The organism is Nonomuraea sp. NPDC054003 (genome assembly GCF_055585125.1).
Map to the genome: position 1 here is coordinate 109340 of NZ_JBVJKR010000013.1, position 52186 is coordinate 161525.

The 52186-nt window shown below is 68.4% G+C and carries 69 protein-coding genes (1 of these 69 only partly in view); 26 read left to right on the top strand and 43 right to left on the bottom strand.

The annotated features are described in order from the left end of the window. Positions 1 to 14 precede the first annotated feature (14 nt). The 12 genes from ACZ6YG_RS31105 to ACZ6YG_RS31160 all read right to left on the bottom strand — a co-directional run bounded on the left by ACZ6YG_RS31105 (position 15) and on the right by ACZ6YG_RS31160 (position 7851). Positions 15 to 1346: a tyrosine-type recombinase/integrase gene (locus ACZ6YG_RS31105; protein ID WP_466019965.1), complete on the bottom strand. Its 1332-nt coding sequence runs from the start codon at positions 1344 to 1346 to the stop codon at positions 15 to 17. Beyond that, positions 1346 to 1552: a helix-turn-helix domain-containing protein gene (locus ACZ6YG_RS31110; RefSeq protein WP_466019966.1), complete on the bottom strand. Its 207-nt coding sequence runs from the start codon at positions 1550 to 1552 to the stop codon at positions 1346 to 1348. Before ACZ6YG_RS31110 ends, ACZ6YG_RS31105 begins: the two co-directional genes overlap by 1 nt. A gap of 13 nt (positions 1553 to 1565) precedes the next feature. After that, on the bottom strand, positions 1566 to 3158 hold the full coding sequence (locus ACZ6YG_RS31115) for a replication initiator (protein ID WP_466019967.1): 1593 nt from the start codon (positions 3156 to 3158) through the stop codon (positions 1566 to 1568). Next, positions 3155 to 3307 (bottom strand): hypothetical protein, encoded by a 153-nt coding sequence (locus ACZ6YG_RS31120; protein WP_466019968.1) that lies wholly within the window; start codon positions 3305 to 3307, stop codon positions 3155 to 3157. Before ACZ6YG_RS31120 ends, ACZ6YG_RS31115 begins: the two co-directional genes overlap by 4 nt. Then, entirely contained in the window at positions 3300 to 3500 is a 201-nt protein-coding gene (locus ACZ6YG_RS31125; protein ID WP_466019969.1) for a hypothetical protein, read from the bottom strand. Before ACZ6YG_RS31125 ends, ACZ6YG_RS31120 begins: the two co-directional genes overlap by 8 nt. After that, the gene (locus ACZ6YG_RS31130) at positions 3497 to 4915 is read right to left on the bottom strand and encodes an FtsK/SpoIIIE domain-containing protein (RefSeq protein ID WP_466019970.1); all 1419 of its coding nucleotides are present in this window, start codon (positions 4913 to 4915) and stop codon (positions 3497 to 3499) included. Before ACZ6YG_RS31130 ends, ACZ6YG_RS31125 begins: the two co-directional genes overlap by 4 nt. 89 nt (positions 4916 to 5004) lie before the next feature. Then, positions 5005 to 5316, bottom strand: coding sequence for a hypothetical protein (locus ACZ6YG_RS31135; RefSeq protein ID WP_466019971.1), 312 nt, complete (start codon positions 5314 to 5316; stop codon positions 5005 to 5007). After that, positions 5313 to 5726 carry a plasmid replication, integration and excision activator gene (locus ACZ6YG_RS31140; RefSeq protein WP_466019972.1) on the bottom strand — a complete coding sequence of 138 codons (414 nt, stop codon included), beginning with the start codon at positions 5724 to 5726 and terminating at the stop codon, positions 5313 to 5315. The genes ACZ6YG_RS31135 and ACZ6YG_RS31140 overlap by 4 nt, the downstream gene beginning before the upstream one ends. 124 nt (positions 5727 to 5850) lie before the next feature. Beyond that, on the bottom strand, positions 5851 to 6567 hold the full coding sequence (locus ACZ6YG_RS31145) for a GntR family transcriptional regulator (RefSeq protein ID WP_466019973.1): 717 nt from the start codon (positions 6565 to 6567) through the stop codon (positions 5851 to 5853). Between the two features lie 104 nt (positions 6568 to 6671). Next, positions 6672 to 7109, bottom strand: a complete 438-nt coding sequence (locus ACZ6YG_RS31150) for a hypothetical protein (protein WP_466019974.1) — start codon at positions 7107 to 7109, stop codon at positions 6672 to 6674. Then, the gene (locus ACZ6YG_RS31155) at positions 7106 to 7441 is read right to left on the bottom strand and encodes a hypothetical protein (protein WP_466019975.1); all 336 of its coding nucleotides are present in this window, start codon (positions 7439 to 7441) and stop codon (positions 7106 to 7108) included. Before ACZ6YG_RS31155 ends, ACZ6YG_RS31150 begins: the two co-directional genes overlap by 4 nt. Beyond that, positions 7438 to 7851, bottom strand: coding sequence for a hypothetical protein (locus ACZ6YG_RS31160; RefSeq protein WP_466019976.1), 414 nt, complete (start codon positions 7849 to 7851; stop codon positions 7438 to 7440). Before ACZ6YG_RS31160 ends, ACZ6YG_RS31155 begins: the two co-directional genes overlap by 4 nt. A gap of 120 nt (positions 7852 to 7971) precedes the next feature. Here ACZ6YG_RS31160 and ACZ6YG_RS31165 point away from each other — a divergent pair, with 120 nt between their 5' ends. Next, the gene (locus ACZ6YG_RS31165) at positions 7972 to 9189 is read left to right on the top strand and encodes an XRE family transcriptional regulator (RefSeq protein ID WP_466019977.1); all 1218 of its coding nucleotides are present in this window, start codon (positions 7972 to 7974) and stop codon (positions 9187 to 9189) included. Here the strand turns inward: ACZ6YG_RS31165 and ACZ6YG_RS31170 are convergent. Next, the gene (locus ACZ6YG_RS31170) at positions 9167 to 9730 is read right to left on the bottom strand and encodes an NUDIX hydrolase (RefSeq protein WP_466019978.1); all 564 of its coding nucleotides are present in this window, start codon (positions 9728 to 9730) and stop codon (positions 9167 to 9169) included. The genes ACZ6YG_RS31165 and ACZ6YG_RS31170 overlap by 23 nt on opposite strands. Positions 9731 to 9906: 176 nt before the next feature. Here ACZ6YG_RS31170 and ACZ6YG_RS31175 point away from each other — a divergent pair, with 176 nt between their 5' ends. Together ACZ6YG_RS31175 and ACZ6YG_RS31180 are read left to right on the top strand one after the other, a co-directional pair. Then, complete coding sequence (locus ACZ6YG_RS31175) at positions 9907 to 10188, top strand: hypothetical protein (protein WP_466019979.1); 282 nt, start codon at positions 9907 to 9909, stop codon at positions 10186 to 10188. 93 nt (positions 10189 to 10281) lie between these two features. Further along, positions 10282 to 11262: a restriction endonuclease gene (locus tag ACZ6YG_RS31180; RefSeq protein WP_466019980.1), complete on the top strand. Its 981-nt coding sequence runs from the start codon at positions 10282 to 10284 to the stop codon at positions 11260 to 11262. A gap of 246 nt (positions 11263 to 11508) precedes the next feature. On the opposite strand, the gene ACZ6YG_RS31185 is transcribed toward ACZ6YG_RS31180, so the two are convergent. The 3 genes from ACZ6YG_RS31185 to ACZ6YG_RS31195 form a co-directional block, all read right to left on the bottom strand. After that, positions 11509 to 11940 carry a hypothetical protein gene (locus tag ACZ6YG_RS31185; RefSeq protein ID WP_466019981.1) on the bottom strand — a complete coding sequence of 144 codons (432 nt, stop codon included), beginning with the start codon at positions 11938 to 11940 and terminating at the stop codon, positions 11509 to 11511. Positions 11941 to 12145: 205 nt separating this feature from the next. Further along, complete coding sequence (locus ACZ6YG_RS31190) at positions 12146 to 12622, bottom strand: hypothetical protein (RefSeq protein WP_466020063.1); 477 nt, start codon at positions 12620 to 12622, stop codon at positions 12146 to 12148. A 496-nt stretch (positions 12623 to 13118) separates the two neighbouring features. After that, positions 13119 to 13532, bottom strand: coding sequence for a GNAT family N-acetyltransferase (locus ACZ6YG_RS31195; RefSeq protein WP_148036595.1), 414 nt, complete (start codon positions 13530 to 13532; stop codon positions 13119 to 13121). 201 nt (positions 13533 to 13733) lie between these two features. Between ACZ6YG_RS31195 and ACZ6YG_RS31200 the strand changes: the two genes are divergently transcribed. After that, entirely contained in the window at positions 13734 to 14129 is a 396-nt protein-coding gene (locus tag ACZ6YG_RS31200; protein ID WP_148036596.1) for an SCO4402 family protein, read from the top strand. A gap of 1180 nt (positions 14130 to 15309) precedes the next feature. Here the strand turns inward: ACZ6YG_RS31200 and ACZ6YG_RS31205 are convergent. Next, positions 15310 to 15810: a hypothetical protein gene (locus ACZ6YG_RS31205; RefSeq protein ID WP_148037270.1), complete on the bottom strand. Its 501-nt coding sequence runs from the start codon at positions 15808 to 15810 to the stop codon at positions 15310 to 15312. A 433-nt stretch (positions 15811 to 16243) separates the two neighbouring features. Between ACZ6YG_RS31205 and ACZ6YG_RS31210 the strand changes: the two genes are divergently transcribed. The 3 genes from ACZ6YG_RS31210 (at position 16244) to ACZ6YG_RS31220 (ending at position 17655) form a co-directional block, all read left to right on the top strand. Next, positions 16244 to 16447, top strand: coding sequence for a hypothetical protein (locus tag ACZ6YG_RS31210; protein ID WP_148036598.1), 204 nt, complete (start codon positions 16244 to 16246; stop codon positions 16445 to 16447). Between the two features lie 196 nt (positions 16448 to 16643). Then, on the top strand, positions 16644 to 16946 hold the full coding sequence (locus tag ACZ6YG_RS31215; RefSeq protein ID WP_148036599.1) for a DUF6980 family protein: 303 nt from the start codon (positions 16644 to 16646) through the stop codon (positions 16944 to 16946). Positions 16947 to 17121: 175 nt separating this feature from the next. Beyond that, positions 17122 to 17655, top strand: a complete 534-nt coding sequence (locus ACZ6YG_RS31220; RefSeq protein WP_466019982.1) for a hypothetical protein — start codon at positions 17122 to 17124, stop codon at positions 17653 to 17655. Here ACZ6YG_RS31220 and ACZ6YG_RS31225 read toward each other — a convergent pair. Beyond that, entirely contained in the window at positions 17636 to 18109 is a 474-nt protein-coding gene (locus tag ACZ6YG_RS31225) for a hypothetical protein (protein ID WP_148036601.1), read from the bottom strand. The two genes, ACZ6YG_RS31220 and ACZ6YG_RS31225, sit on opposite strands and share 20 nt — an antisense overlap. Positions 18110 to 18379: 270 nt before the next feature. Here ACZ6YG_RS31225 and ACZ6YG_RS31230 point away from each other — a divergent pair, with 270 nt between their 5' ends. Then, on the top strand, positions 18380 to 18616 hold the full coding sequence (locus ACZ6YG_RS31230; RefSeq protein WP_148036602.1) for a hypothetical protein: 237 nt from the start codon (positions 18380 to 18382) through the stop codon (positions 18614 to 18616). Further along, positions 18613 to 19005 carry a type II toxin-antitoxin system VapC family toxin gene (locus ACZ6YG_RS31235; protein ID WP_148036603.1) on the top strand — a complete coding sequence of 131 codons (393 nt, stop codon included), beginning with the start codon at positions 18613 to 18615 and terminating at the stop codon, positions 19003 to 19005. The genes ACZ6YG_RS31230 and ACZ6YG_RS31235 overlap by 4 nt, the downstream gene beginning before the upstream one ends. A gap of 194 nt (positions 19006 to 19199) precedes the next feature. On the opposite strand, the gene ACZ6YG_RS31240 is transcribed toward ACZ6YG_RS31235, so the two are convergent. Next, positions 19200 to 19493, bottom strand: a complete 294-nt coding sequence (locus ACZ6YG_RS31240; RefSeq protein WP_187281602.1) for a DUF6204 family protein — start codon at positions 19491 to 19493, stop codon at positions 19200 to 19202. Further along, a complete protein-coding gene (locus ACZ6YG_RS31245) occupies positions 19481 to 19666 on the bottom strand; it encodes a hypothetical protein (RefSeq protein ID WP_466019983.1) in 186 nt (61 codons plus the stop codon). Before ACZ6YG_RS31245 ends, ACZ6YG_RS31240 begins: the two co-directional genes overlap by 13 nt. A 226-nt stretch (positions 19667 to 19892) precedes the next feature. Here ACZ6YG_RS31245 and ACZ6YG_RS31250 point away from each other — a divergent pair, with 226 nt between their 5' ends. Then, a complete protein-coding gene (locus ACZ6YG_RS31250; protein WP_397199647.1) occupies positions 19893 to 20093 on the top strand; it encodes an SHOCT domain-containing protein in 201 nt (66 codons plus the stop codon). Between the two features lie 19 nt (positions 20094 to 20112). Here ACZ6YG_RS31250 and ACZ6YG_RS31255 read toward each other — a convergent pair whose 3' ends face one another. Beyond that, positions 20113 to 20790, bottom strand: a complete 678-nt coding sequence (locus tag ACZ6YG_RS31255) for a winged helix-turn-helix transcriptional regulator (protein WP_148036605.1) — start codon at positions 20788 to 20790, stop codon at positions 20113 to 20115. A 134-nt stretch (positions 20791 to 20924) separates the two neighbouring features. Between ACZ6YG_RS31255 and ACZ6YG_RS31260 the strand changes: the two genes are divergently transcribed. Further along, positions 20925 to 21764: a class I SAM-dependent methyltransferase gene (locus ACZ6YG_RS31260; protein WP_148036606.1), complete on the top strand. Its 840-nt coding sequence runs from the start codon at positions 20925 to 20927 to the stop codon at positions 21762 to 21764. A gap of 7 nt (positions 21765 to 21771) precedes the next feature. Here the strand turns inward: ACZ6YG_RS31260 and ACZ6YG_RS31265 are convergent, their stop codons facing one another. Both ACZ6YG_RS31265 and ACZ6YG_RS31270 read right to left on the bottom strand, forming a co-directional pair. Further along, complete coding sequence (locus ACZ6YG_RS31265; RefSeq protein WP_148036607.1) at positions 21772 to 22437, bottom strand: response regulator; 666 nt, start codon at positions 22435 to 22437, stop codon at positions 21772 to 21774. Further along, positions 22434 to 23615 carry a sensor histidine kinase gene (locus ACZ6YG_RS31270; protein WP_466019984.1) on the bottom strand — a complete coding sequence of 394 codons (1182 nt, stop codon included), beginning with the start codon at positions 23613 to 23615 and terminating at the stop codon, positions 22434 to 22436. Before ACZ6YG_RS31270 ends, ACZ6YG_RS31265 begins: the two co-directional genes overlap by 4 nt. Before the next feature lie 160 nt (positions 23616 to 23775). Here ACZ6YG_RS31270 and ACZ6YG_RS31275 point away from each other — a divergent pair, with 160 nt between their 5' ends. Beyond that, positions 23776 to 24450: a hypothetical protein gene (locus tag ACZ6YG_RS31275; RefSeq protein WP_466019985.1), complete on the top strand. Its 675-nt coding sequence runs from the start codon at positions 23776 to 23778 to the stop codon at positions 24448 to 24450. A gap of 9 nt (positions 24451 to 24459) precedes the next feature. Here the strand turns inward: ACZ6YG_RS31275 and ACZ6YG_RS31280 are convergent, their stop codons facing one another. Together ACZ6YG_RS31280 and ACZ6YG_RS31285 are read right to left on the bottom strand one after the other, a co-directional pair. Continuing rightward, the gene (locus ACZ6YG_RS31280; RefSeq protein ID WP_466019986.1) at positions 24460 to 25161 is read right to left on the bottom strand and encodes a hypothetical protein; all 702 of its coding nucleotides are present in this window, start codon (positions 25159 to 25161) and stop codon (positions 24460 to 24462) included. Positions 25162 to 25262: 101 nt separating this feature from the next. Next, the gene (locus ACZ6YG_RS31285; RefSeq protein ID WP_466019987.1) at positions 25263 to 25547 is read right to left on the bottom strand and encodes a hypothetical protein; all 285 of its coding nucleotides are present in this window, start codon (positions 25545 to 25547) and stop codon (positions 25263 to 25265) included. 232 nt (positions 25548 to 25779) lie between these two features. Between ACZ6YG_RS31285 and ACZ6YG_RS31290 the strand changes: the two genes are divergently transcribed. Next, positions 25780 to 26007: a hypothetical protein gene (locus ACZ6YG_RS31290; protein ID WP_148036611.1), complete on the top strand. Its 228-nt coding sequence runs from the start codon at positions 25780 to 25782 to the stop codon at positions 26005 to 26007. 17 nt (positions 26008 to 26024) lie between these two features. On the opposite strand, the gene ACZ6YG_RS31295 is transcribed toward ACZ6YG_RS31290, so the two are convergent. Genes ACZ6YG_RS31295 through ACZ6YG_RS31305 form a run of 3 tightly spaced genes read right to left on the bottom strand, consistent with a single transcriptional unit; the run spans position 26025 to position 28044 of the window. Next, entirely contained in the window at positions 26025 to 26729 is a 705-nt protein-coding gene (locus ACZ6YG_RS31295) for a class I SAM-dependent methyltransferase (RefSeq protein ID WP_466019988.1), read from the bottom strand. A gap of 27 nt (positions 26730 to 26756) precedes the next feature. Then, positions 26757 to 27194 (bottom strand): VOC family protein, encoded by a 438-nt coding sequence (locus ACZ6YG_RS31300; RefSeq protein WP_466019989.1) that lies wholly within the window; start codon positions 27192 to 27194, stop codon positions 26757 to 26759. Between the two features lie 31 nt (positions 27195 to 27225). Next, positions 27226 to 28044 (bottom strand): inositol monophosphatase family protein, encoded by an 819-nt coding sequence (locus tag ACZ6YG_RS31305; protein ID WP_466019990.1) that lies wholly within the window; start codon positions 28042 to 28044, stop codon positions 27226 to 27228. Between the two features lie 100 nt (positions 28045 to 28144). Between ACZ6YG_RS31305 and ACZ6YG_RS31310 the strand changes: the two genes are divergently transcribed. The 7 genes from ACZ6YG_RS31310 (at position 28145) to ACZ6YG_RS31340 (ending at position 33443) form a co-directional block, all read left to right on the top strand. Next, positions 28145 to 29710, top strand: a complete 1566-nt coding sequence (locus ACZ6YG_RS31310; protein WP_466019991.1) for a BCCT family transporter — start codon at positions 28145 to 28147, stop codon at positions 29708 to 29710. 134 nt (positions 29711 to 29844) lie between these two features. Continuing rightward, positions 29845 to 30543 (top strand): helix-turn-helix domain-containing protein, encoded by a 699-nt coding sequence (locus tag ACZ6YG_RS31315; RefSeq protein WP_148036616.1) that lies wholly within the window; start codon positions 29845 to 29847, stop codon positions 30541 to 30543. A 55-nt stretch (positions 30544 to 30598) separates the two neighbouring features. Further along, positions 30599 to 31144: a dihydrofolate reductase family protein gene (locus tag ACZ6YG_RS31320; protein ID WP_397199645.1), complete on the top strand. Its 546-nt coding sequence runs from the start codon at positions 30599 to 30601 to the stop codon at positions 31142 to 31144. A 79-nt stretch (positions 31145 to 31223) separates the two neighbouring features. Further along, the gene (locus ACZ6YG_RS31325) at positions 31224 to 31826 is read left to right on the top strand and encodes a hypothetical protein (protein ID WP_466019992.1); all 603 of its coding nucleotides are present in this window, start codon (positions 31224 to 31226) and stop codon (positions 31824 to 31826) included. 31 nt (positions 31827 to 31857) lie between these two features. Next, positions 31858 to 32199, top strand: a complete 342-nt coding sequence (locus ACZ6YG_RS31330) for a hypothetical protein (protein WP_466019993.1) — start codon at positions 31858 to 31860, stop codon at positions 32197 to 32199. Next, positions 32192 to 32368: a hypothetical protein gene (locus tag ACZ6YG_RS31335; RefSeq protein WP_187281605.1), complete on the top strand. Its 177-nt coding sequence runs from the start codon at positions 32192 to 32194 to the stop codon at positions 32366 to 32368. The genes ACZ6YG_RS31330 and ACZ6YG_RS31335 overlap by 8 nt, the downstream gene beginning before the upstream one ends. Positions 32369 to 32438: 70 nt before the next feature. Beyond that, positions 32439 to 33443, top strand: a complete 1005-nt coding sequence (locus ACZ6YG_RS31340) for a 1-aminocyclopropane-1-carboxylate deaminase (RefSeq protein ID WP_466019994.1) — start codon at positions 32439 to 32441, stop codon at positions 33441 to 33443. 1 nt (position 33444) lies between these two features. Here the strand turns inward: ACZ6YG_RS31340 and ACZ6YG_RS31345 are convergent, their stop codons facing one another. The 8 genes from ACZ6YG_RS31345 to ACZ6YG_RS31380 form a co-directional block, all read right to left on the bottom strand. After that, positions 33445 to 34272: a phosphotransferase enzyme family protein gene (locus ACZ6YG_RS31345; RefSeq protein ID WP_466019995.1), complete on the bottom strand. Its 828-nt coding sequence runs from the start codon at positions 34270 to 34272 to the stop codon at positions 33445 to 33447. Between the two features lie 108 nt (positions 34273 to 34380). Further along, positions 34381 to 35151, bottom strand: a complete 771-nt coding sequence (locus ACZ6YG_RS31350) for an alpha/beta fold hydrolase (RefSeq protein ID WP_466019996.1) — start codon at positions 35149 to 35151, stop codon at positions 34381 to 34383. Between the two features lie 74 nt (positions 35152 to 35225). Beyond that, positions 35226 to 36194 carry a sigma-70 family RNA polymerase sigma factor gene (locus ACZ6YG_RS31355; protein ID WP_466019997.1) on the bottom strand — a complete coding sequence of 323 codons (969 nt, stop codon included), beginning with the start codon at positions 36192 to 36194 and terminating at the stop codon, positions 35226 to 35228. 51 nt (positions 36195 to 36245) lie between these two features. Continuing rightward, a complete protein-coding gene (locus ACZ6YG_RS31360) occupies positions 36246 to 36506 on the bottom strand; it encodes a hypothetical protein (protein ID WP_466019998.1) in 261 nt (86 codons plus the stop codon). Continuing rightward, positions 36503 to 37930, bottom strand: coding sequence for an aldehyde dehydrogenase (locus ACZ6YG_RS31365; RefSeq protein ID WP_397199640.1), 1428 nt, complete (start codon positions 37928 to 37930; stop codon positions 36503 to 36505). Before ACZ6YG_RS31365 ends, ACZ6YG_RS31360 begins: the two co-directional genes overlap by 4 nt. Further along, positions 37927 to 38124 (bottom strand): 2-hydroxymuconate tautomerase, encoded by a 198-nt coding sequence (locus ACZ6YG_RS31370; RefSeq protein WP_271275197.1) that lies wholly within the window; start codon positions 38122 to 38124, stop codon positions 37927 to 37929. Before ACZ6YG_RS31370 ends, ACZ6YG_RS31365 begins: the two co-directional genes overlap by 4 nt. Next, on the bottom strand, positions 38111 to 39109 hold the full coding sequence (locus ACZ6YG_RS31375; protein ID WP_148036624.1) for an amidohydrolase family protein: 999 nt from the start codon (positions 39107 to 39109) through the stop codon (positions 38111 to 38113). The genes ACZ6YG_RS31370 and ACZ6YG_RS31375 overlap by 14 nt, the downstream gene beginning before the upstream one ends. Next, positions 39106 to 39624: a MarR family winged helix-turn-helix transcriptional regulator gene (locus tag ACZ6YG_RS31380; RefSeq protein WP_219546115.1), complete on the bottom strand. Its 519-nt coding sequence runs from the start codon at positions 39622 to 39624 to the stop codon at positions 39106 to 39108. The genes ACZ6YG_RS31375 and ACZ6YG_RS31380 overlap by 4 nt, the downstream gene beginning before the upstream one ends. A gap of 81 nt (positions 39625 to 39705) precedes the next feature. On the opposite strand from ACZ6YG_RS31380, the gene ACZ6YG_RS31385 reads away from it, so the two are divergent. Next, on the top strand, positions 39706 to 40770 hold the full coding sequence (locus ACZ6YG_RS31385; protein WP_148036625.1) for a class III extradiol ring-cleavage dioxygenase family protein: 1065 nt from the start codon (positions 39706 to 39708) through the stop codon (positions 40768 to 40770). Between the two features lie 188 nt (positions 40771 to 40958). Here the strand turns inward: ACZ6YG_RS31385 and ACZ6YG_RS31390 are convergent, their stop codons facing one another. Then, positions 40959 to 41549: a hypothetical protein gene (locus ACZ6YG_RS31390; RefSeq protein WP_466019999.1), complete on the bottom strand. Its 591-nt coding sequence runs from the start codon at positions 41547 to 41549 to the stop codon at positions 40959 to 40961. 149 nt (positions 41550 to 41698) lie between these two features. Here ACZ6YG_RS31390 and ACZ6YG_RS31395 point away from each other — a divergent pair, with 149 nt between their 5' ends. Together ACZ6YG_RS31395 and ACZ6YG_RS31400 are read left to right on the top strand one after the other, a co-directional pair. Then, entirely contained in the window at positions 41699 to 42523 is an 825-nt protein-coding gene (locus ACZ6YG_RS31395; protein WP_466020000.1) for a hypothetical protein, read from the top strand. A 435-nt stretch (positions 42524 to 42958) separates the two neighbouring features. After that, positions 42959 to 43477 (top strand): P-loop NTPase family protein, encoded by a 519-nt coding sequence (locus ACZ6YG_RS31400; protein ID WP_466020001.1) that lies wholly within the window; start codon positions 42959 to 42961, stop codon positions 43475 to 43477. Here the strand turns inward: ACZ6YG_RS31400 and ACZ6YG_RS31405 are convergent, their stop codons facing one another. Beyond that, positions 43478 to 44425, bottom strand: coding sequence for a DNA polymerase domain-containing protein (locus ACZ6YG_RS31405; RefSeq protein WP_466020002.1), 948 nt, complete (start codon positions 44423 to 44425; stop codon positions 43478 to 43480). Between the two features lie 30 nt (positions 44426 to 44455). Further along, complete coding sequence (gene rplK / locus ACZ6YG_RS31410) at positions 44456 to 44881, bottom strand: 50S ribosomal protein L11 (RefSeq protein WP_219546123.1); 426 nt, start codon at positions 44879 to 44881, stop codon at positions 44456 to 44458. 38 nt (positions 44882 to 44919) lie between these two features. Between rplK and ACZ6YG_RS31415 the strand changes: the two genes are divergently transcribed. Together ACZ6YG_RS31415 and ACZ6YG_RS31420 are read left to right on the top strand one after the other, a co-directional pair. Further along, complete coding sequence (locus ACZ6YG_RS31415; protein ID WP_364232967.1) at positions 44920 to 45834, top strand: helix-turn-helix domain-containing protein; 915 nt, start codon at positions 44920 to 44922, stop codon at positions 45832 to 45834. A gap of 21 nt (positions 45835 to 45855) precedes the next feature. Next, positions 45856 to 46413, top strand: a complete 558-nt coding sequence (locus tag ACZ6YG_RS31420) for a DUF305 domain-containing protein (RefSeq protein ID WP_364232970.1) — start codon at positions 45856 to 45858, stop codon at positions 46411 to 46413. A gap of 56 nt (positions 46414 to 46469) precedes the next feature. Here ACZ6YG_RS31420 and ACZ6YG_RS31425 read toward each other — a convergent pair whose 3' ends face one another. After that, complete coding sequence (locus ACZ6YG_RS31425) at positions 46470 to 48602, bottom strand: carbon starvation CstA family protein (protein WP_148036631.1); 2133 nt, start codon at positions 48600 to 48602, stop codon at positions 46470 to 46472. A gap of 438 nt (positions 48603 to 49040) precedes the next feature. After that, the gene (locus ACZ6YG_RS31430; protein ID WP_466020003.1) at positions 49041 to 49541 is read right to left on the bottom strand and encodes a bactofilin family protein; all 501 of its coding nucleotides are present in this window, start codon (positions 49539 to 49541) and stop codon (positions 49041 to 49043) included. 116 nt (positions 49542 to 49657) lie between these two features. On the opposite strand from ACZ6YG_RS31430, the gene ACZ6YG_RS31435 reads away from it, so the two are divergent. Further along, complete coding sequence (locus ACZ6YG_RS31435) at positions 49658 to 50233, top strand: DinB family protein (RefSeq protein ID WP_222709286.1); 576 nt, start codon at positions 49658 to 49660, stop codon at positions 50231 to 50233. Between the two features lie 333 nt (positions 50234 to 50566). On the opposite strand, the gene ACZ6YG_RS31440 is transcribed toward ACZ6YG_RS31435, so the two are convergent. Both ACZ6YG_RS31440 and ACZ6YG_RS31445 read right to left on the bottom strand, forming a co-directional pair. Further along, entirely contained in the window at positions 50567 to 51430 is an 864-nt protein-coding gene (locus ACZ6YG_RS31440) for a TolB-like translocation protein (RefSeq protein ID WP_466020004.1), read from the bottom strand. Between the two features lie 206 nt (positions 51431 to 51636). Beyond that, positions 51637 to 52186: the 3' portion of a hypothetical protein gene (locus tag ACZ6YG_RS31445; RefSeq protein ID WP_466020005.1), read on the bottom strand. 464 nt of this gene lie beyond the right edge of the window; 550 of the gene's 1014 nt are visible here — the last part of the coding sequence; the start codon falls outside the window, past its right edge — the gene reads right to left on this strand; it ends in the stop codon at positions 51637 to 51639.

Sequence of the window (52186 nt, forward strand, 5' to 3'; positions counted from 1 at the left end):
CCATTAGCTCTTGATCACCCTGCCGGAACCAGCGCGTCCGTCCCGCCCTCGTCGCCGTCTTCGTCGCGGGTGCCGAGTTGCCGGTCGATGGCGTCCGTGATCATTTCGTCGGCTCCTCTGACTGCGTGCTGGTAGATCATGGCCGCTCGGACGTTGTCATGTCCCATACGCGCCATGAGGTCCTTGAGGCCCGCGCCGGACTCGGCGGCCAACATGTTTCCGGTGTGTCGCAGGTCGTGAAAGTGGAGCCCCGGCAAGCCCAGTTCCTTGACCACGTCGACCCAGCGCGTACGGCTGTTGAAGCCGCTCCGGCGAAGCGGCCCGCCCTTGGCTCCCGGGAACATGAGCGCGCCCGGCTCGTCCTGGACGTAGGTGTCCATGTGCTCTTTGAGGATGGGGATGATGCTCCGCGGAATGCCGACTGTCCGCCGGCCTGCCTTGGACTTCGGCGGACCCAGCACCAGCCCGCCCGTTGAGCGCTCGACGAAGGCGACGCGGACGCGGACAGTTCGCCCGGTGAGATCGACATCCATTCGGTGTAGCGCGCTGACTTCACCCCATCGCAGGCTCGCGAACGTGGCCAGGAGCACCATCGCGCGGAACCGCCGATCTTGGGTGGAGTCGGCCTTACCCTCCATGGCCATCTTCCAGAGCGAGCGTTCCGCCTCTGCTCGTGTGATGAAGATCTCCGGATGGGTCCGCATCTCGCCGTGCCGTTGAAAGCGCAGGCGGTACGCCCCGTCTTTGACCTTGCGGACGTTGCCGATCGGTCGCACGCCCACCCGGTCGGCCAACTCGAACACTTGGGAGACGGTCAGTACGGGGCGCTCTTGCGCGTGCTCGTCGCCGGCCCCACGGATCCGGCACGGGTTGTGCGGGATGATGCGGTCGTCTTCGGCGGCGGTCATGAGCACGGCACGCAGCAGGCGGTACGCCTTGGCGGCCATGCTCACTGACACACCGTTACCGAGCAGATCAGCCCGCCACTGCCGAACGGTCGAGGTGCTGATCTTGGCTATCTGGACGTTGCCGAGGTAGGGCGTGATGTGCTTCTTGAGCAGCCAGCGGTAGAGATCGACCGTCCGAGGGCGTAGGCCAGGGCGCTGAGCGATCCAGGTCTCGGCGTAGTCCTTTAGCTTGATCTTGCCGCGTTCGGGATCGGTCCACTCGCCCTTGATGATCTGCGCTTCGATGAGCGACAGCGCCCGTTCCGCGTCGGACTTGCGTTCGTAGGTCTCGGTGCCGGAGCGCATCCGCCCGTCAGGACCCGGATAGCGAATCTGGTACCGCCCGGACTCCCTCTTGCGGATGCTGCCGAACCGGCGGTGGTTGTCCTTGTTTGCCATCAGGCGGCCCTCCCGGTTGCGTCGAAGGTCGTCAGAGGCGCGACGGTGCCCGCCGTGACGAAGGCGATCAGCGCGGACTCGCGGATACGGACGTGCCGCCCGACCTTCACGAACTCGATCCGGCGCTCGGCGATCAGTCGGCGTACGAAGCGAACCGAGGTGTGGAGCAGCTCGGCTGCTTCCGGAACGGTGAACAGTTGGTCCAAGGTCTTCCTCCCTTCAGGCCGCTTCGGGATTTGCCGAAAGGCTCTGTTGTTCGAGTTGGGCCATGTGGGCACGCCATCGTTGGCGTTCGGCCACGCTGCGCAGGAGACGGACGGCCAGCGGGGGCACGTTCGCATCCCCGGCCGGGACGGGCCGCCAGACATAGCGGTGTGGGTCGATCGGTTCGCCGGGCTGGCCGAGGGCTTCCAGGACCCACGTACGGCGGTCCTGCTTGTGCTCGGCGAGGGTCTTGTTGGACCACTTGCGGGAAACCAGGACGCGGCGCCCGGCGTAGCCGAGGTGTTCGGGCTTGTGCGCCTTGCTCCGACAGCGGCCCGGCGTCATACCGGCCTTGGCTCCCTTGGGCTGGATGCCGTAGCGCAGCCAGTTGGCGCAGGTCGGCGAGCAGGGCTCGTAACGCAGGGCATCGACGAACCGGGCGGCGTGCTGCTGCTGGGCCTGGCCGCCGTCGAGGGATTGGCCGAGGCTCTTGGTCAGGTATTTCGACAGGTAGCGGATGCACTGGTCGGCGTCCGGCGTTCCGGCGAGCACACCCTTGACGTCCACCTGGTCGCCGAAGCGGATCACGTGCAGCGGCTCGGCGTGCTCGTCGGCGTCGATCTGGTCGAGTGCTTCATCCCAGGTGGGCAGGACTTCGCCGGTGTCGGGGTCGAGGTAGCCGGCCTCTTGCTCCCAGACCGGCAGGCGCTCACCGTCGAAGACGACCGTGTCGGTCTGTGGCCACCACACCTGGTGATAGGTGGCCGCCGCGATCTGCTTGATCTCCGCACGCGGGAGGGTGCCCCGGATCGCCATGTGCAGGTGCGGAGCCAGTCGCTTCTGAGGCTCCACGGCCGCGAAGTACTGCACGTCATAACCAGCCACTCGGCGAAGGTTCTGCACGAACCGATCGACCAGTTTGGAGAAGTGCAGCGCGTCCCGAGCCGCCCGCGCGTAGTCGTAGGAGTCGGGATCGACCGGGACGCCGTCGCGGACCTTGCCGTAGCTCGGCAGGGTAAGCGTGACGAACAGCGACGGCCGATAGACCTTGCCGTCCGAGCCGGTGAATGTCCGCCCGAGCGTCGTGTTGGCCATCTTCCGCCGGGGCAGGTCCGGCGCGTCCTGTCGCCGCCGAGTGGATCGGGTGCGCTTGGCCGTGGTCCGGCCGAGGACATGGCCACGCATCCCCGCGGTGTTGATCTCGTCATCCAGGCCGGCGAGAACCGCGTCCAGGTCGGTGGTGTCTTCCCCGGACTGCTCGGCGGCGTCCCGACGGGCTTGCATGTCGGCGCGGAACTCGACCAGCCAACGTTGTTCGTCGTTCGGCTCGTCCGGCGTGATGACCGGTTCCTGGTCGAGGTGCCAGCCCTCACGGCATTGAGCCATACGAAGCTGCCGGTTGCGCTTGGCGCACGGCGGGCAGACGGCCTCCAGTGTGGCTCCGCACGGCACGTCAATGATCTCGCTCTGCCCGGTGGTGGTGTCGAGCCGCTTGAGCGCGACCGGGCGGATGCACACGCCGTGCTGCTTGGCGACCTCCAGGGCGACATCACGTGCCCACGGCATCCGCAGCCGCTCAGCGCGGGGGAGGGCACGATCGTAGGTCATGCTTCCTCCCTGGTATCGACGGCGATGAGTGCGCCCTGGCCGCATTCGCGGCATTCGACGGTGCCGGGAACCAGGTCGAGCCAGAGCGTGTTGTCAGCCAGGCAGGACGAGCAGCGCAGCCCTTCCAGCAGGTAGGCCAGGTCACGCATCGCCGCTCACCTCCGTCTCGGTCAGCTCGGCGCACAGCCGGTGCCTACCGTCGTAGGGGTGGGTGAGCATGTGGGCGTGGTGCAGCTCGAAGACCCGCATGCGCGGTAGGTGGCTGGTGGTCAGCAGGACCATCAGCGGGCGGCCCGCCACCAGGTCGAGTTCGTCGGCGGTGCCGTGGAAGCAGACCCTCATGCGGCCCTCCCGAAGGCGTCGGCCATGGCGCGGATGTCGGAGTCGGAGACGTAGGCGGCGCGGACGCGGATCGGCTCAGGCGAGGTTTCCAGCCGGACGTATCCGACTCCCGCCCCCAGCTCCGGGACGGGTGAGATGTGATCGGCCAGCGCGCCCCGGTCCCGTGCGCCGTCCCCGAGGACCATGTCCACCTGCTCGGACTCGTCCAGCCGCAGGGCGATCTTGTCCGGGAACAGGTTGCGGATGTTCATGACCTCCTTGCGCGGGTCCTGGAGCGCGGCCAGGACGCCGACGCCGACCGCGCGCCCTTGGGTGGTGAGCGTCGCGAGGGCGGCGGAGATGCGTTGCCGGAGCTGGCGATCGGTCTGGTACGCGGTCAGGAACGCCACCTCGTCGACGACCACCAGGACGAACGGGTCCTCGACGGTGGGTGTGTGGGAGCGCTGGAGCCCGGCGAACCGCGCGGCCCGCTTCTGCATGACGACGACGACCTCGTCCAGCAGGTCGGCGCACTCTTCCGGCGTAGCGGCGTACCGGGAGCCGAACAGCGCGCGGCCGTAGGACAGCTCCATGAGCTTGGGATCCAGCGCCCACAGCTCCACCAGGCCCTCAGCCGCAGCGGGGAGAAGCCCGCGGATCGCAGACCACAGGATCGAGCCCTTGCCGGCCCCGGTCGCGCCCGCGACCAGGACATGGGTGCCGTGGACCTTGAGCCGCCACGGTTGCCCGTCTTCCTGCTTGCCCACCTCGATCGCATCGACGGTGGCCACGTCAGGCAGCGGGAGCGCAGGCATCGGGACCGCCAGCGGGTCATGACGCGGAAACGTCAGGGTGAGCCGCCCGGCCTTGGACAGCGCGACCCGGCACGAGGTGGCGCCGAAGCCCTGGGCGAGGTGGTCGAGGCGATCGGCCCAGTCCTTGACCGCCTGTCCCTTGAGCATGCGCACGGTGACCAGGTCGGCCCACGGGGTGCAGGTGACCTTGCCGAGGCGGGGCAGATAGTCCCGTCCCCGAAGGTGACGCCCAAGGCCGGAGACGATCATCACCGGTTGCCAGTGCCGCCGGTAGATCCAGACCAGCCGCCACCAAGCTTGCAGCCGACGCCCGACCAGCCGGACGAACGAGCCCCGGTCCGTCAGCGCCCAGGCAGACAGCCCGACCGGGACGGGTGCGGTCAGCAGAAACGCGGTCTGCCAGCCGTACAGGATCGTGAGCACGCCGGGAGCGACCACGGCGAGCATGGCGACGGGATGCCGCCAGGTCATCCGGACCAGCCCGGCCAGGCTGCGTTCGATCAGGATGATCAGCGTGAGGATGGCGGGCGTGGTGACGACGGCCGGGCGGAAGACGACGGCCGTGTCCGGTGTGGTGGTGACGAGGTCGCGTGCCTGGTCACCGGGTAGGCGCTTGAACATAAGCTGGACACCTCCTCATTGATGTGGAAGTCAGGGGAGAAAGATCGGGGGCCGCCGGAAGTTGGCGCTTCTGGCGGCCCCGCCTTGCATCAGCCCGCCGCACTCTCGGCGGGAGCGGCCGACTGCTCGGTGTGCAGGCGCTCGCAGTCAGCCAGGTAGCGAGCGGCAGCAGCGAAGATCTCGCGGGCGGTGGACACATCGGCGTCGGAGACTGACCCGGCTGCGGTGGTGGAGATGTGCACGTTCGCGTCGCGAGAGCAGATCTCCAGGTACGGCCTCACGTTGTTGAACAGCAGCCCGGCGCTGACCCGCAGGCCCGGCGTGTGGAACGCGACGGACAGACGAGGCGCGGAGTCCGGCTGCATCGTCAGCGTGACGTAGGTGTACGGGCCGGAGCTCACGCCGCCGCCTCCTTACCGGCGGGCGCCTGCTGCTTGGGCCGGGCGGGCTTCATCCCGGTGGCCCGGTAGGAGTAGGCCAGCCGCCCGGCCTGGTTGACGTACGGCGTGACGGTCATGCCGGTGAACTCGACCGGAGCGATCGGCAGACCGGCCAGCGAGGGAGGCGGAACGGGTTCGACCTCGGACAGGATCTTGACCGCGATCGTCTTCTGGCCCGCCTTCAGGGTCGGCTCACCGTCCATGACAGGGACCTGCCAGATCGGCTCACCGGTCGTCTTGTCCCGGGCGTAAACGGTCTTGCCGCCGGTCGAGGCTTCGAAGTTCTTGACCTGCTCGACCTGGCCGACGAGGAAGCAGCCGTGCGGGAACGCCTGCTCGAAGCTGATCGGGATGGGGCCTTGGATGGCCATGGGTGGTCCTCCTTTCATCGGGGGACGGCTCTTCGTTCGCTCGTCCACTTGTCCGCATGAGTTGAAGAGTAAGTGATCGCCACTCGTCCGCACAAGTGGACAGGCGGTAAGGGGCGGGTAAGAGTTAGCTCACCTTGAAGACATCTTCGAGTTCGTGCAGGCTCCCGGGCAGGGCCAGGCTGACCGCCATCAGCACGTTGCCGGCCGGATCGTGCACGGTGGCCAGCACGCCGAGGACGGGGTTGGACGACCCCAGCAGCTCGGCTTCCTCCGGGGTTGGCATGCGCGCGCTGACGCGTTCGGTGATGTGGTCGAAGCGCAGGTGCTTGACGGCCTGGAGGTGCTGGCGGACGCCGCGCCGCAAGGGCTCGGGCTTGTCCAGGTCGGTGCCGATCGCGTGTTCCAGTGGCACCCAGATCTGTTCCACGGCTGAAATCACGTCCGCCTGACGCGCTACCCGCTTGCGCGCGATCACCGGAGTCCCTTCGGCGACGCCCAGCAGCCGTGCGACATGACGGGGAGCGGGGACTCGCCCGGCCTCCAGCACGGCATCGGCATTCTCGCCCTGCTCGGCACTGGTCAAGCTCGGGCGTACGCGATCAACCGCGCTCTCGGGACGCCCTTTCACGAACGACCCCCGGCCATGTTCACGCTCAATCCAGCCCTGCATAGCTAGGGTCTGGAGAGCACGCACCACGGTGGTCCGGCCGACGCCGAGTTCGCGCACAAGCTGAGTCTCGGACGGCAGCATGTCACCGGGGGAGTACTCACCCGATTCGATCCGCTCTTGGATCGCCCGCATGACCTGCACATATTTGGGTGGAGCGAAATCCATACCCATCTCAACCGCCCATTCACTCTTCCACTCGTGCGCATAAGCACAGTACCGGCTGAGACAACGGCTGTCAGTGGCCCGCATTCAAAGGCCAGCAGGATGTAACCGGCTCACAGACCGAAGTGTCGCAAGCAGACGGGGCACGCCCTGGACATCTTCGGCGAGAAGGGCACCGACCAACCGCACACCGGCAAAGGTTCGGCCGGCGAGAAGCACACCCCCATCGCCGTCCTCGGTTGCACGGCGTGGAAGACGATCGCCCCGTGGCTCTTTGACCACCCGGTGACGAAGTCCGGGGCACGATCTATCGCGGCCGGTTCTTCCAGGTCGAGGTCATCCCATCGCAGCGGCCAGCACTGCACGCGGCCCGGCAGCTCATCGGGATCGTCGTCCAGCTTGACCAGCGCCGTGGTCCCGTTGCGCAGCACCGCCACCACCACGCCCTCACGGCCGATCAGCGCCGAGGCATGGGCACGAGTGAACGCGTGACTGTGAAAGGTGCTGACGATCGAGGCCCGGTAGCCGATCCGGGAACTCGCCCACCTCACAACGGCTCCGCCGAGGTACCCAGCGGGACAGAGCCGATCGGGGGTTGCTGGGAGCGGAGTTCGGCGTAACGCATCGCGATGCGCCGAGCAGCCCGGAACGGATCAATCACGGGATGCCAGGCGTAGATGACCCGGTGACGTTCGGCATTCCAGCCGGTGCGCCACCAAAAGCGTGCGCCGTCGCACCAGATGACCAGCCCGACCCAGACCGACACCAGCGCGAGCCCGTATCCATCGTGGACATCGGAGTCGATGCCGTTGCTCCGCAGCACCTCCTGGAGCACTTCGGCCGACTCGCACGGATCCATGACGACAATCGCAGGCGAGATCATGCGCTCACCCGCTCAAACCGCACCGAGCCGGCCGGATCCACGTACGCACGGAAGATGTCCCGTTGTGTCCAGGCGTTTTCACCGGCGCCGAAGTCATAGAACTTGTGCCGGATGATGCCGCAAATAGCCGACTCGCGCGGCATGCCACGCATCGCCGTACGCAACTCGTCCATAGCGGTGGCCTGGAATGCATTCCACCCGCTCGGACCAGGAGTTTCCCCGCTGTCGGCCTGAATACGGATTTCCCACTCAAAGCCCTCTCGCGGCATCTCAGCGGGACCGGGGCAGTAAAGGCAGTCCTCTTGAGCGGACGCGGCCAGGCCCAGGTCAGAGGCCGTCACGTGGCCTCGCCGGGTGACGATCTTCCACCCGCGCCCGTCGCACTCGGTACATCTCACTGGCGTTGTCATGCCGGACAGCATGAGGGCCGATACTTTTCAGACCTATCTCACGCTGATATAGCACGAGCGCATATAGGCTCGGCGTTATCGCACGTCATCATCCCGGCATCGCGAGTTCGGAGGTCCGGAATGCAAAATGGCGCGTTTGATCCAATACAGCTACCCGCATCCGTGTGGGATCGAGACGAAACGCGGGAAATCCTCAAGAAACGCGACATCGCGGCACTGTTCGGCATCGCACGCAAGTACGGAGCCAGCCAGGTCCGCATCGGCACCGCCACCGGCCTTGGCCAGCCGCGCGTCAACAAACTCCTCAACGGCGGCAACACGGTCAAGGAACTCGCCGTCATCGAACGCATCGCCGCCGGCCTACGCCTGCCCGACCACGCCCGCATCCTGCTCGGCCTGGCCCCGCTCAACGGAGCATCACCGGCCAACGATCACGACGACGAGCACGAGGAGCAGGCCCGGGAACTGGCCGACCTGTTGGACAGCGCCGCCACCATCGACCCCACCATGGTCATGATCCTGCGCACCGACACCAACAACCTGCGCCTATTGGACCGCCGCCTCGGGGGAGTGGCCATCGCCGACAAGATGCGCGCCCAGATCTCACAGATCCAGCGAGCCCACCGCCACGCCGTACGCCCCGGCATCCGCGCCGAGTTGGCCCACCTGCTCGCCGAGACCGCTTCACTGGCCGGATGGCAGGCCATCAACGCCCTGGCCCTCACCGACGCCTGGCACCACTACGAGCAAGCCAAAGCCGCCGCCCACGAAGCAGACGATCCCGCCATCCTGGCCTACGTCTCCGGCGAACAGGCATACGTCCTCATGGACCTGGGCCGCCCAGCCGAAGCCGCGGAACTCCTCCAGCACATCCACGCCACCCACCGAGACCGCGTCCCCGCCCGTCTTCGCACCTGGCTCGCCTCAGCCGAAGCGGAAGCCGCAGCGATCCTCGGCGACGAGACCGCCTGCCGCCGCGCGCTCGACCAGGCCGCAGCCGTCCTGCCGGAAGGCGACAACGACCCGGAGACGCCTTACCTGTCCATCAACGCCCACCACTTCGCCCGCTGGCGCGGAAGCTGCCTCCTGCGCTTCGGTGACCCTGGCACTGTCGAAGACCTCCGCTCAGCGCTGGCCGGAATGGACGGCACCTACAACCGTGCCGAAGCAGGCGTCCGATGCGACCTCGGACACGCTCTCCTCGCGGCCGACGACCCCGAAGCCGCCCAGCCCCACATTCACCGCGCCCAGCAGTTGGCCGCTATGACCGGTTGCCGACGCCAGCGACGCCGCATCGACGAGCTGGCCAAAGCCGTCAACCGCGCGCTCGGCCGTTGAGCCACACCTGAGCCTGAAGCACCCCGATCAACGTCCCCGACGTCCAGATGTCCCCGCGGGCAATCATGCCGGGGATCTCCGCCATAGGGACCCACTCGATCCGGTCGGCCTCCACCTCACCCTCAGGCTTGCCCACCAGCTCGGCCCCGCGCCCGACGAACAGGATGTGCTCGGAGTCGACCATGCCGGCCATCGGCTGATACGAGACCAGAAGCTCAAGACCCTTCGGCCGATACCCGGTCTCCTCCTCCACTTCCCGTAGAGCGGTCACCCTCGGATCCTCACCAGCCTCGATCAGCCCGCCAGGAAGCTCCCACCCCCACCTATCGAACACGAACCGATGCCGCCACATCAGCAAGACCCTGTCCTGCTCATCCAGCACGATGGCGATCGCAGCCCGGTCCAAATGCACCACGTGATGCTCGAACCGCTCCCCACCCGGGATCTCCACATCGGCCAGCCCCAACCGAATCCACCGGTTGTCATAGACCAGCCGCTCGCCATGAACGACCCAGCGTGTCAGCTCACCATCATCAGCCACACCGCGAAGGTACCGGCCTACATCCGCTACGTACACGACTTCTCGGCGACCTGAGGCGAGGGGCCGGGATCAGCAGGATCGAAGGGCATCGCAGCGGACCGCCGCCAGCGATTCCAAATCGGCCTCAGTCAGAAGACCTTCTACCGTAATTGATCTACGCGTGGTAGATGTCGACAGTGCCGACCCTCGACCGCGATGACCTCCAGGATCTTCTCAAGCGCCTTACCGGCCGTAGCTCCCTGCGCAGTGAAGCAACGATCCAAGCCGACATACGCCAGATCCTTTTCACCGGCGGGTTGAACCTTCCTGACCATGACCTGGATGTCAACCTCGAAGCCCGGGTAGGAAACCATCCCAGGATCGACATCGAGGTCGACTATACGGTTATCGAAGTCAAAAGGAACCCCGTCAGCGAGACCGTTGTGCCTGAGGCTGAGATTCAGCTCGGGATTACGTGACCACGTGGATACGTGAAACCGAACAGCTGGCATCGAGACCTATAGGACCAATTTCATAAAGGCCTGAAAGAGAGGTTGTCAGTGGCGTCAAGCATGAGTTGGTATGAATTCGAAAAGTTGATCAGAGAGATACTTGAAAGGAGCCTCGAAGGCTACATAGTAGAAGCGCCACCGGTCGGCGCAGATGGTGGCACTGACTTCGTTGCAAGACGGGGGAATGAGACTATTCTCTATGAGGTCAAAGCACTCACCCCGCAAACGCGCTCTCGCATCAACGCGGCCGCACAGCAACTGAAGCACCACGAGGAAAGATTTAAGAAGCGATATCCTCTCGCTCGCCCGCCAAAGCTCGTTTTGGTCGTCTCGATAGTTCTAGCTCCGCAACATATAGAGTTCCTGGCTTCACAGAACGTAGAGGTCATTGATGGGGCGGAGGTCGCCCGGCTCGCGGCGCGGCATGGCTTGCAATACGAAGCGGTCAGAGTGCTTGGCAGTCTACCTGCGGACCAGCAGACTCAAAAGGCCGCGAGGAGAGCGGCGAATATACATGTATCCGATAGGCTCGTAAAAGAATTAGGCGAAACACAATGTGGCCACGGCGATTGGGTTAAGTTCCAGAAGCTCTGTAGGGACATTATTGAATTCCTCTTCTGTCCTCCGCTGGAGCAGCCGATCACCGAAAATTTTGCGCAGCTTTCCTCCAATCGGAGGGATATAATTCTGCCCAATTACTGCATGGATGGATTCTTCTCGTATCTGCGAGTTGTCTACCAGGCTCACCTGCTCACCTTCGATGCAAAGAATAGCTGTAAGGGGATCGGCAAGGATGATGTCCTGCAGATGTCTAACTATCTGTCCGATAAGGGGCTAGGACTGTTCGGGGTGCTGATTGGCAGGACTGGGCCGGATGTGTCGGCGGTAAATACTCGCCGCGATCACTGGGCTGGCCAAGGAAAGATGATTATCTTTCTGGAAGATAGTGATCTGCGTCAGATGATACAGGACAAGATCGATGGCAAAGATCCATCTGTGGTCCTCAGGCAGAAAATTGAGGACTTCAGGCTCTCCGTCTAGTTCCCAACTTTCCCCGAGGCTAACACCACAGTGTTAGAACGGAACGCTGCCGAATAGCTCTTGCAGGTATCAAGGCGGCGGCGCGGCGCGCCGCCGCACCTCCGGCCCTCCGCCCGCCCGCCGTCCGGGCGTGCGGCCTGGAGGCCGGTCCCGGACGGCGGCGGGACACCGGGCCGGGCGCCGCACCCCTGCCGCACCGCACGCAACGAACGCGCCGACCGAACGCCGCACCGCCGCATGACCAGGTCAGTCGTCTGCATCGAGCAGCCCGGCTGCCTCCGGGAATGTCTTCAGGAACTCGCGAAACTCGGGCTCAGACTCCGACTCCGCCCTCTCGCGGATCAGCGCGATCAACCTGAATCGATCCTTGGCCGGCAACTGGCTGAACCTGTGGCTCATCCACTCCAACTGCTCCAGGGCGTCATCAGGATCGACAACCGAGTCATCCGCCGATTCCAGGAACCACGCCAGATCCACAACCAGCCCGGCCAGATTTCGGACTAGCGTCTCGTCTCCGTGCATCAGGTGATCATCCCCGAGAACGCGTTGTCGGACAATACGCCTCTGGCGTGGGTGCTCTGGCTCCAAGATGATCGTCGGCGCGCCCCCGCCGTACCAGCCGAACGCACCAGCCAGGGTTGCCGCGCCGCCGCACAGATGCAGCCCTACGATCGCCACAGCGTGGCCGGTCACCGTGCATGGTCGGGGGCGATCGAAGGTCCAGGGCTTCGTTCCTCAGCCTGGCCCACTGGGCAAGGTGGCTGATGACCATGTGCATGGTGGACGGCGATGAGACCGTGTGAAAGCCAGGTCAGTGATGGGTTTCCGATCTGGCTTTCGATCAATCCTCTCAACAGCTGCTACCCGCTCGGAGCAATCGGATCTACATCAGTACCACCCGGTCAGCGTCGACATCGAACCCGAGATCCGGATGGTCGGGAGATCCCTCCGCACTCATCAACACGGACTTCCCGAGACGCCGTCCGAGCAGGCAGAAGAAATCCACGAGGACGTCCAACCGCTCCTGCCCCTGCAACTCTCTGAGATCGACGTCGAAGTCGATCGACTCGGTTTGATACATGCGGAAGATAATCAGCATGTCGGGGGCCAGCCAGACTCTCAGCTCAGGCACGCCGCCGGCATAGGCAGCCACGGCCATGTCAGCAGCCGAAGTGAGCTGCGTTGGCTCGCCACCCACCGAGTAGGCGTACTGCCAACCCTGCTCCCGAACGAGATCCAGCAGGGCCTGCCAGTCCTTGAGAGTCGTTCCTTCTACAACAACGTCAGGCAACGTTCCGTTGACCTCAGGGTCGAAGAGGACCTTCACGTCATCCCACAGTAGGTCGGGCACAGCATTCATCATCCCTCCAGAACGCGCCTTCGGTGGGGGACTCCGGCTCCGGGATGATCGCCGCGTGGCCCTGGCCCGCTTCCCCTTCGGGCGGGTCGACGGCAGACCGGATGATCAGGCGGACGGCGTGTGCGCGTCGCGCGAGAAACACCAGGTCGCAGGTTGATCGCCGGGCCATTAGCGGGCCATTAAGGGCGGTAACGAGGGGTCAACCACGGTCACTCAGGACCGGCCTTCCGCGCAGCTCAGCACCCTAGTGGGCCATGATCGATGCAGTTCCCAAGCTGACAGCGCGGGTTCGATTCCCGTCACCCGCTCTCTCGGAGAGCCCTGCTCGCCGTCCCTTCGGGTCGGCTTCGCGGGGCTCTTGTGCTGGTCGGGGGGACGACCCCCCGAGCCCCCCGCGTGCCACCCTCGTCTCTCGGCTTCTCGTCTCAGGGCGCGGTTGCTGTTGCCTGGTAGATCGTTCTCGCGTACGCCCGCGCCTCCCTCACGGCGCTAATGATCAAAGTTGCATGAGCCCGGCAGCAGTTGGGCGGAACCCGCATCGCGCATAGAACTCTTCGAGGTGTGGCTCATAGTCGACGTGCAACCACCTGGCACCACGTGAGCGTGCTTCCTGAGCAGCACGCTGCACCAATCGCACGCCCACTCCCTGTCGACGAACTCGGGGGTGCACGGTGGTGTCGAGGATGAAGGCATGGATACCACCATCGGTGGCCACGTTGACGAAGCCCACCAGCGCCCACTCACGGTATGCGGCCACCCAGCAGAGACTGTGGGCCAGCATCCCCGAGAACGAGGCAGGACGATGATCAGGCCACGACGCCCCGAACAACTCGTTCAGCTCCACGTCCCCGAGCGCGGGCCGCACCTCCAACCTGACTTGGTTCTCTGAGGCTTGGTTGCTCGTCACCATGCTGTGCAGGGTGCCATGGATGCCTCTGGCGCAGGCTCTCCGGCTCCGGGATGCTCTCGCGGGCCGACGGGATGATCTCAGTGCGAAGGCAGCTTCCGCGTCCCGAAACGGCACCTGTCAGATGTGATCTAGGGGCCCTCACCGCCGACCACCACGCCCACAACGACGGGACATCGACAAGTCCCAAGTAGCTTGGCTCCCGTGGAGGAAGGACATCTGGGCGAACAGCGGGTTCGGCGGCCAGAGCGACGCGAAGACGTGCTCCATGCACTACGAGCCTTAGGTGACCGCGACTATCAGGACCAACACTGGCGATCCGGGAAGGGATTGCCGGATCTCACTGCTGCCGTGCACTGGCTCATCGATGACACCTTCATCGACCAAAACGGCGCACGAGCACTGATCCCCCACCTTTTCGTTGATCAGCGAGAAGCCGACCTCGTCCAGATGGTGGTGGACGCCCTCTTGCGCGTCCTCGATGACCTCGGCCCTACCGCTCCAGACAACGCCTACCTCGACCATCCTGAGTGGATCAACGTCCTGAACTCGGCCGGCGTCGCCTACCTCGCCTTGTCCTCCGGCACACCAAGGTCGTGATGGAACTTCGCGCAACGCCCTTGTACATAGGAGTGTCAGGCAGGCAGCCGACGTGCGCGCAGTGCGCCGATACTCACGTAGCCTGGCGGCATGTGCCGGTATAGCGCGGACACCTACAAGGTCCACTACGTGTGTTTGCCTTGCCGTGTGACTACCAAGCGACGCCCGGAGCAGCGACCCCAGCTCTGTAATCGCTGCCAGGAGCACATGATTGACGCGGGGCGAGACTTCGCTGCGCCACGTCGGCGTGACAGTCCGGCTTGGCGAGCGTTGGGCGCCGTCCTGTACGCCGGCTTGGACTTCCACTCGTGCGGTTGCAAGGGTCCGGGCTTTCGGCCGCGGACGCCCCGACAGGTCAGGGAACGCCTCCAGGTAGCGGGCCGTCGGGGGATTCCTGCACGGGACGCCATCGCTCTGTATGATCCGTACGAGGCGTGAAACCCCAGGTCGCAGGCTGATCGTCGGGCAATTAGCCAGGGTGACGAGGGGTCAATCACGGTCACTCGCGACCGGGTTTCCGCCCAGCTCAGAGCCCTCACGTGCGCTGATCCGTGCAGTTCCCAAGCTGACAGCGCGGGTTCGATTTCCGTCCCCCGCTCTCGATGTGAGAGCCCAGGTCGGCAGCGGCCCGGGCCGTCGCCGCAGCGCGCGCCCGCCGCACCAAACCATCGCGCCGACCACCAGCACGCCGCCGCCCGATTTGCCGCGCAGCCGCTCCGTCGTGATCAGATAGCTGAACTTCCGGAAGGCTGAACCCGCATGACCAGATGGGCTATACGCACTCTCGCTGCTCCCGCAGCTCCATCGACCTTGATGGTCACCGGTGCATCCGCCCCCATCGACTCCTGGGTCTCTAATACGGAATACGAGGCCGCCTGCCACCCTTACGGAGCTGAACGCAGCATGGAAGGGAACCGGCTTCACACCGGCGACACCTCCACGCCCGTAGTGCCGCCCTGGCCTGGAGCGGCCAGAGTACGGAACATTGTCCTCTGCAAGACAATCACCCGTTGACCTGCCACCAGACGCGTTAGGCCTCCGGCAGGGGCGCTCCGGCTCCGGGATGACCACCAGGAGGTCAGCGTCACGACCGCGCAGGACGCGACCGAGCTCACCGCCGAATGCCATCCGACAGGCTCTCTGTCGATCTCCGGGATTGTGGCTGGTGATCGCTGAGCCTCTAGCGGGTGTACCGCTGATCAGGATCTCCGAACTCCATGCCGTTCTCATCGAGAGCGTTGTAGATCGTCAGACGGTCGTGAGGGAAGAGGAATCCGACAGCGACCATCCCTTGCGCCATGTCGTCACCCTTCCACTCGAGAAGCTCCACGGCTTTCAGCCTCTGTCCCTGCAGGCTCGCCAGCTCGTCAGGCACGCCAGCTCGCCATGCCAGCCGGAATTCTGTCCCCGCCCAATCCAGCGGCTGAGCCGGATCGACCGTGTTCCACGTGATCGAGATCTCATCGAACTTCTGGTGGACGATCTCGGCCTGCTCGCCCTCGAAGTCCAGCAGGACCAAGCCATCGGGGAACCAGACATCTTCGTCGAGGTCCCACACGAGCAGGGCTCGGGTCAGCCTCCGCCCTTCCAGCATGGCGAGTCTCCCACCATGAGTGGTGGCGACCGCCGAACTCCCGCTCAACCATGCGGGCCTGTATCCACTGATCCCGAAGTCGAACATTTGGCGATCATGCCAGGAGTCGATGTCGGGAAGCCAAGCCCTTTCGCGCAAGCTGTTGCGCCGACTGTGGGCGCCGGCACCCGTGCCGGGTTCGATTCCCGTCACCCGCTCTCAACGTGAAAGCCCAGGTCGACCGAGGGATTCGGAGCGAACACGGCTCGTAACGAAGGGCATCGACGAAGCGGGTCGCGTGCTCCCGCTGAGCCTGACCGTCCAGGGTCGCGCCGAGGCTCTTCGTCAGATACTTGGGCATAGGTCGACGGATCCGTCCATAAGCCATTGCGGCATTGCGGTTGGATCGGTTTAAATGACCACTAACTCCACGTGATCTCCACGGCTCATGCGGGGACCATGTGGCAGTCGCGCCGATATGGGACCGTGCAAGGAGTGCGAGATCTCGAAATTACGGTACGACCTCGACCATGCTCGCAACATGTCGATCAGGAGCGAGCCCGACGACGAGCCCATGGTGCCGCCGGCGGGCGGTCGTGGAATCGACATCGCCAAGGTCAAGACCCGAGCCCGACAACTGGCCAGGCGTAGGTTGACGAAACAGGAAGAAAAGGCGTTAAGGCACAGGCTGGCCCTTGTTCGGGCTGAGTACAGGGAGCAGGAGCGCCGCAGAAACGGGCTTTGAACTAGACCGAACAAGAGTCCTCTAGCTCATGTAGGTAATTGGCCAGAAATCCCGCGTCCGGCGGCGGCACGCCGGCTCCAGGATGATCGCCGATCCGCGTGTTGGGACCGTGGACGGTTATGCCTGCTGGTGGCAGTCCGTCTCACGGGTCTGGTCGAGTTCCGTGCTGGTCTCCGTCTGCGAGAGCCTTATCCGCATGAGCGAGTACTGCTGTGATGCGATGGCCCACCAGGTGGCGTGGCGCTGTGACCGTCATGAAGATCCGTTCGAGTGTCCGGACGCCCTGGTGACGTTAGACGCCAGGTTCGATGAGTACGGCCTGATCATCCACGACGGCGGAACCTCGGCCATTGGCATCACCTTCTGCCCCTGGTGTGGAAGCCGCCTACCCGCTTCCCAGCGGGATCGCTGGTTGGAGGAGTTGGAGCAACGCGGGATCGACCCGTGGTCGGACGAGATCCCCGCCGAGTACAGGGACGGGCGCTGGTTGCGCTCATGACGCTCGGCTCTCGGGAAGGCCGACGGTTCGCCTGCCCGCCTTCTTCTATAGCAATTCGAACAGCGAGCCCACGCACTCGGCCAGCAGCGTGCATGTACGACCTGACTTTCGTCAGGGATGTTGATTCACGATCGACAGAGTGATCGCCCCGCCCACCTTTGACAGGCTCGCTCCCGTGAAAACGCTCTTTCCCGGACGGTGGATCGGCGGTGTGACACTCATCCTGGGTCCGGTGATCATGTGCGCCGGATATCTGCTCCGCTACCTGAGCACAGTCACCGCCCTCACCCCTCAGCAGCAGACATGGGCTGAGGCACAGCCGTTCGCCGCCTACGGCCAACTTCTTGCATACACCTCCGAACCCGCCCTCCTCACCCTCGCTTATGCGCTCTTCGCGCTGGGGGCGGTGCTGCTCTTCCCCGCTTTCGTCGCTCTGGCTCAGCGGGTCGGTGGCGGCCTCGCCTTCTGGAGCGCCGCCCTGGTGGTCGCCGGGCTTTTCTCCCGCCTGTACTTCGGGGGCGCCGACCAGACCGCCTTTCAGCTCACCGAGGTCATCGGGCTGGACCAGGCGACGAATGCGGTCATGAAGGAGTACGTCGACATTTCCTACGGACCGTGGCGAATACCGGTCTGGGCCTCGGTTCCCTCTCTGTCAGACTCTCGTGAGCGCACGCGCGCGAGCCACGTATTCACACCTTCCGCACTATGACGCCCGCTGTACGGACGAAGTTCTCCACCGCCGCACGGACCTCCGGAGTCAAGGCCTTCACCGCATCCGTGGATTCGGCCTTGTTCATGCTCCCGGCCAACTCCATGGCACGGTTCGCGAGTCGTCTGATCTCGACATCCTCTGTGATCAGCTCTACCTGATACAGAGCCGTCCACCCCGCCGCGCGTGCGCGCAGGACCTCATCCTCCGCCGTACGAAAGGCTTCGCTGTTCTTGTCCTTGGCTCGCTCGGCCCAGGCCCTCCGTTGAGCTCTCCGGAAGTCCAGAACCATACGCGCGAAGTCGCTGTAGATCTTGATCTGCTCACCCCGAAGCCGCTCGGTTCGAGCGAACCGCTCCGATCTTTCGATGGAACGCCGCTGGAGTAGGTAAGTCATCAGTGAACCTAAGAGGGTCCCTGTGACCGCGATGATAGATGTGACGATCGCCGACATCCCCCGAGTGGACCATGAAGCGCTTTCGAGTGCGAAGTGCCGTCGGTCACTCTTGCCTCCGGCGGGGGCGCTCCGGCTCCGGGGCGATCGCCGCGCCGGACATGAGCTACGGCAGGGGGCTGGAGGTGGAAGCCTGATCATCTCGCGTGCCATCGACCTGGGACAAGCCGAGCAGGCCAGGGCCATGGGTACCAGGCGACGTGCGTGCGCTGTGGAGGGAAGACAGGCCGGGGCTTGCCGCCGTAAGACAAGATGTCTTACTGTGGTGACATGGCTGAGACCATCACCATCCGCAGCGACTCGGAGACCGAGCACGCACTGGATGTCCTCACCCATGACGGCAGCTCGCGCTCGGCGGCTATCCGTCAAGCTGTGCTGGAAGCCGCCCTCCGTAAGGAGCGCGCTGCCGCCATGCGTCGCGCTGTCCTGCGTATGCCGCTCGGCGAACCGGACGGCATCGACATCGCCGCGGAGATCGCCCACAGCCGCGCGGATGAACGCGGATGATCTATCTCGACTCGGCCGCCGTCGTGAAACTCGTCCACGCCGAGGCCGAGTCGCAGGCATTGCGCGACTGGCTCGACGAACGGGCGGAGACTGGATGGACGAGTTCGGTTCTGCTGGAGATCGAGTCATCACGGGTGCTAGCACGCTACGCTCCAGAAGCCATCGCCCGACTTCACCTGGTCCTCGACCTGATCGAGTTGGTGGAACTGGACGCCGGCATTCGCATCCTGGCCCAAACTGTGAGACCGGTGACCGTACGGAGCCTGGACGCTATCCACCTGGCGACCGCTCTCCGCATCCGCTCCCAGCTCACTTCATTCGTCACGTACGACAAACGACTGGCCGATGCTGCCCAGGCAGCCGGACTGACCATCGACATGCCTGCCTGAGGCATCTCTCCACCACCGGGATCTCCTGACAAGGCTCCTGGCCGTGGTTACCTGAGACGTCGCGCGGGGCATCGCCGCACACCTGCCGCGCCGCACCAGTCCGCCGCACCGACCACCGGCGCGCCGCCGCGTGGTCCACACACTCTGCCACCAGCGTGCATGTACGACCAGCTGGTGAGCAGGAAGCCGAGTGGTCATCGTCCGGGACGTCGGCGCAGCTTGATGTCGCGCATGTCGGTCACCGCGACACGCAGGACGTCGTACGCCTGACCGTAGGCGTCGAGCGCCGCGAGGGCCCGCCGGGTGGCGTCCTGCTCGCCGTCGTCCGGCCCGGCCGGCACCTGGCAGCGGAAGGTGAAAGTGGACAGGGTGCCGTCGTGGGTGAAGGCGCCCCGCTCGGTGAAGCCCACCTCGGACGCGGCGAGTACGGCCGCGCGGCCGTTCTCGTCGAGATCGCCGAACTTGCCGGAGATGATCACTCTGAACACTGTGGGTCCTTTCTGACGGCGTAGGTAAGGATGTGGCCGCCGAGCAGTTCCTCGGCCGCTTCGAGGATGCCGAGGACGGCCGCGGCGATGCTGTCGGGCTCCTCCCCGATGGCCGTCCGCCTGCCGATCTCCGTGTACACGAGTGAGTGCAGGGCGCCGATCTGCCAGGCCACCACGCGGGGTGGTGGGAGACGCGCTGGTCTCCTCGGCGAGTGGGGAAATTTTAAGCTGACTCTATATTTGGAGTCCACTGGATTTTTCTGCAGGGGTGCTGCCGACGGCCCTACCGATCAGCCTCGCCGTCGTGGCATGTTGAAAGGGAGGAACCTCCTGGGAGGAGGGTCGGGGGACATGATGTGGGATTACGGGGCCGGCTCCTGGTTGGTCGGGGGCATTACCATGATCTTGATCTGGGCGCTGATCATCACTGCGATTGTGGCGCTGGTCCGCTACATCGGCGGCTCCCGGAACACGGGGATGCCGTGGAACCGGCAGGGATCGCTGCGGCCCGAGGATGTGCTCGCCGAGCGGCTCGCCCGAGGAGAGGTCGACGTCGACGAGTACAAGCGTCGTCTGGAACTGCTGCAGGGGCGAAGATGAGTTCCACGCGACACCGGTGCTAGGCAGGACGGGGCACGGAGGCCCACTCGGGGAGGGTGAACCACCGGGGCACGGCGCGGCGTAGCGCCTCGGGACCCTGCACCTCGACCGCCTGGAGGCGCAGGGCGTCCGGCCAGCTCAGGTTGCCGCGCCAGACCTCGACCATGCTGCGCACACCGGCGGTCACCGTCACCGTCACGGCGTGGCCGGGGTCCGTGTCGCAGACGTCGACCTCGTCACTGGTGATCACGAGCCACCAGCGGCGACTGTTGGACGGCACGTCCGGGAACCGGAACTCGATGACCGTCCGCCCGTCCGGAACGGCGGTTCGGTCGACGTTGCGGTGCATGTCCCACAGCAGCAGCTTCGGGTCCAGGTCCTCGTCGCCCAGCTCTCCGATCCAGCGGATGCCCCAGGCGGCGAGTGCCTCGACCACGGGGCGCAGCTCGTGGCCGGCCTGGGTCAGGACGTATCGCACGTCGTTGTCCTTGACGTGCCTCTCCACGATGCCTGCCTGGGTGAGCTGGTGCAGCCGCCGGGACAGCAGCGTGGGGGACATGCGCGGCAGTCCGCGGCGCAGCTCGTTGAAACGCTCGGTCCCGCACACCAGCTCCCGGATGACGAGCAGGGTCCAGCGTTCGTCGAGCAGTTCGACGGCCTTGGCCACGGGACAGAACTGGTGGTAGGAGGAGCCCATGTCCCGGAGTCTAGATTCGGCCGCCACGAATGCCAGTGGCAGCCGGATGCCGGTACAGATCGTGTACTAGATAGCGCATCCGCCCCTCCTTACCGTCGATTCCAGTCCACCGATCACGACGAGGGAGCAGTGCGATGACCGTCCCGAGCGACCCGACAGAGGCCGACCGTGCCCTGAAGGCCAAGCACCGCGCCATGTGGGCGCAGGGCGACTATGCCGCGGTCGCCGCCGAGGTCATCCCCGACCTGGGCGCGATCCTGACCAAGGCCTGCGGGGTGGGGCCCGGGGACCGGGTGCTGGACGTGGCCGCCGGGTCCGGCAACGCCGCCATTCCCGCCGCGCTGGCCGGGGCGAGCGTGGTGGCCGGCGACCTGACCCCCGAACTGCTGGAGGCCGGACAGGCCCAGGCGGCGCGGCGCGGCGCGGAGGTCGAGTGGCGGCAGGCCGACGCGGAGGCGCTGCCGTTCGCGGACGGCGAGTTCGACACGGTCGTGTCCTGTGTCGGGGTCATGTTCGCTCCCCACCACCAGGCCAGTGCCGACGAGCTGGTCCGGGTCTGCCGCCCGGGCGGCACGATCGGCCTGCTCAACTGGACGCCGGAGGGGTTCATCGGCCAGATGTTCGCGACGATGAAACCGTTCGTGGCCCCGCCTCCGCCCGGCGCGCAACCCCCTCCGCTGTGGGGCGACGAGGACCACGTCCGTGCGCTGCTCGGGGACGCGGTCACCGAGGTCGTCGCGCGCCGGCAGATGGTCACGGTCGACCGGTTCGCCCACCCCGGCGCGTTCCTCGACTACTTCAAGGCCAACTACGGCCCCACCATCGCCGCCTACCGGGGGATGGCCGGGGACCCCGAACGGGTCGCCGCCCTGGACCACGCTCTCACCGAGCTGGCCCGCGACCATCTGCGCGGCGAGGAGAAAGCGGTGATGGAATGGGAGTATCTCCTCCTCACAGCACGCAAGCGCGCCTGACGGCGCCTCACCACTCGCGCGCCGCGCGCCGGGGCAGCACCACGCCGACCTCGTACGCGAGCACCACCGCCTGCACGCGGTCCCGCACGCCGAGTTTGGCGAAGATGCGGTTGATGTGCGTCTTCACGGTCGCCTCGCCGAGATGCAGCTCACCGGAGATCTCCCGGTTGGAGAGCCCCCGAGCCAGCAACCGCAGCACCTCGGCCTCCCGGGCGGTCAGGTCGGTCAGGCCAGGAGCGCTGACCGGTGGCGCCAAGGAGGTGTAGTGGTCGATCAGACGGCGGGTGATCTCGGGTGAGAGCAGCGTGTCTCCACGGACGACGGCGTGCAGCGCGCCCGCCAGCTCCTTCGGCGGAGTGGTCTTGAGCAGGAAACCGCAGGCGCCTGCGCGTAACGACCGGTAGACGTACTCGTCGAGGTCGAACGTGGTCAGCATGACGACGCGGCGGTCGGGGCGGTCCGCGAGGATCCGCTCCGTCGCGGCCACGCCGTCGAGCCTCGGCATGTGGATGTCCATCAGCACGACGTCCGGCTCGTGCCGGTCGGTCAGCCTCAGCGCCTCCTCGCCGTTCGCGGCCTCCGCGACCACCTCGATGCCGGGCTGGGTGCCGAGGATCATCCGCAGGCCGGTGCGTACGAGCACCTCGTCGTCCGCGATGAGGACGCGCGTCACACCGACGCTCCCGTACGCGACGGCGTGGAGCTTCCGCTCAAGGGCAGCTCCACCCGCACCTCGAACCCGCCGCCCTTCCCCGGACCGGTGGTGGCCGTGCCTCCGAAGAGCTCGACACGCTCGCTGATCCCCGTCACCCCGAGGCCGCTGCCGTCGCTCCGGCGGACGATCCGGGGGCCGTCGTCGACGACGTGGATCCTCAGGTCGGTGTGTCCGACCTCGATCGCGACGGAGACCGCGGCCCCCGGGGCGTGTTTGACCACGTTGGTGAGGGCCTCCTGCAGCACCCGGTAGCCGCTGACGTCGACGGCCGCGGGAACCCTGCCGAGGTCGCCGTCGGCGGTGACGTCGACCCGCACGCCGGCGGCCCGGACTCCGCTCAGGAGCGGATCGAGGTGCCGTAACGAGGGCAGCCGCTCCAGACTCCCCTCAGCCCGGAGGACGACGAGCAGGCGGCGCAACTCGGTGACGACGTCACGACCGACGTCCTGCACCGCGTCCAGCGACTCATGGGCCTGCCGGACGTCGGAGTCGAGCACGGCCTGGGCGGCTCCCGCCTGCAGCACCATCACGGCGACGCCGTGCGAGACGATGTCGTGCAGCTCGCGGGCCACCCGGAGCCGCTCGTCGGTGCGGGCGGCGGCCTCCCGTTCGGCGGCGAGCGCGACCAGGCGTTCGGCCTCGGCACGCCGCATGCGTACGGCGTAGGCCGGTCCCATGACGGCGAGCGCGACGAAGACGATGAAGGCCCAGTCGGGGTCGTCCGCGATCGTGGTCTCGATCCCGGCCGCGAGGAAGTAGGAGACGGCGGCGATCACCGGCCCGTAGCGGCCGCCCACCGCGACGCACGCGAAGCAGACGACGACCAACGCCGCGAGCGGCGTGACCGGCGATTCGGGAAGGAGCGGCGTGAGGCTCTGCGCGACGAAGCAGGCCCCGGCCAGGACCACCGCGGCCCGTGGGTAGGTGCCGCAGGCGGCGACCGCGAGGCAGTAGCCGGCGAGCAGCACGGTCAGCACGGCCATCCAGCCGCCGGACAACTCGGTGGGGCTGGGACCGTCGCCCTCGACGTACGGGGCGAGCGGCACGTAGAGCTCGGCCAGGCCGAACCCGAACAGCGCGAGACCCGCGGCGACAGTCACGAGGTCACGCCGCCCCATGCCCCGGAGCCATCCCATGGCAGGGAGCGTATGCGAACCGCCCGCCGCCTGGCATCAACCCACGGGTTGATCGGCGTCCCGCGGAATCAACCCGTGGTTCAACGTCCCGGCCGACGACCTGGGCGGTACGGCGCTCCTAGCCTCTGCGTCGTCGGCCGGATCATGACAGGAGATGTCGATGGATGACCAGACCACCAGACCGTACGGCTCGCGTTTCGCGGCGGTCGCGATGGCGGGCGGCGGTGTTCTCTACAGCGCGGCCGGCGCCTTCTACTGGGCGATGTTCCCGGACGAGGTGTCCGAGACCGCGGCGAACGCGGACGTGGCCGCGTCCGCCCTCGGCGCCTGGCGGGTGGAGACGATCCTCTTCGCGCTGGCGCACCTGCTGCTCCTGCCCGCGATGGCGGGTCTGATCGTGGCGGTCGGCCGCCGCAAGCGCCTGGTCGCCACCATCGGCGGGGCCTTCGTCGTTCCCGCTCTCTACTTCTCGGCGGTCCACCTCTGGTACTACAACGCCTTCTTCGGGGCCCTCGCCGGAGGGGGAGTGACGGCGGACGCGGCCCGGCCGGTGGTCGACGCCCTCGACAACGACCCGCTGGTGGTGGCGTCGTTCCTGGTCTGGATCCTGGGCTGGCTGATCGGGCTCCTGATCCTGGCCTTCGGCGCGTGGCGAGCCCGCCTCGTGTCCCTGTGGGTGCCGCTCGTCCTCACCGCCGGCATGGTGCTCGAGGCCGTCTCCAGCGGCCTGGCGCCCAAACTCGTGGTGAGCGCGCTGATGGCCGCCGGGCTGGTCGGGCTGGCGCGGGGCCTTCGCCCGAGCCGCGTGGAGAGCGTGTCGGTGGCCGGGCGGTAGCCGCCCCGCTCAACCGGCCATGCCCACGAGCACCGCCGCGGTGCCCATGGCGAGGGCCAGAGGATAGGCCCACCATCGCGGAGCCGGGCCGTCCTTGAGCACACGCACCCCCAGCGGCACGAGCGCCACGCACAGGCCGGCAGCGGCGACGACGGACATCGGTCCGGTGCCTTTGAGCACGCCGATCGGCAGGGCGCTCATCGATGCCAGGGCCACGGATCCGGTGATCCCCAGCACGCGCGCCCGCCACGTCCCCACGGCCAGCACGATCCAGCCGAAGAAGATCGCGAAGGACAGGGCGTGGAACACGTGGAAGGCGCTGTAGGAGGCGGCGACGGCCTGCTGAGCCGTCCGCAGGCCCTGGACGTCGACGAGCTGGAAGGCGAGATGGTCGACGCCGGCGTGAAAGGTCCGGGCGAACAGGCCGAACAGGACCAGCACGCCGCCCCACAGCGCCCATCGCGGCTGCGTCACCCACACCCGCCGGACCAGGGCGATGACCGCGGGCCACAGCAGGACGTTCCCGGCGACGAAGGCGCTGTACGACAGGCTGATCCGGCCCGGGCTCGTGGCGAAGGCGGCGAGCTGCGCGGGGAAGAAGCCGTCCGCGTCCACGCGGAGGAGGACGCCGGCGAGCATCAGAAGCGGCCCGAGGAGAAGCCCTGCTCCCTCGACCCAGCGACCGGGGAACGCGAACGAGACGGTTGTCATGCCGTCGATCCAACCGGTGGCGCCCTCGTCGCACATTGGCGGAAGGGCGAGCCTTCCGGGTAGCCCGGGCACTACCCCGCGTCAACCGTCCCTGACGGCTGTCAACGGGCGAGGCGGTCGCTGACCAGGCGCCGTCGTTCCGGAGACAGCCCGCGAGCCGTCATGGCCCGCTCCAGGAGGTCCGGGTCGAACCCCCGCTGCGCCAGGTGGTCGATGAGGGGTTCGTACCGGTCGGGCCGGTCACGCAGGAGCTCGGTGGCCAGCCGCGGTTCGAGGCGCACCACGGGAACGCGATGCGGACCACAGGGGACCAGGACGTAGTGCTGCCACGGGCCGCGGCCGATGCACTCCATCCGCCACCAGCAGGTCGACGTCCCCGGCAGCAAGCCGGACACCTTGCAGCAGAGCGGCGCTCGTGCCGCCCACGCGGTACGCCGGGCCGGCTCCCAGGGCGGTGAGCGCCGTCTCCAGCGCCGACGTCACGTCCTCCAGTCGCAGCGACGCCCCACCTGTGCTCATGACGATCAGCGTATCGAGCGCCGGGAAGATCTTGATCATTTTGGACGATTTCAGTCCCCCGGTGGCGAGCGTTCTCACGGGCGGCACATACTGGAGGGGATGAAGCCAGCCAGCGGTGCGTCCCATCGCCACCTGCCCACAAGTCCCTTCAAGCCCCGGCCTCCCGCCCCGCCTGTCGAGCGGTTCAGCGTGGACGACCGAGTGACCCACGATCGGTACGGTCTCGGCGTCGTCATCGCCGTGGAAGACGAGATCGCCGTGTTCGTCGATTTCGGATCGCGCCAGGAGCGGATCACTACACCGTTCAACAAGCTCTACAAGCTCTGAGGCCTCGTGCGGCGGACTCAGCCGAGCCGCCAGGCGAGGAGCCCTTCAGGCGCGTCGGCCTGGGCGAAACCGGCCGTGACCAGCTCTTCCTGGATCACCTCCCGCCCAGGACGGTAGGCGTTGCCGACGATTTCCTCCTCGCTGAGCACCTTGTCGCCCTCGGTGACCCGATAGAGGTAACGGGCCTTGCAGGCTTCCCCGCTCGACTCGATGATCTCTGACAGGACCGTGTAGGTGTGCCGGCCCACCTGGCGTGACTCCAGCTCCCGGAGGGGAGACGGGGCCGGAGGGCCGCCGTCGCGCCAGGTGAAGACCAGCAGGCCACCCGGCTCCAGATGTGCCGCCAGCACGGGCCAGAGTCGCCGGCGATAGTCCGGTTCCAGGGCGTACATCACTCTGATCATCACCATGGCCTCGACCGGTTCGTCCAGGTCCAGGCTCAGCGCGTCACAGGAGAGCACGGTCACGCGTTCCAGCAGTTCCGGGCGCGCGTTCAGCCGCGACAGCAACATCCCGCGCATGCCGGCCGAGGGCTCCAGCGCGAAGATCTCGGCCAGTGTCGAGTCGGCCAGCGACGTGGTGATCAGCCCGGTTCCGGCACCGATCTCCAGGATGCTCCGCCGTACGCCGGAGAGAAGCGGAGGCAGTTTCCGGCGGACCTCGATCCCGTGCTCGTTCTCGTGGAACAGGTCATAGAAGGGCAGGGAGACGAAGTCGGTCATGGCGGGCCACGCTACTCCGCCCTCGCGTCAAACCAGGCAGAACTCGTTTCCCTCAGGGTCGGCCATCACCACGTGATCCGGTCTTTCCCGCAGGTCGTCCTGGCGGATCACCGTCGCGCCCGCGGCGGTCAACCGCTCGACCGCCTCGACCACACGCGGCCACCGCACCTCCCAGGGCGCGCCGCGGCCTCCGCCGACCTGTACGTCGAGGTGAAGCCGGTTCTTGACCGCCTTCGACTCCGGCACCTGCAGGAAGGACAAGTCAGGACCTACCCCGTCGGGATCGGACAGATAGGCGCCCTCATCCCACTCCTCCTCCGGGACGTCGTGATGCGCGAACCACTCTTCCCAGCTGCCGAAGCCCGCCGGGGGCGGCTTCTCGACATATCCCAAGGCGAGGGCCCAGAACCTCGCCAGCTTCGCCGGCTGCGCGCAGTCGATCGTCAGACTCCATCTGGTCGCCACAGGACTCTCCTCTTCGTAGCCATGGACGTCTTCATGGTCCGGTGCCGGCCGTAGGCGGTGGGAACTGGGAGGCGATCAGTTCCAGCAAGGCGGCGTGCGTCTCTTCGTCGGCGGCCGCGACCAGGCCGCCGGCGCCGGTGTGGGGCGGCCGGCCGTGCAGGTCGGTCACCACGCATCCGGCGGCCCGGCACAGCGCGATCCCGGCGGCGAAGTGGACGCTGTCCTGGAGATGGCCGTCGGTGACGTATGCGGCTCGCCGGCTGGCGGCGACCCAGGCCACGGCGAGGGTCGTGGAGACGACGCGGGGGCGGAACCGCTCGGCGAACGCGGGCTCGGCGAGCAGTCGCACAGCCCGGAAGGCCGGGTCGTTCGGGAACGGCGGGTCGAGGTTGACGTCGACCAGGCCCGTGTCGGGCGACGGTGTGAGCCGCTCGTCCGCGCCGTCGTGGCGGAGGTACGCGTGAGCGCCGTCCGTCCAGAAGACTTCGCCGGCGAACGGATCGGCCGAGGCCGCCACCGTGATGTCCGGGCCCACCCGCAGGGCGACGTTCACCGCCACCAGCATGTTCCGCGCGGCGTAGTTCAGCGTGCCGCACAGGGGGTCGACCAGCCACATGCGCTCCGCGGCTCCTGAACCCGTGCGGCCGCTTTCCTCACCGGTGACGGAATCGTCCGGCCGAGCCGTACGGATGACGTCCAGGATGGCCTGCTCCGCTTCGAGGTCGGCGGACGTGGCGAAGTCGCCCCCGGATTTCGGGAAGCGCGTCAGCGGCGCGCCGTATCGGGCCGCCACGACGGCCGCTCCCGCCTGCGCCGCCTTGACGGCCACTTCCTCGTCTGTGATCAGCACGCGTGCAGGATAGGCGGGATCTCCGGGCGGGGGTGGAGCGGGGTTAGGGGTATTGACGGAGGGGATTACTGATCTCACCGAGAGTAGTGATTCTGGAGGCATGATGCGCCGGCAGAGGCCCGATCTCCCGCTGCTGGCCGTCGCCGTCGGGTTGCTGCTGGCGGTGGTCCTGTGGGGGGCGGTCTTCACCGAGTCCCTCACCGTGGCCGGGGACGCCGCGCTCGGCTGGGTGGTGGGCAACTTCGGCTGGTTGTTCGTGGTGGCCGCCGACTTCTTCCTGATCCTGGCCGTGGTGCTCGCGCTCAGCCGGTACGGGCGGATCCGGCTCGGCAAGGATGACGACGTCCCGGAGTTCAGCAACCTGGCCTGGACGGCGATGATGTTCAGCTCCGGGATGGGCATCGGGCTGATGTTCTACGGCGTCGCCGAGCCGATCACGCACATGCTCAGCCCGCCGCACGGCCTGGGCATCGAGGCGGGCTCGCCCCTGGCCGCGCGGACGGCGATGGAGTACTCCCTGTTCCACTGGGCCCTGCACCCGTGGGCCATCTACGCCGTCACCGGCATGGCGCTGGCCTACTCCACCTTCCGCATGGGGCGGGGCAACCGGTTCAGCGAGGCGTTCACCCCGCTGTTCGGCGGACGGTCCAGGCCGATGGTGGGGCGGGCGCTGGATCTGCTGGCGATCCTGGCCACGGCCTTCGGCACCGCGACCAGCCTGGGCCTGGGGGCGCTCCAGGTGGAGTACGGCCTGAACGAGCTGCTCGGGATCAGCGGGCGGCGGCTGGAGGTGGCCGTCATCGTCGTGCTGACGGGCGCGTTCGTCCTCTCGGCGTTCACCGGGGTGCACCGCGGCGTGCGCGTGCTCAGCACGGTCAACGTCTACCTGGTGGCCGCGCTGGCGGTGTTCATCTTCCTGTTCGGCCCGACCGTGGCGATACTCAACCTGATCCCCGCCTCGCTCGGCGGCTACCTGAACGACCTGCTCGCGATGTCGTCCCGTACGGGCGTGTTCGTCGACAAGGCCTGGCTCGGCATGTGGACCCTCTTCTACTGGGCGTGGTGGATGTCGTGGGCGCCGTTCGTGGGCGCCTTCATCGCCCGGATCTCCCGGGGCCGCACCATCCGCGAGTTCGTCATCGGCGTGCTGCTCGTCCCGTCCGGCGCCAGCCTGCTGTGGTTCTCGATCAGCGGCGGCAGCGCCGTCTGGATGCAACTGTCGGGTACGGCGGACTTCACGGCGGAGATCGCGCAAGGCGCCGAGGCGGCGTTGTTCGCCCTGCTCGACCAGCTGCCGTTCGCCCTGCTCTCCACCGTGCTCGCGGTGGTGCTCGTCGGGCTCTACTTCGTCACCAGCGCGGACTCGGCCTCTCTGGTGCTCGGGTCGCTCTCCTCCCGGGGCTCGCTCGATCCCTCCCGGCTCCTGGTGGTGATGTGGGGCGTGCTGGTCGGGGTGGTCGCGCTGGCGCTGCTGCTGGCCGGCGGCCTGACGGCGCTGCAGCAGGCGACGATCGTGGTCGCGTTGCCGTTCATGATCGTCATGCTCCTGCTCTGCCTGGCGCTGGTGAAGGAGCTGCGCGAGGACCCCGGCGCGGGGCCGCTGCCGCGCCGCGCCCCGCGCGGCCTGCCGGGCGCGTTCCGCCGGGTCGGCGGCGAGGACGAGTGAACGGGGACGCTGGGGTGGAACGTGAAGCCCCGCACACCGTACTCCTCGACCAGGCGGCGACCACGGTGTGCGGCTGCGCGGGATCCGTGACGTCGTACTGTGGAAGCGGCTGCCCAGGGAGGAGGTCGACGCGGATGGGTCTGGAGGTCGAGAGCCGGCCGTCCGATTCGCCGTACATCGAGCGGGTGTGGCGCAGCAGCAGCGGCGACGGGCTCGAACGGATGACGTCGGTGGCCACGGCCCATGGGGAGCTGGTCCTCTGGGAGGAACGCGGCCGGGTCAGCGTCTCGGTCCGGGGGCCGGAGACGCGGGCGAGCCGGGCTCCGGTGCCCGAGGACGCCACGTTCTTCGGGATCGTCTTCTCCGCCGGCACGTTGATGCCGCACCTGCCCTTCCACCGGCTCGTCGACCTCGACGTGGAGATCCCCGAGGTGACGCGCAGGTCGTTCTGGCTGAAGGGGTCCGCCTGGCATCTCCCCGGTTACGACAACGCGGAGTCGTTCGTACGGCGGATGGTCCGTGAGGGCGTGCTGGAGCGCGACCCGATCGTCGCCGAGGTGCTCCGCGGCGCGTCGCCGGACCTGTCCGAGCGCACGATCCAGCGGCGGTTCGTGGCGGCCACCGGGCTCACCCGCGGCGCCATCCGGCAGATCGACCGGGCCAGGCGGGCGGCCGTCCTGATCCAGGAGGAGGTGCCGATCCCCGACGTGATCGACCGGCTCGGATACTTCGACCAGCCGCACCTGGCGCGGTCGCTCTCGCGCTACATCGGGCGGACCGCCACGCGGCTGAGCGACCCGTCGGAGCCGCTGTCGCTTCTGTACAAGACCTGAGCGTCCCTTCGCGCCTAGTCTCCACTGTCGATCCGAACGACAGAGGAGCAGAGTCATGGCGAAGATCATTTCCAACTTCTTCATCTCGCTGGACGGCGTGGTGGAGTCGCCGGACCAGTGGCACTTCCCGTACTGGAACGACGAGATGGGCGCCGTGGTCCAGGCGGGCCTGCAGAGCCAGGCGGCGATGCTGATGGGCCGCAAGCTGTACGAGGAGTCGTCGGCCTACTGGACCACGACCGACCAGGACCAGGAGATCGCCGCGCTTTTCAACGCCGCCCCCAAGTACGTCGTGTCGAGCACCCTGGAGAAGGCCGACTGGAACAACACCACGGTCATCGGCGGCGACGTCGCGGCCGGGCTCCGCGACCTCAAGGAGCGGCTCGACGGCGACATCCAGATGTCCGGCTCCGCGACGACCGTGCGGTGGCTTCTCGCGAACGGGCTGCTCGACGAGCTGAAGCTGCTCGTCCACCCGATCGTCGTCGGCCGTGGTCAGCGGCTGTTCGAGGACACCCCGACCCACCCGCTCAAGCTGGTCGAGTCCCAGACGTTCCAGACCGGGGTTCTCAACCTGACCTACGTCCCGGACACCGACTGACGTCGTCGCCGTTTCTGTCGCCCAGGTGCTCTAGTCTCCAGGCATTGATCAAGCCCGGCGAGTCTGGAGAAGCACGGACATGAAGGCCGGCCAGACGAAGGTCACCGCCTTCCCCACCGCGGCGAAGAAGATCGGCGAGAAGACCCGCAAGGGCTACGCGCCCGCCGTGCGCGGGGTGCGGCAGCACCGGGCCGTGACCCGCCGCGCCATCACCAGCACCCGCTCGACCGCCCGGCAGGCGCCGGTCCTGTGGCGCTTCGACAGCGGCGCGCCCGCGTTCGGCATCTTCGTGGAGGGCGAGCGCTGCTGGGTCGGCAACCAGCGCGGCGACGTCTGCACCGTCACCCACTCCGGCACCGTGACCGGCCGCTTCCGGCTGCCCGACGGCGTCAAGTGCATCGTGGCCGACGACTTCTGGATCTACGCAGGCACGGCCCGCCGCACCGTGCACCGCCTGGCCAAGGGGGACGGCCGGGTGGAGGCGGTCTACCAGTGCGACGGCGCCGTCTACTCCTGCGCGACCTCGCCGGGCGGGCGTCACGTCTTCGCGGGCGACAACCAGTCCTCGGTCTACTGCTTCGACGCCTCAGGCGAACGGCTGTGGAAGCTCGCCACGGGCTGCGGCTCGGCGTTCTCCATGCAGTTCCTGGACGACCGGCTCTACATCGTCACCAGCCGGTGAGGCGGCCATCGCGGCGGCCCGCGCGGGCGACGTGCCGCAGCCTCTGGACGTCAAGGCGGCGGCGTCGCTGGAGGTCGTCGAGCCCTCCACGGTGCTGGGGGCCGTGCACGAGGTGGTCCTGGAGACCTCCGGCGGGGGCGACGGCGTGGTGGTGGAGTGCGTCAGGGACGGCGAGCGGCTCCGGGTCCGCGTGGTCAGCCCCGGCTACGAGTCGTGGAACGTACAGTTCCCGAAGGACATCCGCGAAGCGGGCGCCCGCTACCTGATCGAGGGAGTGCGCTCGCCGGCCGCGGCGGTTTCTACCGCGCGTACGGCGAGATCAGGCGCCTGCTCTGACCCGATCCGCCCCCCGAAAGGACGAGACAGTGACTGAACCAGGACAGGACCGGTACCGATCCGTCGCCATGATCGGCCTGGTGAGTTCGGTGAGCTTGAGTTGCCTGGTGGGCTGGGCGGAACTGCCCGCCGTCATCGTCCTCTTCCTGGCCGTTCCCGGGCTCCTGTGCGTCGTCTACCTGCTGTGGGCCATCCTGCGGGAGTGAGACCGCTCTTGACAGTTGGCCGAATGATGCATGCAATATATTGCACATCGCCAACCCGAGGAGCTGCGGCGTGTCCATCGACGACTTCGAGCGCTACCCCCTGACCTTCGGCCCCAGCCCCGTCCACCCCCTGGAGCGGCTCAGCGACCACCTGGGCGGGGCGCGGATCTGGGCCAAGCGCGAAGACTGCAACAGCGGCCTGGCCTTCGGCGGCAACAAGACCCGCAAGCTGGAGTACCTGATCCCCGATGCGCTCCGGCAGGGCGCCGACACGCTGGTGACCATCGGCGGCGTGCAGTCCAACCACACCAGGCAGGTCGCGGCGGTGGCGGCCAAGCTCGGGCTGAAGGCCGTCCTCGTACAGGAGAGCTGGGTCGACTGGCCCGACGCGGTCAACGACAAGGTGGGCAACATCCTGCTGTCGAGGATCATGGGCGCGCAGGTCCGGCTCGTCGAGGCCGACTTCGGCATCGGCTACAAGGACAGCTGGACCGACGCCATCGAAGGCGTCCGATCCTCGGGCGGCACCCCGTACGCCATCCCGGCGGGCGCCTCCGACCATCCGCTCGGCGGGCTCGGCTTCGCCAACTGGGCGTACGAGGTGCGGCAGCAGGAGCGCGAGCTGGGCGTCTTCTTCGACACCATCGTGGTGTGCAGCGTGACCGGCAGCACCCAGGCCGGGATGATCGCCGGTTTCGCCGGTCAGGACCGCCCGCGCCGCGTCCTGGGCATCGACGCCTCCGCCAAGCCCGCCGAGACGCGGGCCCAGGTGGAGAAGATCGCCCGCGCCACCGCCGAGCTGATCGGCCTGGGCCGCGACCTGCGCGACGACGAGATCACGCTGCTGCAGGGGTGGGCGGGCGACCTCTACGGCGTTCCCGTACGGTCAACGACCGACGCCATCCGGCTCACCGGGAACCTGGAAGGGGTGATCCTCGACCCCGTCTACGAGGGCAAGTCCATGGCCGGGCTCATCGACCTCGTACGGAACGGCGACATCCCCAAGGATTCCAACGTCCTGTTCGCCCACCTCGGCGGCCAGCCCGCACTCAACGCCTACAGCGGGGCCTTCTGACTCACGCGAGCGCCGCGCGGATCTGTCCGAGCCACTCCGTGCCCAGCCGGCGTCCGTCGGGGAGCTGGTCGCCCCGATCCCAGCGCCAGGTTGTGATCATCGCCAGCATGAGGATCCGGCACTCGCGCAGCAAGTCCTGGTCGACACCCGGGTAGTGCTCGCCGACCTCTTCGGGCGCGTGGGCGAGGTCGAACTCGACAGGTCCGCGGCAGCACGTCTCGAGGTCGACGAACAGCAGGCCGTTCCTCGTGGTGAGCACGTTGCCCGGGTGCGGCTCGCCGTGCAGCAGCTGCTCGGCGCCGCCGCGTTCGCCGATCGCCCGTTTCAGGCTGCTCAGCGTGCCGGCGAGCAGCTCCCGGTCGGCGTCGGCGAGCGCCGGAGTACGGTCGCGGCTCGCCACGAGCCGCTGAGCCTGCTCGACCCGGTCCGTGAAGTGCGGCGCCGGGACGTCGAGCTTGCGCATGCCGGCATGCAGCCGCCCGAGCGCGTCGGCGTAGTCGGCCGGTGGGATCTCCCGGCGTGACACGGGTTCGTGGTAGGTCCACAGCGTGACCATCAAACCGTCACGCTCATGGACGCGTGGCTCCACCCGGGGGTCGAGCGCGGCCACCGGGCACCCTGCCTCGACGAGCCGTTGCGCGAGCTCGACCTCGAACCGCGCGACCGGCTGCGCCACGGGCGCCACCCGGGCCACGACGTCACAGGGCAGCAGACGCAGGGTGAGCGCGTTCGAGTCGTGCAGAACGATCGCGTCGTCCGCCGTCAGGCCGAGTGACGAGGCGACCGACGTGGCCGCGGCCACCGCACGCGTGGCATCTGCTGTCTGCATCGTCGCGAGCCATCCTCCCCAAGCGGTGCAACCCGGGCACCCTACCAACGGCCCCCGACGCGGAAAAAGCGGTTTAGCGGCTGCCCAGGGTGGCGTCGGTACGGGAGATCAGCTGGGGCTTGCCGGTGACCTTCGGAGAGGCATCCAGGTGGGCTGGGGGCCGGTGGCCAGGAAGTCCTCGACCACTCTGGTGCACCAGTCGGGCTTCTCCTGGAGGAGGGTGTGGGACGTGCCGGGGACGACGGTCAGATAGCCGTCGGGCAGGCTCCGGTACAGCTCCACGGTGTGCTCCAGCGTCACGATGTCGTCGTCGGCGGCCATGACCAGCGCCGGACAGGTCACGGCACCGAGATCAGCCGGCTTCAGCCCGCGTTCCTCGGCCACCGCCCGCACGATCTTGGCCACCACCACCGGAAGATGGTCGGCGCCGTCAGGGGAGACCTCCGCGTACGCCTCCACCAGGGGCGGAGGCAGCGGCCCCTCACCGGAGGGCCGCACGATCATGCCCTCCATGTCGAAGGCGCCACTGATCAGGACAAGCCGGTCGACGAGGTCGGGGCGGCGCACGGCCACCCACAGCGCCACGGTCGCACCGGCGCTGTAGCCGACGAGCCGCACCGGCCCGCCGACGACCTCGTCCAGGAACGCGATGGTGTCCTGCGCCATCAACTCGACCGTGATCGGCCCCGGCACGTCGGCCGTGTGACCGTGGCCGCGGCGTTCGGGCAGCAGCACCCGGAAACGGCCGGCCAGCGCGCCGAGGTTGCCGTGGAAGTCCCTGCTGTCGGAGAAACCGCCGTGCAGCAGCACCAGCGGCTCCCCTTCGCCGCGCTCGTCGTACCAGGTGCGCACGCCGTTCACAGCCACATAGCCCGCCATCGGGTCGTCCCTTCGTCGCCGCCCCGGTGACCGTCACCGGGGTACACAGGTCATACGGCGCGGAGGGCGGAAACTCATCGCTCCAGCACACCGGGCAGGCCGAACAGCGGGAACAGCCGGTCGGCGTCGAGGTGGGTCGTCACCTCCGTGATCAGCCCGCCGGACAGGGTGAGGGTCACGAGCGCGAACCGCTCAAGCCTGCCGTCAGGTCCCGGCAGATACTGGGCGAACGCGGGCGAGCCGTTGGCCGCGGTCGGCACGAGGCGTGCGCCCGCGCAGGGGTGCCCGGCGGCGAGCAGCGTCCGGCGGATCTCCGCCCGCCCGCGCAGCCACCACGGGAACGGCGGCATCGACATGACGACGTCCTCGTGCAGCAGCGCCACCATGGCCTCGATGTCGTACCGCTCGAAGGCGTCGCAGTAACGGGCGAGGAGCCGCCGCTGCGCCTGGTCGAGCGGAGGGTGGGGCTCGTCGGGGCTCACGGAGGCGGCCCGCAGCTTCGACCGGGCGCGTTGCAGCGCGCTGGTGACGGACGCGACGGAGGTGTCGAGCAGCCGGGCGACCTCGTCAGCTCTGCAGCACAGCACGTCGCGCAGGATCAGCACCGCCCGCTGCCGGGGCGGCAGTTGCTGCAGCGCGGCGACGAACGCCAGCCGGATCGTGTCACGCCGCGCGGCCAGCTCCGCCGGATCGCCGCCGGCAGGCAGCACGCGGGCGTCGGGGACCGGCTCGACGAACGCGCTGTGGGGGAGCGGCTCACCGAGGTCGGGCCCGGCCTGCGCGGACGGGCCGAGGTCGATCGCCCGGGCCCGGCGCCGCGCGCCCCGCAGCAGGTCGAGACAGACGTTGGTGGCGATGGCGTAGAGCCACGACCGCATCGGCGCACGGCTCTCGTCGAACCGGTCGAGACTCCGCCAGGCGCGCACCAGGGTCTCCTGCACCGCGTCCTCCGCCTCGAACGGCGACCCGAGCATCCGGTAGCAGTAACCCGTCAGGGCGACCCGGTGCTGCTCCAGCAGATCCGATGCTTCTGGCTCACCCATGCCCGCGAGGCTACCGCCGCCCTCCGACAACTCCGCGAGGCCGCTTCCCGATCAACCGCGCCGCCACCACGGCGGCCTGACCTCGCGCGCCTCGGTGCCGGGGGGCGCCTCGCCGGTGCCGGCGAAGGCGTAGAAGACCGCGAGGTCGTGACGGTCGCCCTTGCGGACGCGCTTGGCGACCTTGTCGTGCGGGTAGCCGGCCCACCGCCCGTCGGGACTCTCCACGGTGGCGGCCTGCCGGTCGGTGTCGTACCGCCAGCGCCACCCGTGGTTGCGTACGAGCATCTCGCCGAGATAGGCGCCCGCGATCACGCGTCCGCGATCTGCATGACCACCGCCTTCGGCTCGGTGAAGAACTCGCGGCTGAAGTCGCCGCCCTCCCGGCCGATGCCCGAGTCGCCGACGCCGCCGAACGGGGCCCGTAGGTCTCTGATGAAGAAGCAGTTGAGCCAGACCGTGCCCGCGCGGAGCGCCGCCGAGACGCGGTGGGCGCGGTTGACGTTCTCGGTGAACAGCATGGCGTTCAGCCCGTAGCGGGTCGCGTTGGCCGCGGTGACGGCCTCGGCCTCGGTGTCGAAGGGCTGGACGACGACCACCGGGCCGAAGATCTCCTCGCGCCAGTGGCGGGCGGACGGGTCGACGTCCGCGAGCACGGTCGGCCGGACCGACCAGCCGTCGCCGAGCCCGCCGGTCAGCATCGTGCCGGGCGCGTTCTCGACGTACGAGCGGACCTTGGCGAAGTGGGACTCGCTGGCGAGCGGGCCGAGTTCGGTGGCCGGGTCCTTGGGGTCGCCGGTGCGGAGCGACTCGGCCTTCTTGACGAACCGGTCCAGGAACTCGCCGTAGACGGCCCGCTCGACGTAGAGCCTGCTGCCGGCCAGGCACACCTGGCCGGCGTTGCGGAAAATCGCCTCGGCGGACCAGTGGACGGCGTTGTCGAGGTCGGCGTCGGCGAACACCAGGTTGGCGCCCTTGCCGCCGAGCTCCAGGCTGACCGGGGTGAGGTTGGCGGCGGCGGCGCGGGTGATGGCGCGGCCGGTCGCGGACTCGCCGGTGAACGTGACGCGGTCGACCCGCGGGTCCTCGGTGAGCGCCTGGCCGGCGGAGTCGGGGCCGTAGCCGTGCACGACGTTGAGCACGCCCGGCGGCAGCCCGGCTTCGAGCGCGAGCCTGGCCAGGAGCGTGGCGGAGACCGGGGTGTCCTCGGCGGGCTTGAGCACGACCGTGTTGCCCCAGGCCAGCGCGGGGGCGATCTTCCACGACTCCAGCATGAGCGGGAAGTTCCACGGCGCGATGGCGGCGGCGACGCCGGCGGGCTCGTAGCGGGTGTAGGCGTGGTGGCCGGAGTCCATCGGCAGCGCCTGCCCGGTCGACAGGCGGGCGTGGTCGGCGAAGAAGCGGAGGTTGGCGGCGGCGCGCAGCACGTCGTGGCCGCTCTGGGCGACCGGTTTGCCCATGTCGCGGGTGTCGGCCAGGCTCAGCTCGGCGCGGTGCTCCTCGACGAGGTCGGCGAGCCGGTGCAGGAGCCTGCCGCGCTCGGCGAACCCCATCCGGGGCCACGGCCCCTCGTCGAACGCCCGCCGGGCCGCCGCTACCGCCCGCGCGGCGTCGTCGGCCCCGCCGAGCGCGACCTCGGCCCACGGTTCCCGCGTCCACGGGTCGACGCTGGGCATCCGCCGCCCGTCGAGGGATCCGGTCTCCTCGCCGTCGATGACGTGACCGTAGAAGCCGGTCATGAGCGCGGCCCCCTCTCGGCGATCGTGACGTCGCCCGCGGCCCAGTGGGTCGGCGGGATCTCCCGTACGATCACGCGGACGCTCTCCTTGGGTGAGCCGACGGAGGCGACGACGGCCTCGGTGACGTTGGAGATCAGCGCGCGGATGCTCTCGGCCGGACGGCCCTGGATGAGTGTGACTTCAACGAGAGGCATGGACACCACCTGGGAAGAGGTCGGCGGCGGTCCCGGTGCGGACCGCACGTTCCTGGTCGGGGGCGAGGCCGGCCGGGGCCAGGGCGGCTCCGGCGGGGCGTTCGGCGATGGGGAAGGGGTAGTCGGTGCCGACCATGACGCGGTCGGCGCCGACGGTCTCGACGAGCGTGCGGAGTGTGCCGGGGTCGTAGACGAGCGAGTCGTACCAGAACCGGCGCAGATACTCCCGCACCGGTCGTTCGGGCGCCCGGACGCCGGGGAGCATGGCCACGCACCGTTCGATACGCGGCAGCATGGCGAGCAGCGCGCCGCCGCCGTGCGCGAGCACGACCCGCAGGCCCGGGTGCCGGTCCAGGACGCCGCCGAGGATAAGCGTGGCGGCCGCGGCGGCGGTCTCGGCCGGCATGCCGACCGCGTACAGCAGCCCGTGCGCGCCGAGCCGGTCGGCGCCCAGCACCTGCCAGGGGTGCACGAACAGCACCGCGTCGCGTTCGGCGACGGCCGCGTAGAAGACGTCCAGCGCCCGGTCGTCGAGCGGGCGGCCGTCGACGTTGGTGCCGATCTCGACGCCGGCCAGCCCGAGCCCGTCGACGCACTCGCCGACCATGGCGGCGGCGACGTCCGGCTCCTGCAGCGGCACCGTGCCGAGCCCGGTGAAGCGGCGGGGCTCGGCGGCGACGAGACCGGCGATCCACTCGTTCTGCGCGCGGGAGAGCTCGATCGCGCCGTCGACCGGGAGTCCGTAGCCGAACGTGACCGGGATCGGGGACACCACCTGGGAGGTCACGCCTTCGGCCGCCATGTCGGCGAGCCGCCGCCCGGTGTCCCAGCAGCGGTCGTCGAGGGCGCGGAAGAACCGGCCGCCCAACTGGAGGTCGGCCGTGCACGGTCCGGTGGCCCGCAGGCCGGGCCAGGCTCCCGCGTACCTCTCGGACAGGCGCGGCAGGTCGCGCGGGATCGCGTGCGTGTGGACGTCGACGGTCACGGCGCCACCACCTGGGCGGTCTCGATGGACCCGCGCAGCTTGGCCAGCAGCGCGGTGAGCGTGCGGCGCTCGTCGCCGCTGAGCTGCCAGGCGATCGCGTCCAGGTAGCGCCAGTGGGACGGCAGGAACCCCGCCAGGAACCGCTCGCCCGCCTCCGTGTTGGCCACCAGGAACGAGCGGCGGTCGCCGGGGTTGACCCGCCGCTCCACGTACGACCGCGCCACCAGCCCGTCGACCACGCTCGTCAGGTTGGCCGGGCGCACCGAGATGGCCTGGGCCAGCTCGCCCATGTTGAGCGGCCGGTCGGCGCGGTGCAGGACGGTGAGGATGTTGAGCTGGCTTACTGTCAGCCCGTGGGGCGCCAGCTCGGCGGTGCCGGCCCGGTCGAACGACGACATCGCGCGGTAGAGGGTGAGGGTGAGCTTCAGCAGGTCGGGGTCGAACTCCGGGCCGTGCTCGTCCGCCGCGCGGGCGACCTGCCACTCGACGTCCTGGAAACCGGGCTCTTCGGCCACGCGGCCCCCTGGTTATTCGAAACGTAGATATTTATGGTGGATGATAATACAGATCCACTTCGAAATCCTGGAGGGCCCGGAATGGGCGAAGTCCTGGGCGTCGGCGTCACGCACTACCCTCCGTTCAGCGGCACGGACGCGGACATGGCCGGCCTCTTACGGCGCACCATGGCCGACCCCGGCATCCCCGCCGAGGTGAAGGACCCCGCCAACTGGACCGCGAACGCCCGCCGCGAGTGGGGCGACGACGGCGGCGCCACCGGTGCCGCGGAGCACCGCGAGGCTCTGATCAAGGGCTTCGAGCAGGTACGGGCCGCTATCGACGACTTCAATCCCGACGCCGTCCTGATCTGGGGCGACGACCAGTACGAGAACTTCCACGAGGACCTCATCCCGCCCTACGCGGTGCTCGCCTACCCCGACCTGGAGCTCCGGCCTTGGGCGCAGGCCGGCTACTCGGCGGACATGCAGGGCAAGCCGAACGTGTGGGACGAACCGTACGACACCACCTTCCGGGTGCGCGGCCGGCCCGACATCGCCCGGCATCTCGCCTCCGGGCTGCTGGAACGCGGCGTCGACGTGGCCTACGCCTACAAGCAGGCGCACCATCCGGGGCTGCCGCACGCGTTCCTGAACGCCATCCTCTATCTGGACTACCACCGCACCGGCTTCGACTACCCGGTCATCCCGTTCCCGATCAACTGCTACGGCCGGCGGGTCGTCAGCTACCGCGGCTTCATGAGCGAGATCGGGGACAAGCGCGAGCTGGACCCGCCGTCGCCGTCGCCCGCCCGGCTGATGCAGGTCGGGGCGGAGGTGGCGCGGCTCTGCGCCGAGTCGCCGTGGCGGATCGCGCTGCTCGCCTCCTCCAGCTGGTCGCACGCCTTCCTGTGCGACCGCACCTGGCGGATGTGGCCCGACACGCCCGCCGACGCCCGCCTGTACGAGGCCCTCGTCAAGGGCGACCTGGACGTGTGGCGCGCCACCACGCTGGCCGACGTCGAGGCGGCGGGGCAGCACGAGCTGCTCAACTGGTTCCCCCTGGTGGCGGCCATGGAGGCGCTCGGCCGGCCGGCGCCGCAGTGGTCGGCGTTCGTGGAGACCGAGGTGTTCAACTCGAACAAGGTGTTCGCGGTCTACCGGTGACGCCTGCCGGGTCAGTCGAACAGGTCGTCGAGGGTCTGGACGGTGATGGCCCGGGTGGCCCAGGTTTCGAGCTGGTCGAGGTCGGCGCAGGCGGTGATGCGGGCCGGGGGTCGTCCGGGATGTCGAGGCCGCGGGTTTCCAGGAGCAGCAGCACCAGGCGTGCGGCCTCTTCAGCCTTGCCTTCTGCCTTACCTTCGGCTTTGCCCTCGACTTTGCCTCGGGCTTGGCCTTCTTCGAGGCCGCGGCCGAAGTGTTCGCGCGCGAAAGGGCTGTAGACGGGCCAGGTGGTGGATTTCATGATCTCCTCCAGGAGGCGCCGGATCTCGGGCGCGGCCGTGGACCATGGCCGCCAGTCCGGGCTGGGCGGCGGCCTGGTGGGGGTCGGTGATGGCGGGGATGTCGTCCGGTCCCAGCACGTGGGCCTGGAGGCGGTATCCGGTCAGGCCGGAGTCGATCGGCTGGACGTAGTAGGCGGCGGCCGCACGGTCGGGGCAGATCACCAGGACGGTGACGTCGCAGCCGAGCAGCAGCCACAGCGCGGCGGCGTAGCGGGCGAGTTGGTGGGGTGCCTTGGACTTGTCTTGCTGGATCTCCACGATGATGGCGTGGGCGGGGCTCTGGGGCGGGCCCATGACGAGGACCAGGTCGGCCTCGAAGTCGCCGGAGGGCCGAGTGTTGAACGTGCTGTCCTCCACACGGATCAGCGGGGTGACGGGCACGTCGACGCCCATGAGGTCGCGCAGGATGTCCACGGCCAGTTGGGGACGTTCACTGATCATTTGGATGAGGGCGTCGTGTGGGGGAGACGGCATGCCACTTATTGTGACATGAGAATCACTTAAAGTAATGAATCATGTTGCCGACGTGGGAAGCGACACTCTGTCAAGATCGCTGAATGCTGCGATTGGCCACCACACTCCTGGCGGCGGTGCTGGTGCTCAGCGGCGGTCATCTCCTGACCGGACCGCTCGCGTTCGAAGATCACGCCGCACGCGCCGTGTGGACCTGGCGTACCAGCGGCGCGGCCGATATCTGGCGCGAGGGTTTCGTCCCGCTTGAGGACCTTGCCGCTATACCGCCGAGGGTGGTCGAGCGGATCCGGCAGGATGAGGAGTACGGCTGGGTCGTAGCCGGCCCGCTTCCCGCCACGCCGCCTGAGACGCAGATCCGCTGGGATGACGGGGCCACCATGCGGGCTCCGGTGATAGGTGCGCGAGAGGCGCTCCTGACCGTCTCTCCTTGGGGAACGGAGACGAACTTCCCCGAGGACGAGACATATCACTTGACCGGCGCCACCTTCACCACCATGCGGCTGAAGACCCTGCGCGGCATGGCGACCGTGCCCGCCTGGCGGCTGTACTTCTCGGATCTGCCTGGCCCGATCGATCAGGTGGCGGTCGACCAGGAAGCGGTCGGGACCATCGAGGGCGCGGTCGGCAGCCTGATCGGCGATGTCAGGGCCGTCGAGGCGCTGGACGAGCGCACGCTGCTGGTGAGCTACGAGTACGGCTCATGCACAGGAAAGCCGAGGGACGTCAGGTTGAGAGTTCGTGAGGAGCCGGACGTGGTGGTCCTGGGGTTCGACGTCCACGGGCCGCGTCAACTCGGCTTCTGTGCCGGTGTGGGTATGTCCGGCCAGGGCGTGATCGAGCTTGACGAGCCGCTCGGTGCCCGGGTGCTCCTCGACGCGAAGAGCAGAGTCCCGGTCCTGTGTCGGCACGTGCCCAACGCGTGCAGAGCCGGGAACGGGTGATCCAGGCTTCCCGTGCATCGTGCTCTGACCATGTGACACGTGGACCCGGCCGGTCACATACATCCGAACCGAATCGAGGCGTACACAAGGGCTTCGCCCCCAGGCGCTCCGCGCCGTCTCAGCTCAGGCGCTCCGATGAGGCGCCTGCGGCGCAACCCCAGCGCCTGCGGCGCCTTCGCGTGCCCTGTCGGCCGTGGGATTCGACGAACGCGCGCGGACCCTTGATGGGGAGCCGTCGGAAGACGGGCTTACCCGGCTCGCTCTGATTCCGGCGGCCCGCGGCACGCGCGAGGGCGCCGAAGGCGCGGGGTTTGCGCCGGAGGCGCCTCAAGGAGACGTCTGAGCTGTGAGGGCGCGGAGCGCCTGACGAGTGAAGACCATTTGGGCCGTGGGCTGGTGAAGCGGGGGAGCCGGGGATGGGAGTACATTCTTCCGGTGCGTCGCATCTCTGTCGTGGGCAACTCCGGGTCGGGCAAGTCGACGGTGGCGGCGGAGCTGGCCGGGAGGCTGGGTGTGCCGTGGCTGGAGCTGGACTCGATCTTCCACATGCCGGGCTGGACCCCGCGCCCCGTGGACGAGTTCCGGGCCGAGGTCGACGCGTTCACCGCGGGCGACGGGTGGGTGGTCGACGGGAACTACTCGGCCGTGCGGGAGCTGGTGTGGTCGCGCAGTGACACCGTGGTCTGGGTGGATCCGCCGAGGGCCACGGTGATGCGCAGGCTCACGGCCAGGACGCTGCGCCGGATGGCCACCGGGGCGGAGTTGTGGAACGGAAACCGGGAGAGGTTCCGGTTCCTGTTCACGAAGGACGAGTCGATCCTGCGCTGGGCGTGGGTGAAGCATGACGAATACCGCGAGCGGTACGCGAAGGCCGCCGTGGATCCGGCGTACGGGCACCTGAGGTTCGTCCGCGTCACGTCGAGCGGCGAGCTGGCGCGCGTCCTGGACGGCTGATCACTCGCCGCGCCGGGCGCGGGCGGCCCGGCGTTTGCCCTCGTGCATGGCCTGGACGCGGGCGACCGGGATGGTGTGGCCCTCCTCGATCAGGTCGGCGGGCAGCGACTGCGGCGAAGGCAGCCCAGCGGCCCACGGGTCGCCGTCGCCGAGCAGGCCGGGGGCGGTCCTGATGGTGAAGTCGCGTGGCGTCACCCGGTCGAGCTCGTCCCACCCGACCGGGAACGAGACGGGCGTCCCGGGCCTGATCCGCGGGCTGTAGGCGGCCACCACGGTGGCCCCGCCGGCCCTGGTCGAGTCGAGGAACACCTTGCCCTGGCGGTCTTCCCTGATGAACGCGGTGGTGGCCAGGGCGGGGTCGAGCCGCTCGGCCCGCGCGGCGACGGCCCGGGTGGCCGCGGCCAGGTCCTCCATGGAGATCCCGGCCACGACCGGCACGAACACGTGCAGGCCCTTGGCCCCGGAGGTCTTGACCGCCCCGGACAGCCCGGCCTGGGCGAGCGCCTCCCTGATCAGCCCGGCGGCCCGCACCACCAGCGAGAAGTCGCCGCCCTCCGGCGGGTCGAGGTCGAGCACCAGGTGCGTGAAGTGGTCGCCGACGAGCAGGGCGGGGTGGTATTCGACGGCCCGCTGGTTGGCGAACCAGAGCAGCGTCCGCCGGTCGTCGCAGAGCGCGTAGGAGACCTGGCGGTGCGACGCCTCCGCCCAGATGGTCACCGTGCGGATCCACGAGGGGGCGTACTTGGGGAGGTTCTTCTGCATGAAGGGCGCCTGCCCCGGCCGCACCCGCATGACCGACAGCGCCCGCCCGCGCAGCGCGGGCAGGATGCGGTCGCGTACCGCGTCGAGGTAGTCGACCAGATCACGCTTGGTCGCGTCAGCCCCGTCGAACAGCGGCTGGTCGAGATTGGTCAGCCGCACCTCGTCGCGCGTCTCATCGCCGGTCACCCCGCCCACGATAACCGCCGGGGACGACAATCAGTCCTTGACGTCCAGCCCCATGGACCTGGCCGTGCCCGCCACGATCTTGACCGCCTGGTCGAGGTCGTCGGTGTTGAGGTCGGGCAGTTTGGCCTCGGCCACCTGCCTGAGCTGGGCCGTGGTGACGACGCCGCCGCTCTGGTGGCCGGGGCGGGGGCTGCCGCCGTTCAGCCCGGTCACCTGGCGGATCAGCGAGGCCGTGGTGGGCTGCTTGACGGTGATGTCGAAGGCCCGGTCCTCGTAGACCGTGACCACGGCCGGTATCACGTAGCCGCGCCGGCCGGCGGTCAGCTCGTTGTACTGCTTGCAGAACTGCATGAGGTTGATGCCGAGCGGGCCGAGGTCCTTGCCGACGGTCGCCGGGCCGGCCTCGCCCGCGTTCAGGTGCATGGTGACGACCCTGGTCACCTTGTTCTTCGCCATGCGGGCTAAGCTAAAGTCTCCCGTAACAGGAGACTCAAATGGATTATTCGATCGGCAAGCTGGCGCAGCTGACCGGTCTCTCCGTCAAGACCATCCGGTTCTACTCCGACGAGGGCGTGCTGCCCGCGCCCGGCCGCACCCCCTCGGGCTACCGCCGCTACACCGACGAGCACCGCGTCCACCTGGAGCTCGTACGCACCCTGCGGGAGATCGGCGTCGACCTGGCCACGATCCGCTCGCTGGGGCGGCGCGGGCTCAAGGACGTGCTCGCCCTTCACCTGCGGGCCGTGGAGACCCAGCTCACCGCGCTGCAGCGGACCCGGGCCGTGCTGCGCGCCACCCTCGCCAAGGACGACCCCGCCGACGAGGACCTGCGCCGGCTGCACACCCTCGGGCGGCTGGGCGCGGCCGAGATGGAGACGCTGCTGGACACGTTCATCGACGACGTGGGCGGCAGCCCCGCCCAGCGGGAGTGGCTGGCGGACATGCGCGCGTGCATGGCCCCCGAGCTGCCCGAGGACCCCACGGCCGCCCAGCTCGACGCGTGGCTGGAGCTGATGGACCTGCTGGCCGACGACGGGTTCCGGCGCAACCTGCGGGAGACGTCCGCGGACTTCTGGGACCGCCCGTACGACCATGGGACGTGGCAGCGGGAGAGCGCGGCCATGGCGGAGGAGGCGCTGCGGGCGGTCGAGGCGGGGGTCTCGCCCGCCGCGCCCGAAGCGGTCCCGGTGCTCGAACGCGCCCTCGCCGTCATGGGCGGCGACCGCGACGAGGTCCTGCGCGCCTTCGACCGGCACGATCCGCGCGCCGCGCGCTACTGGGAGCTGGTCGCGGCCGTACGGGGCCTCGACCCCGAGCCCTCACCCATGGCCGTCGCGTACGACTGGATCCACCGAGGGCTCAGAACCAATCGTGAACTTTCTCCGCAACCGGCGCGTACCTCGGAGTGATCGAACCATCGAGGGGAGCTGATGCGGGTGCGGACCCGCCTGCTGATCGCCGCCTTGGCCCTGTGCGTGCCCGCGTCCGCCGCGTGCGCGCCCGCCACCGGAGAACCGCTGCCCGCCGCGCAGGCCGCGTACGGGGAGGCCGACATCCGGTTCTCCCAGGAGATGATCCCACACCACCGGCAGACCATCCAGCTCGCCGGACTGGCGGAGGGCCGGGCGGACAACCTGTACGTGCAGGATCTGGGCGGGAGGCTGATCGCCCTGGAGCAGGCCGACATCGACAAGATGGCGTCCTGGCTGCGCGAGTGGAAGCGGAAGGTGCCGCCGGACGACGCGAAGGTCGCGCACTCCATGCCCGGCATGCTGTCGGCCGAGCAGATCAAGGTGCTGGAAGGGATGTCGGGCGTGGAGTTCGACAAGTCCTGGCTGACGGTGCTGTCGAGACACCTGGCCTCCGGCACCGAGATGGCCGAGAAGGTGCTCGACCAGGGCAGACACCAGCCGACCCTGCGCCTGGCGAAAGAGATGATCAAGAATCAGCGGGCCACCATCGCCGAGATAGCCGGGCTGCTGGCCTGACCGGACCGGCAGGGCGGGTCGCCGCCGGGAAAGGCGCCCGCCCTGCCCGCCCCGCGTCAGTCTCCCTTCGGAGGACCGGCCGCGCCGGCCATCAGCTCGCGCTCCTCACGCGTCGCGATGAGCCCGGCCGGCGCCACGATCTTCGACTCCTCGTACGGGGCCTCCGTGTCGGGCAGCGGCGCCCGGGAGCGGATCGCGACGATCCAGACCCGTGCGGCGTCCACGATCACGATGATGATGAGGATCGCGAACAGCGCGGCCAGGACGCCGTCGACGGTGGAGTTGAAGACGACCCGTTCCATGTCGCCGATCGACTTGGCCGGGGCCAGGACCTCTCCCTGGTCGAGTGCGGTCTGGTAGCGGTCGCGCTGGGCGAAGAACCCGAGGCCGGGGTCGGGCGAGAACACCTTCTGGTAGCTCGCCGTCAGCGTGACCGCGACGTCCCACGCCAGCGGGACACCGGTCACCCAGGCCCATTTCAGCCGCCCGCTCTTGATCAGCAGCGTGGTGGCGACGGTGAGCGCCACCGCCGCGAGCAACTGGTTGGCGATGCCGAACAGCGGGAAGAGCTGGTTGATGCCGCCCAGCGGATCGTTGACGCCCTGGTAGAGGAAGTAGCCCCAGGCCCCCACCACGATCGCGCTGGTCGCGAGGAGCCCCGGCCACCAGCTGACCTTGCGCATCGGCTTCCACACGTTGCCCAGCGTGTCCTGCAGCATGAACCGGCCCACGCGGGTGCCGGCGTCGACCGTGGTGAGGATGAACAGCGCCTCGAACATGATCGCGAAGTGGTACCAGAAGGCCTTCAGCGCGGCGCCGCCGAGGAACCCGGAGAAGATCTCCGAGATGCCGACGGCCAGCGTGGGCGCTCCTCCGGTACGGGCGATCAGGGTCTCCTCCTGGACCGCCGCCGCGGCCGCCTGGAGTTCCTGCGGCGTGATGACGAAGCCCATGTTGGTGACCGCCTCGGACGCCGTCTGGACCGTGGCGCCGAGCACTCCCGCGGGCGAGTTCATCGCGAAGTAGAGGCCGGGGCTCAGGATGGAGGCCGCGGCGATGGCCATGACCGCCACGAACGACTCCATCAGCATGGAGCCGTAGCCGATCATCCGTACCTGGGACTCCTTCTGGATCATCTTCGGGGTCGTGCCGGAGGAGATCAGCGCGTGGAACCCGGACAGCGCGCCGCAGGCGATGATGATGAACACGAACGGGAACAGCGACCCGGCGAACACCGGCCCCTTGCCGTTGAACGCGAACTCGGTGAACGCGGTGTTCTGCATCGCCGGCATCGTGACCAGGATGCCGACCGCCATCAGCGCGATCGTGCCGATCTTCATGAACGTCGACAGGTAGTCGCGCGGCGCGAGCAGCATCCACACCGGCAGCACCGCCGCGATGAACCCGTACGCGATCAGCCACAGCGCCAGCGCCGAAGGGCTCAGCGTGAAGACCCCGGCCCAGCTCGAGTCCTGCACCCACCCGCCGGCGACGATGGCGAGGATCAGCAGCGCGACGCCGATGACCGAGACCTCCACGACCTTGCCCGGCCGGAGCACCCGCAGGTAGAAGCCCATGAACAGGGCGATCGGGATCGTCATCGCGATCGAGAACACGCCCCACGGCGACTGCGCCAGCGCGTTCACCACGACCAGCGCCAGCACCGCCAGCAGAATGATCATGATGGCGAAGACCGCGATCAGCGCCGCCACCCCGCCGACCGGCCCGATCTCGTCGCGGGCCATCTGACCGAGGCTGCGCCCGTTGCGGCGCATGGAGAAGAACAGGATCACCATGTCCTGCACCGCCCCGGCGAAGATCACGCCGGCCACGATCCAGATGGTGCCGGGCAGGTAGCCCATCTGGGCCGCCAGCACCGGCCCGACCAGCGGGCCCGCCCCGGCGATGGCGGCGAAGTGATGACCGAACAGGATCCGCCGGTCGGTGGGCTGGTAGTCGATGCCGTTGTCGAGCCGTTCGGCGGGCGTCGCCCGCCGGTCGTCGGTGCGGAGGACCTTGCGCTGGATGAACCGGGCGTAGAAGCGGTAGGCGATGGCGTACGAGCCGAGTGCGGCGGCGAGCAACCAGACCGCGTTGACGTTCTCACCCCTGGACAGGGCGAGCACGCCCCAGCCGGCGGCGCCTATCAAGGCGACCGCTGTCCAGATGATGATGGAGCGCACCTTCACCGATTACCTCCCATATATGGGACGGCCCAGGCAGCAGCGGAGTCCGGCGTCCGGTGGCAGATCGGTGGTGAAGCGCCGCCAGCGCCACAGCGGACGGCAGTCGATCGTCACGGGCAGCTCGACTAGATGCACCCAGGCGGAGGGGTGGGCGTACACCAGATCGGTCCCCAGCTTCCGGGCCCTTCGCGGCAACCGGGACCGCCGCAACGGCCTGACTGAGAACTCCCCGGCGTCGGCGCAGCAGAGGCCCGTGACGTGCCAATCGAAGAAGACCACTTCGTCGGCGCGAAGGAAATCCTGTGCGGCGGCCGTGAGCGTGATGCGAGACATCTGGGGCTCCTGAAATAATTGGTGCTCAGAAGCTAAAGACGCCCTTACCCGGGTTATTGACTACCAAAACGCTGTCTTGACCGGGGTAATCCCTCCGCAATGGAGCTGTTAGAAACGCCGGCACTGGCCTTCCTTGTCGCCCTCCACACGGTTGCCCTTGCCGGTGGGCGCGGGGCGGTTCTCCTCGCACTGGAGGTTGCCGCCGACCTTGTTCTTGTAGATCTTGACCCGGCCGCGGTTCTCCTCGATCTGGATGTCGCCGTCCACCCGGGTCGAGTTGACGGTGACGGTCCCGCTCTCCTTGACCTGGATGTTGCCGTCCACCTTCGAGCCCTTGGTCACCGACACGCGCCGCGCCTCCTCGGCCTGGATGTCGCCGTCCACCCGGATGCCGCGCGCTACAAGGGTGGCGCCCTCGCCCACCTTGACGTTGCCGTCCACCTTCGTACCGACGAGCGTGCACTTCTCGCCCTTGGGCACCTTGATGTCGCCGCCGACGGACACCGCGCGGATGACGCCCCGGCACGTCCGGTCGTCCGCGTACGCGGGAGCGGCGGCGAACACGGAGCCGAGCAGGGCGCCGGCCAGAACCAGGGAGATCTTCTTCATGTCAGTCCTCTTTCTCGTTCGTACTGGTTAAAAGCCTTTCGTCCCGTGGTGAGCGGTCAGTGAGCGACAGATGAGGGCACTCTCATCTGTCGGTGGCGTCTCGTACGGTGTGGAGGGTGACCGAGAAGGAGATCCTGCGCGCGAGCCTCCAAGAGGTACGCGACGCGATGCTGTTCAAGCTCGACGGGCTGAGCGACGCCGACATGCGGATGCCCATGGTGCCCTCGGGCACCAACCTGCTCGGCCTGGTCAAACACCTGGCCGGCCTGGAGTACGGCTATCTGGGCGAGGTGTTCGGGCGGCCCGCGCCGGAGCGGATGTCATGGCACGACGACGGCACCATCTGGGACGGCGCCGACATGTGGGCGGCCGAAGGCGAGACCACCGACTACCTCACCGGCCTCTACCGCCGCGCCTGCACCCACGCCGACGAGACCATCGAGGCCCTCGACCTCGCCGCCGTCGGCACCGTCCCGTGGTGGCCGGAGGGGCGCAGAGAGGCGTCGCTGCGGCAGCTGGTGGTCCGCATGATCCAGGAGACGTCCCGGCACGCCGGCCACGCCGACATCATCAGGGAGCTCATCGACGGCTCAGGTGGGCGCCACCCGGGCGACACGTCCTTCCCTGAGCCGGGCGACCCTTACTGGCGTGACTACGCCACCCGCATCCGTGAAGCGGCATCCAAGGCCTGACCCCTGGACCAGAGTCGCAGCTGAGCCGTTCTTCTGAGGCGCCTCCGGCGCAACCCCGGCGCCCGCGGCGCCCAAAGGGCTTCGCCCAGCGGGCGCTCCGCGCGTTCCAGCTCAGGCGTTCCACAAGGCACCTCCGGCGCCATGGGGCTTCGCCCTCAGGCGCTCCGCGCCACGTCAGCTCAGACATTCTCACTCAGAAGGGGCGAGAGTTGATCGCTTACGCCGCCTGAGGGGGGCTGGTCACGGGCTCGTCGCCGGGTTACGGACGGGCCTGAGCGAACAATCCCGGCACGGTGGCGGGCACGCCCGCATGAGCTCAAGGACCCGGGTCGCTCACTTCCTCTCCGTCCACGACTCGTAGGCGGAGTCGTCCGGGAGCACCCAAAAAGCCGCATCGGGCCGCTTGATCTCCTTCAGCGGCTTCACCGCGCCCGTCTTGCGCGAGACCTGGTAGACCGCCACTCCGGTCGCGGTCTTCGATCGCACGACCAACCGCCCGGACCTGTCGAAGTCGATGTCGTCGATGTACTGCCCGCGCGGCAGTTTCACCCTCACCACGGCGCCCGCGCGGCCAGTGCGCAGGTTCAGCAGGCGCACCTTGCGATACTTGCCGGCCTTGCCGACCAGGACGGCCGAGGTGGTGTAGTCCTCCGCCAGCGCGCTCGGCGTCAGCCGCGTCTTCAGCCGCAGGCGGGACCGCAGCGCCCGGTCGAACACGACGCTCTGCTCCCCGCCCAGCAGCAGCCGCTTGCTGTCCGGGCTGAACCTGGGCAGGTCCCACGCGTCGGTCTTCTCCGGCGGCCCCATCGCCTTGCGCTCGCGCAGGTCCACGAGGACGCCCAGGCCCGGTCCCGAGGTCCCGGTGACCACATAGCTGCCGTCATAGGACACGATCGGCCACTCCTCACCGATGGCATACGCCGTGATCTTGGCGACCACCCGCTCCTTGCCGTGCACGGTCCGCGCCACGAACAGGCCGTCCTTCTTCCGGTAGTAGAAGATGTGCCGCCCGTCCCCGCTGATCAGGAACGGCGCGCGCTCCCCACTGTTGACCGCGTCCTTGGGCGCTACGGCGAGCGCCTCCGGCACCTTCACCACCTTCCCACTGGTCAGCACCACTTCCCAGGTCTGCGTCCGCTGCGCGTAAGCGATTGTGGCCGGTGCTTCGGCGGCCGCAGGCTGGGCGGTCGCCGTCAAGCAGGTGAGGGTAAGTGCCGCGAGTGACGTACGAAATCGCATGTTCCATGGGATGCCGCCGACGCGGGGAAAGTTGCGTACGCGGTCGCGTCCATACGAGTTCGACCAGCTCAGCAGGCGTGGCGCAGGGTTCCTGAGCTGCCCGGACTCGGCCTGTGCGGGTCGAGGAGCCGCGCGTGCGCCCAAGCCGCCGGTTTCGGTACGCGTCAGCCGAGCGCGAGCGACACCCCCGCCACGACGGTGTACGCCGTCACCGCGGCCAAAATGATCGCGAGCGTGCGCCAGCTCTCGCGGGCGCGGAGGCACTGCGCCCCGCCGAGCGCGAACGCGAGGCCGAACAGCGCGAAGCCGACGACGTCGTCCTCGCGCGGGTTCTCGACGATGCCGCCGGCGAGCCGCCAGACGATCGCGCCGACCGCGATGAGGGCTCCCGCGACGACGAGCGCCCAGAGTGCCGCGAGGAGCGGCCCGCGCGGCCGGTCCTCCGACGCGACGCCGCCCGCGGGCAGGCTGCGGCGGTCGGGGGCGAGGAGCGCGGTCGGCACGACGAGCAGCGCGAGCCATCCGACCGCGAAGATCGCGGCGTCGACCAGGTCGTGCCCCTGGATGACCGACGAGACCACGCTGGTGATGCCCATCGCCGCGACCATCGCGACGAACCAGGCGGTGAGCGCCGACCGCCGGCGCGGCAGTACGGCGAGGACGATGCCCGCGGCGCCGACCGCGCCCATGACGGCGGCGCTCACGGTGTCGGCC

What these genes read in the sequence shown, in the direction of transcription:
- ACZ6YG_RS31145 (WP_466019973.1), bottom strand. Translation starts at nt 6,567, where the DNA reads ATGGGTATGGATTTCGCTCCACCCAAATATGTGCAGGTCATGCGGGCG.
- ACZ6YG_RS31310 (WP_466019991.1), top strand. Translation starts at nt 28,145, where the DNA reads ATGATGCGCCGGCAGAGGCCCGATCTCCCGCTGCTGGCCGTCGCCGTC.
- ACZ6YG_RS31255 (WP_148036605.1), bottom strand. Translation starts at nt 20,790, where the DNA reads ATGGGCTCCTCCTACCACCAGTTCTGTCCCGTGGCCAAGGCCGTCGAA.
- ACZ6YG_RS31290 (WP_148036611.1), top strand. Translation starts at nt 25,780, where the DNA reads ATGAAGCCAGCCAGCGGTGCGTCCCATCGCCACCTGCCCACAAGTCCC.
- ACZ6YG_RS31125 (WP_466019969.1), bottom strand. Translation starts at nt 3,500, where the DNA reads ATGAGGGTCTGCTTCCACGGCACCGCCGACGAACTCGACCTGGTGGCG.
- ACZ6YG_RS31210 (WP_148036598.1), top strand. Translation starts at nt 16,244, where the DNA reads ATGTCGATCAGGAGCGAGCCCGACGACGAGCCCATGGTGCCGCCGGCG.
- ACZ6YG_RS31140 (WP_466019972.1), bottom strand. Translation starts at nt 5,726, where the DNA reads ATGGCCATCCAAGGCCCCATCCCGATCAGCTTCGAGCAGGCGTTCCCG.
- ACZ6YG_RS31160 (WP_466019976.1), bottom strand. Translation starts at nt 7,851, where the DNA reads ATGACAACGCCAGTGAGATGTACCGAGTGCGACGGGCGCGGGTGGAAG.
- ACZ6YG_RS31190 (WP_466020063.1), bottom strand. Translation starts at nt 12,622, where the DNA reads ATGAATGCTGTGCCCGACCTACTGTGGGATGACGTGAAGGTCCTCTTC.
- ACZ6YG_RS31260 (WP_148036606.1), top strand. Translation starts at nt 20,925, where the DNA reads ATGACCGTCCCGAGCGACCCGACAGAGGCCGACCGTGCCCTGAAGGCC.
- ACZ6YG_RS31215 (WP_148036599.1), top strand. Translation starts at nt 16,644, where the DNA reads ATGAGCGAGTACTGCTGTGATGCGATGGCCCACCAGGTGGCGTGGCGC.
- ACZ6YG_RS31230 (WP_148036602.1), top strand. Translation starts at nt 18,380, where the DNA reads ATGGCTGAGACCATCACCATCCGCAGCGACTCGGAGACCGAGCACGCA.
- ACZ6YG_RS31115 (WP_466019967.1), bottom strand. Translation starts at nt 3,158, where the DNA reads ATGACCTACGATCGTGCCCTCCCCCGCGCTGAGCGGCTGCGGATGCCG.
- ACZ6YG_RS31415 (WP_364232967.1), top strand. Translation starts at nt 44,920, where the DNA reads ATGGATTATTCGATCGGCAAGCTGGCGCAGCTGACCGGTCTCTCCGTC.
- ACZ6YG_RS31315 (WP_148036616.1), top strand. Translation starts at nt 29,845, where the DNA reads ATGGGTCTGGAGGTCGAGAGCCGGCCGTCCGATTCGCCGTACATCGAG.
- ACZ6YG_RS31225 (WP_148036601.1), bottom strand. Translation starts at nt 18,109, where the DNA reads ATGTCGGCGATCGTCACATCTATCATCGCGGTCACAGGGACCCTCTTA.
- ACZ6YG_RS31365 (WP_397199640.1), bottom strand. Translation starts at nt 37,930, where the DNA reads ATGACCGGCTTCTACGGTCACGTCATCGACGGCGAGGAGACCGGATCC.
- ACZ6YG_RS31275 (WP_466019985.1), top strand. Translation starts at nt 23,776, where the DNA reads ATGGATGACCAGACCACCAGACCGTACGGCTCGCGTTTCGCGGCGGTC.
- ACZ6YG_RS31355 (WP_466019997.1), bottom strand. Translation starts at nt 36,194, where the DNA reads ATGGGTGAGCCAGAAGCATCGGATCTGCTGGAGCAGCACCGGGTCGCC.
- ACZ6YG_RS31295 (WP_466019988.1), bottom strand. Translation starts at nt 26,729, where the DNA reads ATGACCGACTTCGTCTCCCTGCCCTTCTATGACCTGTTCCACGAGAAC.
- ACZ6YG_RS31370 (WP_271275197.1), bottom strand. Translation starts at nt 38,124, where the DNA reads ATGCCTCTCGTTGAAGTCACACTCATCCAGGGCCGTCCGGCCGAGAGC.
- ACZ6YG_RS31155 (WP_466019975.1), bottom strand. Translation starts at nt 7,441, where the DNA reads ATGATCTCGCCTGCGATTGTCGTCATGGATCCGTGCGAGTCGGCCGAA.
- ACZ6YG_RS31280 (WP_466019986.1), bottom strand. Translation starts at nt 25,161, where the DNA reads ATGACAACCGTCTCGTTCGCGTTCCCCGGTCGCTGGGTCGAGGGAGCA.
- ACZ6YG_RS31430 (WP_466020003.1), bottom strand. Translation starts at nt 49,541, where the DNA reads ATGAAGAAGATCTCCCTGGTTCTGGCCGGCGCCCTGCTCGGCTCCGTG.
- ACZ6YG_RS31235 (WP_148036603.1), top strand. Translation starts at nt 18,613, where the DNA reads ATGATCTATCTCGACTCGGCCGCCGTCGTGAAACTCGTCCACGCCGAG.
- ACZ6YG_RS31325 (WP_466019992.1), top strand. Translation starts at nt 31,224, where the DNA reads ATGAAGGCCGGCCAGACGAAGGTCACCGCCTTCCCCACCGCGGCGAAG.
- ACZ6YG_RS31250 (WP_397199647.1), top strand. Translation starts at nt 19,893, where the DNA reads ATGATCTTGATCTGGGCGCTGATCATCACTGCGATTGTGGCGCTGGTC.
- rplK (WP_219546123.1), bottom strand. Translation starts at nt 44,881, where the DNA reads ATGGCGAAGAACAAGGTGACCAGGGTCGTCACCATGCACCTGAACGCG.
- ACZ6YG_RS31120 (WP_466019968.1), bottom strand. Translation starts at nt 3,307, where the DNA reads ATGCGTGACCTGGCCTACCTGCTGGAAGGGCTGCGCTGCTCGTCCTGC.
- ACZ6YG_RS31165 (WP_466019977.1), top strand. Translation starts at nt 7,972, where the DNA reads ATGCAAAATGGCGCGTTTGATCCAATACAGCTACCCGCATCCGTGTGG.
- ACZ6YG_RS31385 (WP_148036625.1), top strand. Translation starts at nt 39,706, where the DNA reads ATGGGCGAAGTCCTGGGCGTCGGCGTCACGCACTACCCTCCGTTCAGC.
- ACZ6YG_RS31105 (WP_466019965.1), bottom strand. Translation starts at nt 1,346, where the DNA reads ATGGCAAACAAGGACAACCACCGCCGGTTCGGCAGCATCCGCAAGAGG.
- ACZ6YG_RS31350 (WP_466019996.1), bottom strand. Translation starts at nt 35,151, where the DNA reads ATGGCGGGCTATGTGGCTGTGAACGGCGTGCGCACCTGGTACGACGAG.
- ACZ6YG_RS31420 (WP_364232970.1), top strand. Translation starts at nt 45,856, where the DNA reads ATGCGGGTGCGGACCCGCCTGCTGATCGCCGCCTTGGCCCTGTGCGTG.
- ACZ6YG_RS31320 (WP_397199645.1), top strand. Translation starts at nt 30,599, where the DNA reads ATGGCGAAGATCATTTCCAACTTCTTCATCTCGCTGGACGGCGTGGTG.
- ACZ6YG_RS31270 (WP_466019984.1), bottom strand. Translation starts at nt 23,615, where the DNA reads ATGGGATGGCTCCGGGGCATGGGGCGGCGTGACCTCGTGACTGTCGCC.
- ACZ6YG_RS31130 (WP_466019970.1), bottom strand. Translation starts at nt 4,915, where the DNA reads ATGTTCAAGCGCCTACCCGGTGACCAGGCACGCGACCTCGTCACCACC.
- ACZ6YG_RS31390 (WP_466019999.1), bottom strand. Translation starts at nt 41,549, where the DNA reads ATGATCAGTGAACGTCCCCAACTGGCCGTGGACATCCTGCGCGACCTC.
- ACZ6YG_RS31205 (WP_148037270.1), bottom strand. Translation starts at nt 15,810, where the DNA reads ATGTTCGACTTCGGGATCAGTGGATACAGGCCCGCATGGTTGAGCGGG.
- ACZ6YG_RS31180 (WP_466019980.1), top strand. Translation starts at nt 10,282, where the DNA reads ATGAGTTGGTATGAATTCGAAAAGTTGATCAGAGAGATACTTGAAAGG.
- ACZ6YG_RS31195 (WP_148036595.1), bottom strand. Translation starts at nt 13,532, where the DNA reads ATGGTGACGAGCAACCAAGCCTCAGAGAACCAAGTCAGGTTGGAGGTG.
- ACZ6YG_RS31345 (WP_466019995.1), bottom strand. Translation starts at nt 34,272, where the DNA reads ATGCAGACAGCAGATGCCACGCGTGCGGTGGCCGCGGCCACGTCGGTC.